The 55350-nt window shown below is 72.6% G+C and carries 58 protein-coding genes and 2 tRNA genes; 22 read left to right on the forward strand and 38 right to left on the reverse strand.

The features are described from left to right. The coding region (locus tag K7472_RS29665) for a tRNA (adenosine(37)-N6)-threonylcarbamoyltransferase complex transferase subunit TsaD (RefSeq protein ID WP_372458125.1) at nucleotides 1-819 on the forward strand (819 nt) is incomplete at its 5' end. Nucleotides 820-846: 27 nt separating this feature from the next. Here K7472_RS29665 and K7472_RS29670 read toward each other — a convergent pair. The 4 genes from K7472_RS29670 to K7472_RS29685 form a co-directional block, all read right to left on the reverse strand. Next, on the reverse strand, nucleotides 847-2277 hold the full coding sequence (locus K7472_RS29670) for an amidase (RefSeq protein WP_222981874.1): 1431 nt from the start codon (nucleotides 2275-2277) through the stop codon (nucleotides 847-849). A 109-nt stretch (nucleotides 2278-2386) separates the two neighbouring features. Further along, nucleotides 2387-3022, reverse strand: a complete 636-nt coding sequence (locus tag K7472_RS29675) for a DUF7002 family protein (RefSeq protein ID WP_222981876.1) — start codon at nucleotides 3020-3022, stop codon at nucleotides 2387-2389. Nucleotides 3023-3031: 9 nt separating this feature from the next. Further along, nucleotides 3032-3832 carry an isocitrate lyase/PEP mutase family protein gene (locus K7472_RS29680; protein WP_222981878.1) on the reverse strand — a complete coding sequence of 267 codons (801 nt, stop codon included), beginning with the start codon at nucleotides 3830-3832 and terminating at the stop codon, nucleotides 3032-3034. Nucleotides 3833-3951: 119 nt separating this feature from the next. Next, complete coding sequence (locus K7472_RS29685) at nucleotides 3952-4245, reverse strand: putative quinol monooxygenase (protein WP_222981880.1); 294 nt, start codon at nucleotides 4243-4245, stop codon at nucleotides 3952-3954. A 242-nt stretch (nucleotides 4246-4487) separates the two neighbouring features. Here K7472_RS29685 and K7472_RS29690 point away from each other — a divergent pair, with 242 nt between their 5' ends. From K7472_RS29690 to K7472_RS29745, 12 genes are all read left to right on the forward strand, one after another. Further along, a complete protein-coding gene (locus K7472_RS29690) occupies nucleotides 4488-5147 on the forward strand; it encodes a TetR/AcrR family transcriptional regulator (protein WP_222981882.1) in 660 nt (219 codons plus the stop codon). Then, nucleotides 5144-5827: a DNA-3-methyladenine glycosylase family protein gene (locus tag K7472_RS29695; RefSeq protein WP_222981884.1), complete on the forward strand. Its 684-nt coding sequence runs from the start codon at nucleotides 5144-5146 to the stop codon at nucleotides 5825-5827. The genes K7472_RS29690 and K7472_RS29695 overlap by 4 nt, the downstream gene beginning before the upstream one ends. A 77-nt stretch (nucleotides 5828-5904) precedes the next feature. Further along, nucleotides 5905-6216, forward strand: a complete 312-nt coding sequence (gvpO, locus tag K7472_RS29700; protein WP_222981886.1) for a gas vesicle protein GvpO — start codon at nucleotides 5905-5907, stop codon at nucleotides 6214-6216. Between the two features lie 37 nt (nucleotides 6217-6253). Continuing rightward, the gene (gvpJ, locus tag K7472_RS29705) at nucleotides 6254-6694 is read left to right on the forward strand and encodes a gas vesicle protein GvpJ (RefSeq protein ID WP_222981888.1); all 441 of its coding nucleotides are present in this window, start codon (nucleotides 6254-6256) and stop codon (nucleotides 6692-6694) included. Between the two features lie 84 nt (nucleotides 6695-6778). Continuing rightward, nucleotides 6779-7501, forward strand: a complete 723-nt coding sequence (locus tag K7472_RS29710) for a GvpL/GvpF family gas vesicle protein (protein WP_308014145.1) — start codon at nucleotides 6779-6781, stop codon at nucleotides 7499-7501. A 1-nt stretch (nucleotide 7502) separates the two neighbouring features. Beyond that, on the forward strand, nucleotides 7503-7739 hold the full coding sequence (locus tag K7472_RS29715) for a gas vesicle protein GvpG (RefSeq protein WP_222981890.1): 237 nt from the start codon (nucleotides 7503-7505) through the stop codon (nucleotides 7737-7739). 17 nt (nucleotides 7740-7756) lie between these two features. Next, nucleotides 7757-8572, forward strand: coding sequence for a histone protein (locus K7472_RS29720; protein ID WP_222981895.1), 816 nt, complete (start codon nucleotides 7757-7759; stop codon nucleotides 8570-8572). Between the two features lie 42 nt (nucleotides 8573-8614). After that, on the forward strand, nucleotides 8615-9562 hold the full coding sequence (locus K7472_RS29725) for an SRPBCC family protein (RefSeq protein ID WP_222981896.1): 948 nt from the start codon (nucleotides 8615-8617) through the stop codon (nucleotides 9560-9562). Between the two features lie 9 nt (nucleotides 9563-9571). Further along, nucleotides 9572-9919, forward strand: coding sequence for a gas vesicle protein (locus K7472_RS29730; protein WP_222981897.1), 348 nt, complete (start codon nucleotides 9572-9574; stop codon nucleotides 9917-9919). Continuing rightward, the gene (locus K7472_RS29735) at nucleotides 9916-10761 is read left to right on the forward strand and encodes a GvpL/GvpF family gas vesicle protein (RefSeq protein ID WP_222981898.1); all 846 of its coding nucleotides are present in this window, start codon (nucleotides 9916-9918) and stop codon (nucleotides 10759-10761) included. The genes K7472_RS29730 and K7472_RS29735 overlap by 4 nt, the downstream gene beginning before the upstream one ends. A 52-nt stretch (nucleotides 10762-10813) precedes the next feature. Next, complete coding sequence (locus tag K7472_RS29740; protein WP_222982003.1) at nucleotides 10814-11053, forward strand: gas vesicle protein; 240 nt, start codon at nucleotides 10814-10816, stop codon at nucleotides 11051-11053. Then, nucleotides 11050-11328, forward strand: a complete 279-nt coding sequence (locus K7472_RS29745; protein WP_222981900.1) for a gas vesicle protein K — start codon at nucleotides 11050-11052, stop codon at nucleotides 11326-11328. The genes K7472_RS29740 and K7472_RS29745 overlap by 4 nt, the downstream gene beginning before the upstream one ends. A 22-nt stretch (nucleotides 11329-11350) precedes the next feature. On the opposite strand, the gene K7472_RS29750 is transcribed toward K7472_RS29745, so the two are convergent. Then, a complete protein-coding gene (locus K7472_RS29750) occupies nucleotides 11351-12526 on the reverse strand; it encodes a GTP-binding protein (protein WP_222981902.1) in 1176 nt (391 codons plus the stop codon). 6 nt (nucleotides 12527-12532) lie between these two features. Further along, nucleotides 12533-12703, reverse strand: coding sequence for a 50S ribosomal protein L32 (gene rpmF, locus K7472_RS29755; protein ID WP_222981911.1), 171 nt, complete (start codon nucleotides 12701-12703; stop codon nucleotides 12533-12535). Between the two features lie 147 nt (nucleotides 12704-12850). Between rpmF and K7472_RS29760 the strand changes: the two genes are divergently transcribed. Next, complete coding sequence (locus tag K7472_RS29760) at nucleotides 12851-13102, forward strand: type B 50S ribosomal protein L31 (protein WP_222981913.1); 252 nt, start codon at nucleotides 12851-12853, stop codon at nucleotides 13100-13102. Here K7472_RS29760 and K7472_RS29765 read toward each other — a convergent pair. From K7472_RS29765 to K7472_RS29790, 6 genes are all read right to left on the reverse strand, one after another. Next, nucleotides 13081-13464, reverse strand: a complete 384-nt coding sequence (locus tag K7472_RS29765) for a hypothetical protein (RefSeq protein WP_222981915.1) — start codon at nucleotides 13462-13464, stop codon at nucleotides 13081-13083. The genes K7472_RS29760 and K7472_RS29765 overlap by 22 nt on opposite strands. Before the next feature lie 253 nt (nucleotides 13465-13717). Continuing rightward, the gene (locus K7472_RS29770; protein ID WP_222981917.1) at nucleotides 13718-14104 is read right to left on the reverse strand and encodes a hypothetical protein; all 387 of its coding nucleotides are present in this window, start codon (nucleotides 14102-14104) and stop codon (nucleotides 13718-13720) included. A 155-nt stretch (nucleotides 14105-14259) separates the two neighbouring features. Next, entirely contained in the window at nucleotides 14260-15783 is a 1524-nt protein-coding gene (locus tag K7472_RS29775; RefSeq protein ID WP_252396457.1) for an FAD-dependent monooxygenase, read from the reverse strand. 8 nt (nucleotides 15784-15791) lie between these two features. Then, nucleotides 15792-16532, reverse strand: a complete 741-nt coding sequence (locus K7472_RS29780; RefSeq protein WP_252396458.1) for a VC0807 family protein — start codon at nucleotides 16530-16532, stop codon at nucleotides 15792-15794. Nucleotides 16533-16600: 68 nt separating this feature from the next. Further along, nucleotides 16601-17242: a TetR/AcrR family transcriptional regulator gene (locus tag K7472_RS29785; RefSeq protein ID WP_222981919.1), complete on the reverse strand. Its 642-nt coding sequence runs from the start codon at nucleotides 17240-17242 to the stop codon at nucleotides 16601-16603. A 70-nt stretch (nucleotides 17243-17312) separates the two neighbouring features. After that, nucleotides 17313-18140, reverse strand: coding sequence for an MOSC domain-containing protein (locus tag K7472_RS29790; RefSeq protein WP_372458127.1), 828 nt, complete (start codon nucleotides 18138-18140; stop codon nucleotides 17313-17315). 112 nt (nucleotides 18141-18252) lie between these two features. Between K7472_RS29790 and K7472_RS29795 the strand changes: the two genes are divergently transcribed. Continuing rightward, nucleotides 18253-19044, forward strand: a complete 792-nt coding sequence (locus tag K7472_RS29795) for a helix-turn-helix domain-containing protein (protein ID WP_222981922.1) — start codon at nucleotides 18253-18255, stop codon at nucleotides 19042-19044. 34 nt (nucleotides 19045-19078) lie between these two features. On the opposite strand, the gene K7472_RS29800 is transcribed toward K7472_RS29795, so the two are convergent. Together K7472_RS29800 and K7472_RS29805 are read right to left on the reverse strand one after the other, a co-directional pair. Continuing rightward, nucleotides 19079-20662 (reverse strand): MFS transporter, encoded by a 1584-nt coding sequence (locus K7472_RS29800; RefSeq protein ID WP_222981924.1) that lies wholly within the window; start codon nucleotides 20660-20662, stop codon nucleotides 19079-19081. A gap of 339 nt (nucleotides 20663-21001) precedes the next feature. Continuing rightward, a tRNA-Ala gene (locus K7472_RS29805) sits at nucleotides 21002-21074 on the reverse strand. A 192-nt stretch (nucleotides 21075-21266) separates the two neighbouring features. Between K7472_RS29805 and K7472_RS29810 the strand changes: the two genes are divergently transcribed. After that, nucleotides 21267-22622 (forward strand): glycosyltransferase 87 family protein, encoded by a 1356-nt coding sequence (locus K7472_RS29810; protein ID WP_308014143.1) that lies wholly within the window; start codon nucleotides 21267-21269, stop codon nucleotides 22620-22622. 195 nt (nucleotides 22623-22817) lie between these two features. Here K7472_RS29810 and K7472_RS29815 read toward each other — a convergent pair. The 7 genes from K7472_RS29815 to K7472_RS29845 all read right to left on the reverse strand — a co-directional run bounded on the left by K7472_RS29815 (nucleotide 22818) and on the right by K7472_RS29845 (nucleotide 27307). Continuing rightward, nucleotides 22818-22890 (reverse strand) — tRNA-Ala (locus K7472_RS29815). A gap of 94 nt (nucleotides 22891-22984) precedes the next feature. Further along, nucleotides 22985-23662 carry a histidine phosphatase family protein gene (locus tag K7472_RS29820; RefSeq protein ID WP_252396466.1) on the reverse strand — a complete coding sequence of 226 codons (678 nt, stop codon included), beginning with the start codon at nucleotides 23660-23662 and terminating at the stop codon, nucleotides 22985-22987. After that, nucleotides 23659-24093 carry a ribosome silencing factor gene (gene rsfS / locus K7472_RS29825; protein WP_222981934.1) on the reverse strand — a complete coding sequence of 145 codons (435 nt, stop codon included), beginning with the start codon at nucleotides 24091-24093 and terminating at the stop codon, nucleotides 23659-23661. The genes K7472_RS29820 and rsfS overlap by 4 nt, the downstream gene beginning before the upstream one ends. Before the next feature lie 149 nt (nucleotides 24094-24242). Continuing rightward, nucleotides 24243-26054, reverse strand: a complete 1812-nt coding sequence (locus tag K7472_RS29830; RefSeq protein ID WP_222981936.1) for a LytR C-terminal domain-containing protein — start codon at nucleotides 26052-26054, stop codon at nucleotides 24243-24245. Nucleotides 26055-26090: 36 nt separating this feature from the next. Beyond that, complete coding sequence (gene nadD / locus K7472_RS29835) at nucleotides 26091-26660, reverse strand: nicotinate-nucleotide adenylyltransferase (RefSeq protein WP_252396468.1); 570 nt, start codon at nucleotides 26658-26660, stop codon at nucleotides 26091-26093. Between the two features lie 139 nt (nucleotides 26661-26799). Further along, complete coding sequence (locus K7472_RS29840) at nucleotides 26800-26946, reverse strand: hypothetical protein (RefSeq protein ID WP_222981940.1); 147 nt, start codon at nucleotides 26944-26946, stop codon at nucleotides 26800-26802. A 202-nt stretch (nucleotides 26947-27148) separates the two neighbouring features. Further along, nucleotides 27149-27307: a hypothetical protein gene (locus K7472_RS29845; RefSeq protein WP_222981942.1), complete on the reverse strand. Its 159-nt coding sequence runs from the start codon at nucleotides 27305-27307 to the stop codon at nucleotides 27149-27151. A gap of 90 nt (nucleotides 27308-27397) precedes the next feature. Here K7472_RS29845 and K7472_RS29850 point away from each other — a divergent pair, with 90 nt between their 5' ends. Then, nucleotides 27398-28516 (forward strand): M48 family metallopeptidase, encoded by a 1119-nt coding sequence (locus K7472_RS29850; protein ID WP_222981944.1) that lies wholly within the window; start codon nucleotides 27398-27400, stop codon nucleotides 28514-28516. Here K7472_RS29850 and K7472_RS29855 read toward each other — a convergent pair. The 14 genes from K7472_RS29855 to K7472_RS29920 all read right to left on the reverse strand — a co-directional run bounded on the left by K7472_RS29855 (nucleotide 28446) and on the right by K7472_RS29920 (nucleotide 46324). Beyond that, the gene (locus tag K7472_RS29855) at nucleotides 28446-29555 is read right to left on the reverse strand and encodes an SCO2583 family membrane protein (protein ID WP_222981946.1); all 1110 of its coding nucleotides are present in this window, start codon (nucleotides 29553-29555) and stop codon (nucleotides 28446-28448) included. The genes K7472_RS29850 and K7472_RS29855 overlap by 71 nt on opposite strands. Nucleotides 29556-29672: 117 nt before the next feature. Then, nucleotides 29673-30275 carry an SCO2584 family spore wall biosynthesis protein gene (locus K7472_RS29860; RefSeq protein WP_222981948.1) on the reverse strand — a complete coding sequence of 201 codons (603 nt, stop codon included), beginning with the start codon at nucleotides 30273-30275 and terminating at the stop codon, nucleotides 29673-29675. Between the two features lie 89 nt (nucleotides 30276-30364). Further along, nucleotides 30365-31636: a glutamate-5-semialdehyde dehydrogenase gene (locus tag K7472_RS29865; protein ID WP_222981956.1), complete on the reverse strand. Its 1272-nt coding sequence runs from the start codon at nucleotides 31634-31636 to the stop codon at nucleotides 30365-30367. An 88-nt stretch (nucleotides 31637-31724) separates the two neighbouring features. Continuing rightward, a complete protein-coding gene (locus K7472_RS29870) occupies nucleotides 31725-32354 on the reverse strand; it encodes a ScbR family autoregulator-binding transcription factor (protein WP_222981958.1) in 630 nt (209 codons plus the stop codon). A gap of 110 nt (nucleotides 32355-32464) precedes the next feature. After that, a complete protein-coding gene (locus K7472_RS29875; protein ID WP_222981959.1) occupies nucleotides 32465-32935 on the reverse strand; it encodes a DUF8830 family protein in 471 nt (156 codons plus the stop codon). 235 nt (nucleotides 32936-33170) lie between these two features. After that, the gene (gene proB / locus K7472_RS29880) at nucleotides 33171-34319 is read right to left on the reverse strand and encodes a glutamate 5-kinase (RefSeq protein WP_308014144.1); all 1149 of its coding nucleotides are present in this window, start codon (nucleotides 34317-34319) and stop codon (nucleotides 33171-33173) included. Nucleotides 34320-34427: 108 nt separating this feature from the next. Then, the gene (gene obgE, locus K7472_RS29885) at nucleotides 34428-35864 is read right to left on the reverse strand and encodes a GTPase ObgE (RefSeq protein WP_222981960.1); all 1437 of its coding nucleotides are present in this window, start codon (nucleotides 35862-35864) and stop codon (nucleotides 34428-34430) included. 142 nt (nucleotides 35865-36006) lie between these two features. Continuing rightward, nucleotides 36007-36264, reverse strand: a complete 258-nt coding sequence (gene rpmA / locus K7472_RS29890) for a 50S ribosomal protein L27 (protein WP_109450001.1) — start codon at nucleotides 36262-36264, stop codon at nucleotides 36007-36009. Nucleotides 36265-36278: 14 nt separating this feature from the next. After that, a complete protein-coding gene (gene rplU / locus K7472_RS29895; RefSeq protein ID WP_222981961.1) occupies nucleotides 36279-36599 on the reverse strand; it encodes a 50S ribosomal protein L21 in 321 nt (106 codons plus the stop codon). A 408-nt stretch (nucleotides 36600-37007) separates the two neighbouring features. Then, the gene (locus K7472_RS29900) at nucleotides 37008-40781 is read right to left on the reverse strand and encodes an Rne/Rng family ribonuclease (protein ID WP_222981962.1); all 3774 of its coding nucleotides are present in this window, start codon (nucleotides 40779-40781) and stop codon (nucleotides 37008-37010) included. A gap of 217 nt (nucleotides 40782-40998) precedes the next feature. Further along, nucleotides 40999-41778: a TIGR03936 family radical SAM-associated protein gene (locus tag K7472_RS29905; protein WP_222981964.1), complete on the reverse strand. Its 780-nt coding sequence runs from the start codon at nucleotides 41776-41778 to the stop codon at nucleotides 40999-41001. 250 nt (nucleotides 41779-42028) lie between these two features. Further along, nucleotides 42029-43879, reverse strand: a complete 1851-nt coding sequence (asnB, locus tag K7472_RS29910; RefSeq protein ID WP_222981966.1) for an asparagine synthase (glutamine-hydrolyzing) — start codon at nucleotides 43877-43879, stop codon at nucleotides 42029-42031. A gap of 84 nt (nucleotides 43880-43963) precedes the next feature. Beyond that, nucleotides 43964-45181 (reverse strand): MFS transporter, encoded by a 1218-nt coding sequence (locus tag K7472_RS29915; protein WP_252396459.1) that lies wholly within the window; start codon nucleotides 45179-45181, stop codon nucleotides 43964-43966. A gap of 291 nt (nucleotides 45182-45472) precedes the next feature. Then, entirely contained in the window at nucleotides 45473-46324 is an 852-nt protein-coding gene (locus K7472_RS29920; RefSeq protein WP_222981968.1) for a helix-turn-helix domain-containing protein, read from the reverse strand. A gap of 236 nt (nucleotides 46325-46560) precedes the next feature. Here K7472_RS29920 and K7472_RS29925 point away from each other — a divergent pair, with 236 nt between their 5' ends. Beyond that, nucleotides 46561-47841 carry an MFS transporter gene (locus tag K7472_RS29925; protein WP_222981977.1) on the forward strand — a complete coding sequence of 427 codons (1281 nt, stop codon included), beginning with the start codon at nucleotides 46561-46563 and terminating at the stop codon, nucleotides 47839-47841. A 92-nt stretch (nucleotides 47842-47933) separates the two neighbouring features. Here K7472_RS29925 and K7472_RS29930 read toward each other — a convergent pair whose 3' ends face one another. Beyond that, nucleotides 47934-49010: a helix-turn-helix domain-containing protein gene (locus tag K7472_RS29930; protein ID WP_252396460.1), complete on the reverse strand. Its 1077-nt coding sequence runs from the start codon at nucleotides 49008-49010 to the stop codon at nucleotides 47934-47936. Nucleotides 49011-49124: 114 nt separating this feature from the next. Between K7472_RS29930 and K7472_RS29935 the strand changes: the two genes are divergently transcribed. Then, nucleotides 49125-49937: a thioesterase family protein gene (locus K7472_RS29935; RefSeq protein WP_222981980.1), complete on the forward strand. Its 813-nt coding sequence runs from the start codon at nucleotides 49125-49127 to the stop codon at nucleotides 49935-49937. A 99-nt stretch (nucleotides 49938-50036) separates the two neighbouring features. Here K7472_RS29935 and K7472_RS29940 read toward each other — a convergent pair whose 3' ends face one another. After that, nucleotides 50037-51278, reverse strand: a complete 1242-nt coding sequence (locus K7472_RS29940; protein ID WP_222981990.1) for a cytochrome P450 — start codon at nucleotides 51276-51278, stop codon at nucleotides 50037-50039. A gap of 92 nt (nucleotides 51279-51370) precedes the next feature. Between K7472_RS29940 and K7472_RS29945 the strand changes: the two genes are divergently transcribed. From K7472_RS29945 to K7472_RS29955, 3 genes are all read left to right on the forward strand, one after another. Beyond that, nucleotides 51371-52288, forward strand: coding sequence for a LysR family transcriptional regulator (locus tag K7472_RS29945; protein WP_222981992.1), 918 nt, complete (start codon nucleotides 51371-51373; stop codon nucleotides 52286-52288). Between the two features lie 202 nt (nucleotides 52289-52490). Continuing rightward, complete coding sequence (locus K7472_RS29950) at nucleotides 52491-54014, forward strand: AlkA N-terminal domain-containing protein (RefSeq protein WP_222981994.1); 1524 nt, start codon at nucleotides 52491-52493, stop codon at nucleotides 54012-54014. A 50-nt stretch (nucleotides 54015-54064) separates the two neighbouring features. Beyond that, nucleotides 54065-54607 carry a methylated-DNA--[protein]-cysteine S-methyltransferase gene (locus K7472_RS29955; RefSeq protein WP_222981996.1) on the forward strand — a complete coding sequence of 181 codons (543 nt, stop codon included), beginning with the start codon at nucleotides 54065-54067 and terminating at the stop codon, nucleotides 54605-54607. Nucleotides 54608-54795: 188 nt separating this feature from the next. On the opposite strand, the gene K7472_RS29960 is transcribed toward K7472_RS29955, so the two are convergent. Further along, nucleotides 54796-55350, reverse strand: a 555-nt coding sequence (locus K7472_RS29960) for an ACT domain-containing protein (RefSeq protein ID WP_222981998.1), incomplete at its 5' end; no start/stop codon positions are given.

Consider the following 55350-nt stretch of genomic DNA (forward strand, 5'->3'; position numbering starts at 1 on the left):
ACGGGACAGGCGGGACATGACCGCGAGGCGTGGTGGCGCGTCGCGCCACCACGAGCCGGAGCAGTCCGCTCGGGGACGACGCGTCCTCGAACCGACTTCCTCTACGCCCGTGTCCTGTACGCCTGGGGGCGGGCGCCCCGGCGCGGCCACACCGGGCGGAGCCTCAGTCGCGCGGCGGGTCCTGGGCGTCGTCGGGCTCCGCGGGCCGCCCGCGACCCCGTCGTCCACCTCGGGGACACCCTCGACGACGCCGGGGAGTGCTTCGACAAGGTCGCCCGCGTGCTCGGCCTGCCCTATCCGGGCGGCCCCGCGATCGACCGGGCCGCACGCGAGGGCGATCCGGACGCCGTCCGCTTCCCACGGCCCCTGACCGGATCGCGCGACGACCGCTACGCCTTCTCCTTCTCCGGCCTGAAGACGGCCGCCGCCCGCTGGGCCGAGTCCGGTGCCGCGAAGGGGCGGGTCGCCGACGCGGCCGCCTCGTTGCAGGAGGCGGTCGCCGACGTCCTCACCCGCAAGGCGGTCACCGCCTGCCGGGACCACGACGTGAAGACCCTGGTGGTGGTCGGCGGAGTGGCCGCCAACTCCCGCGTACGGTCACTGGCCCAGGAGCGCTGCGCGGCCGCCGGCATCGAACTGCGCGTCCCGCCCCTGAAGTTGTGCACCGACAACGGCGCCATGATCGCCGCCGTCGGCGACCTGCTCGTACGCGCCGGAACCGAACCCGCCCCGCTGGACGTCTCGATCGACCCCTCCGCGCCCTTGGAGCACGCCGCCCTGCACCCCGTCGCCGTCCCGGTCGCCCCGCGAGTCGCGTGATCACGCCCGCCTCCCGCTCCGCTGACGTCAGGGTGCGTACGGCGTGAGCTCCGGCCGTCGGTCGCGGACCGGGCTGACCGATTCGAGGGCCGCGCCCAGCCGCAGCAGGGTGGGTTCGTCGTACCAGCGCGAGACGAGCTGGACGCCGATCGGCAGGCCGTCGGCGGTGGCACCGAACGGCAGCGAGAGGGCCGGCAGTCCCGTGAGGTTGAACGGGACGGTCGCCCGCATGATCCCGCGCGCCGGCACCTCCACCCCGCCGACCTCGAACCTCGGGCGGGCGAACGGCGGCGCGGGGATCGGGCACACCGGACACACCAGCACGTCGTACCGCTCGAAGCAGCCCGCGAACAACGAGCTGAGCGCGTCGACCCGTCGCTGCGCGTCGAGGTAGTCGGCCTGCGGCACGTCCGGCGCCTCCAGGGCCCGCCGGATCACCCGGTGCAGTTCGTCCTCGCGGCCCGCCGCGATCCGCCGGAAGTACGGCACCACCTCCGCGGTGAACAGCACCGCGCTCAACTCCGTGGCGTCCACCGCCTCCAGTCCGGCCAGCGGAGCCGGTTCGACGGTGCAGCCCAGCTCCCGCAGTGCCTCCGCGGCCGCGACGACGGTCGCCGCCACCTCGCGGTCCACCGGCCCGAACGCGGGCTCGCAGGCCCACCCCACCCGCACACCGGCCGGGGCCGGAACGCCGTCGGCGGCCGGATCCAGCGGCGGCGAGTGCCGTACGTGGCCATCGACGCCGTCCGGCCCGGAGAGCGCCCGAAGGGCCGTGGCGATGTCCCTGACGCTGCGGGCCATCGGCCCGACATGCCAGTAGCGGCTGGGCACTTCGGGCCAGTGGCCGGTGACGGGGATCCGCCCGCGGGTCGCCTTCAGGGCGACGATGCCGGTGTCGTGGGCGGGTCCGCGTACCGAGATGGCCACGTCGCTGCCCAGCCCGAGCGGCGACATCCCGGCGGCGACGGCCGCCGCCTCGCCGCCGCTCGACCCGCCGGGAGTCCGCTCGCCGTCCCAGGGGTTGCGGGTGAGGCCGAAGAGCGCGTTGTCGGTCTCGGTCCAGTAGGAGAACTCCGGGAGGTTCGTCTTGGCCATCGGTATCCCACCGGCCGCCCGCAGCCTGGCGACTGACGTGGCGTCAGCATCGGGGACCCGATCGCGGAAGAGGACCGAGCCCCGGGTGGTCACGGCCCCCGCCACGTCCAGTGAGTCCTTCACCGTGAACGGCACACCGTGCAGCGGTCCGACCGCCTCACCGGCCGCCACGGTCGCGTCCGCGGCCCGCGCCGCGGCGAGACCCCGTTCGGCGAGTACGGTCACCACGGCGTTGAGTCGCGGGTCGACCGCCTCGATCCGCTCCAGGTGCGCGCGCATCACCTCCACCGCGGACACCCGTCGTGCGGCGACGAGCGCCGCCAACGCGGTCGCGTCCAAGTGGCTGAGCTCGTCCCCACCCATCGCACACGCCCCTTCCGTCCCGTGGATCCCCCATCCTGCGGCCCACGCGCCACGCGCGGCAAACGACCCCGTCCTCCCGGCAGGACCCACCGCGTCGACGCCCGCCCGCCTAGCCGGGGATCCGGCGTATCTCCGTCACGTACGTGGCGATGTCGGGAATGCCGTCCAGGACGGCGAGTTCGACGATCACCGTCCACGGCGTGCGCCCGCGCAGCCGTTCGGCGAACGGGTACCCCGCGATCGTCTGGAACGTCCGCGTTCCGCGCACGGGCGCGTTGGGGTAGAGCGTCGCTCCCGAGTTGATCGCGGACAGCCGGATCCGGTCCCCGTGGGCGGCGACCAGGCCGGCGGTGTCGAGTACGAGGACGTCGTGCGGGCGGCCGCGATTGCGCCGGGCCTTGAGCAACTGGTCGAGGCGCTGGGGGTGGAGCCACAGGAACACCCGCTCGTTGAGCGCGGCCAGCCACTCCTGGGCGGACATGTCGAGGAGGACCCGGTCCAGGATGTGCGGTCGCAGCGGGGTCTGGTCGCGCAGGGCGACGTCGCCGAGCACCGGGTGCGGGACGGTCAGCCTCCGCGGGCGCGGACTGCCCAGGACCGCGGCTTGCTCGTCGGCGGTCAGCGCGGACGTCGAAACGATGCGCTCGGCCGTCAGCAGGCCGTGCGCGGTGATGGAACGGGCCGCGCCCGCCTCGGCCAGGTGGTACAGCCGTGGGTAGCGCCCGACGAGCTCGTCGATGTCCATGACGACTCCTCAGGGACGCGGGCGCTCGGCCGGATCACGCGTCCCCTGCTCGCGGTCGTAGCGGACCAGGCGGTCCTGCATGACGGCGTAAGAAGTGGCCGACGGAGGACTCCCACCGTCGCGGAGGCCCGTGGCGGTCCGCACGGCCGCGTCGACGGCGGCCCGGTAGGGAAGGGACCCGGTGCTGACGCGGCGCACTCCGAGGTCGGCCAGCTCGGCGAGGGTGAGGGTGGGGTGGGCCAGGACGTTGACGGGGGCCGTGACGGCATCGGTCAGCTGCCGCAGCACGACGGGGTCCGCGGCGCCGGGCACGAACACGCCGTCGGCACCGGCCGCCACGTAGGAGCGGGCGCGTTCCACGGTCTCCTCGACGGTGGCCCGCTGGCCGAGCCAGTAGGTGTCGACGCGGGCGTTGACGAACAGGTGCGGCTCCCGGTCCTTGACGGCCGCGATCTTCGCCGCGTGGGCGGCGGGGTCGATGAGCTCCTCCGCGGAACTGTCCTCGATGTTGACACCCGCGGCGCCGAGGCTCGCGGCGTAGGCGGCGACCTGTTCGGGGTCGTCGCTGTAGCCGTCCTCGATGTCCACGGAGACGTACGCCGGGAGCGCTCGCAGCTTGTGCGCGAGGGCGAGGGTGGCGTCCTTGGAGGCGCGGCCCCCGTCCGGGCTGCCCGACGCCGCGGCGACGCCGAAGCTCGTGGTGCCGATGGCGGGGAAGCCTGCTTCGGCGAAGGCGAGTGCGGAGGCGACGTCCCAGGCGTTGGGGAGCAGAAGCGGGGAGTCCTGCTGGTGGAGGTCGGTGAACGTCATGGCGGTGGCGCCTTTCTGCGGGGGCCGGCCCTGGGGCGGCACGTTCCCGAACGCGGTGCCGGGGGGCGTTGGCGGGTGGTGCGTTGCCGGTGGTGCGTTCCCGGGCCGGGTGGCGGGGCCTATTCGGTGGCGTCGTACAGCTCCACGGTGCGGCTGTCGAGGAGGGGCACGATCTGTTCGAGCACGAGTCGCGTGAAGTGCGCGCTCTGCCGGTGTTCGGCGAAGGCCTCGCGCGAGGCATAGCGTTCGAGCAGGACCACACCGCGCGGGTCGCCGAGTTCACGGTAGACGTCGAAGGCGAGGTTGCCGGGCTCGCGACGGCTGGCTTCGGCCAGTTGCGGAAGGAGTGCGAGGAGCTGCGGTTCCCTGCCTTCCGCGACGGTGTAGCGGGCGATGACCTGGAGTTCGGTCATGGTGCTCTCCTTCATGGCTCACGGCTGCTCAGGGGCTCATGGTTCAAGGCCGCTCAGGGGCTCGGTCGCCGACGAGACGCGGCCGTCTTCGCCCGTCTCGCCAGGTCACCGCACCACGCCTTCTTCGTGGTGATCCCTTCCCACCCGCAAAAACTGGGCTGAGCAACCCTCTTTTCATCATGAGCCCATGCAACACCCGAAAAAGAGGGCTGTCAAGCCCTCTTTTTGCTACGCTGGACACCATGACCACGACCGAGGCGCGCCCGTCGAAGCTGACCCCCCGGGGCCGGGCGACGCGGGAGCGGATCATCCAGGCAGCCGCCGAGCTGATCTACGAGCACGGGGTGCAGAACACCAACAACGAGCGGATACGGCTGGCGGCGGGCGTCAGCGGCTCGCAGCTCACCCGGCACTTCCCCACCAAGGAAAGCCTCGTACGGGCCGTGATCGCCTGGCGCGCCGACACCGTGATCGCCCTCCACAAGATCCCGCAGCTCGGCCACCTGGACACCTTCGCGTCGCTGCGTCTGTGGGCCGATTCCTACATCGAACGCGAGGAGCTGTGCCGCGGAGGGTGTTCCTACGGCTCGCTCGCCGGTGAAGCCCTCAAGGCCGCCCCTTCGCTGCGTCCCGACGTCGCCGACGGATTCGAACGCTGGGAGGACCTCTTCCGGGCCGGGCTGACCGCGATGCGCGAGCGGGGCGACCTGCGCCCGCAGGCCGACCCCGACCAGCTCACCCACCTGCTCATGGCGGCCTTCCAAGGCGGCATGCTGCTGAACCAGGCGGCCGACGACGTGGCCCCCCTGCGCGACGCCCTCGACGCCGCGCTCGCCCACGTCGAATCCTTCGCCACGCACCCCGTCCCGCACGACGACGCCACGGGCGGTGAGGCCCCATGAAAGCGGCTTCCGGACAACACGAACGTCATCACCACTACCTGGCGGCCGAGGACCCCGTCTTCGCCCGCATCATCGCCGCCTACGGCATCCAGGACCCGTTCGCGTGGCACGACGGCGGGCGCACCGGCACCGCCCGGTTCCCCGCGCTGTTCCTGCACGTCCTCAGCCAACGCACCAGCGCCGTCGCGGCGTTCACCCTCTACGACCGCACGGCCGAGGCCCTCGGCGGGCCCGTCACCGCGCGGGGCCTGGCCCGCCTGGGACCGTCCGGACTGCGTTCCATCGGCCTGAACGACGCCAAGGCCGCCTGTGCGACCGATCTGGCCCGCGCCCAGCTCGCCGGACGCATCGACGTCGAACACCTGGAGACCCAGGACGACGAGGAGGTCGTCGCGACCCTCACCGCGTTCAAGGGCCTGGGCACCTGGACCGCGCAGGCGTTCCTGATGCGGCAGCTCCAGCGGCCCGACGTCCTGCCCGCCGGCGACACCGCGCTGCACACCGCCATCCAGAAGAACTGGAACCTGCCGGAACCTCCCACCCCGGGCCGGACCCGGCACCTGGCCGCCCCCTGGGCACCGTCCCGCAGCTACGCCGCCGCCCTCCTGTGGCGCAGCCTCGTCCCTCCCGGCGAGCCCTACGACCCCAAGGAACGCGCGCTGCGAGCGGCCCGCCACTGAGGCGGGCGCGGGCGTGAGGGCACCCGTTCGGGCCGCTCCGGGGTGCGCGGCGCCGGGATCCGGCCAGACTCGGTGCCATGGCAGAGCGATCACGCGGTTCCGCTTCGTCCACGGCGACGAGGAAGCGTCGTCCCGACAAGGGACCGGAGGACGCCGCGCAGGTCGCGCGCGAGAAGCTGCGGCAGCTCATCAGTCACGGGATCGAGGGCGTGTCCGCGGTCGAACGGACCGATGACGGGTGGCTCGTCTCCGTCGACGTGCTCGAAGTGCCCCGCATCCCCGACACCACCAGCCTCCTCGCGACCTACGAGGTGCACCTGGAGCCGGGCGGCGCGCTGCTGGACTACCGCAGGTCCCGCCGGTACCGGCGGGGCGCGGCGGACGAGTGACAGGACCCGTCACCACCGTCGAAAGGACGGACACCCCATGACCACGATCACGTATCCGGGCGAGGTGGCGTGCGTGCCGCGCGCGGGCACGCTCTACGACGTCCTGGAGCTCATCCTGGACCGAGGCATGGTGATCGACGTCTTCCTGCGGGTCTCGCTGGTCGGCATCGAGATCCTCAAGGTCGACGCGCGCGTCGTGGTGGCCAGCGTCGACACGTACCTGCGGTTCGCCGAGGCGTGCAACCGGCTCGACCTGGAGAACGACGCCAGCAGCCGGACCGTTCCCGAGCTGTTCGGCGGCGGCGGAGCCGCGAAGTCCATGGGCAAGCGGAAGGCCAAGAAGGCGGTCGCCTCGGCGGGCGACGCCGTCCGCAAGGCGGTCGGCCGCGACGGGGACGACGAGGAGGAGCGCCCGCGCCGCGGGAAGTCCACCGGGTCGGGCTCCGGCAGCGCCCGCCGCAAGCGCGCCGAGGCGTAAGCGGTGGTCACGCGTACCGGCCGCGGGGACGGCGCCCGCGGTCAGGCCCCGGCGACACCGGTGCGGGAGGGGCACCGCGTCTGTGTGTACGCGATCATCCGTTCCGACCACCGCCTTCCGGTGGAGGCGCGAGGCGTGGGGAACCCGCCCGTGCGGGTGCGGAAGGTCGACGGGAACGGTGTGGCGGCTGTCGTCAGCGACGCGCCCGGCGACCTGCGGGCCCGGCGCCGTGACCTGCTCGCGCACCAGGACCTGCTGCTGGGGCTGGCGGAGACCGGAAGCGTCCTGCCGATGCGGTTCGGGTCGGTCGCCGGCGGGGACGAGGCGGTGCTGAAGCAGCTGCGCGACGGCGAGCAGCGGTACGCGGCGACGCTGCGGAGGCTGGACGGACGCGTCGAGTTCAACCTCAAGGCGTCGCCGGATCCGGACGCCCTGGCCGCCGTCGTCCGCGAGGACCGTGAGGTCCGGCAACTGAGCGCGGCGGCACGGCGGCGTCCCGGTTACGAGGCGAACATCCGGCTCGGCCAGGCCGTCGCCGCCGCGCTCGACCGCCGCGCCGCCCAGGCCGCCAGAGATACCCTGGAAACGCTCGTGCCCCTGGCCGACGCGACGGCGGCGGGCCCTGACGTGCCCGGTTGCGTGCTGAACGCGTCCTTCCTGGTCGAGCGGGGGCTGCGGGAGGCCTTCCGGGACGCGGTGGCCGCGATGACCGATCGCCACCGGGACCGCGCCGTGCTGAAGCTGGCCGGGCCCCTGCCCTGCTACAGCTTCGCCGCATCCGGCGCCGGCGAGCCCGTGGAGGCCTGACGTGGGGCTGATCACCGGGCTGCTCACCCTCCCGCTGGCCCCGGTGCGCGGGGTCGTGTGGATTTCGGAGCGCGTCGTGGAGACCGCGGAACGCGAACTGTACGACCCGGCCGTCCTGCGCTCCCGGCTGGCGGCACTCAATCAGGAGCTGGAGGCTGGAGAGATCAGCCAGGAGATGTTCGAAGCGGAAGAAGAACGGCTACTCGACGCACTGGAGGGACACATTCCGCCGCGATAACCCGAGAGGCGAGCCCCATGGATCAACCGACGAAGATCGCTATCGCCGCTGCCGTAGCGGCCGGATATCTGCTCGGCCGGACCAAGAAGGGGCGACTCGCTCTCACGGCGGCTTCGCTGGCCGCGGGCCGAGGACTCGTGCCGGAACCCCGGGAAATCGCCTCGGAGGGGCTCCGCAGGCTCGCGGAAGTCCCCCAGATCGCCGAATTGGGCGATCAACTGCGCGGTGAGGTGTTCGAGGCCGGTAAACGCGCCGCCGCCGCCGTGATGGACCGCCACCTCGGCTCTCTGTCCGGTGCCCTGCGCGACCGCACGCTCGGGGCCGCGGACGAGGACGAGGACGAGGAAGCGTACGAGGACGAGGACGTCGGCGACTACGCGGACGAGGCGGAGGCGCCTGAGGACGAGGACTACGAGGAGAACGAGGAATACGAGGAGAACGAGGAGGAGGAAGAGCCGGAGGAGCCGCCGCGACGCGAACGGGAACGCGGGAGGCGCAAGGGAACACGCGAGCGCGAGCGATCCGAGGGCTCGAGGAGCGACGCCGACCGCCGGCAGCGGCGCCGTGGAACGCGGAAGAACGAGAAGGAGACCGCCGCCGAACGCGACGCCTCCCCCGCCAGGAAGTCCCCGGCAAAGAAGACTCCTGCCAAGAAGACCGCGGCCAAGAAGACGGCGGCCAAGAAGAGCCCCGCCAAGAAGACCGCCGCGAAGAAGACTCCCGCCAAGAAGACGGCTCCGGCGAAGAAGACCACCACGCGGGCGAAGAAGACGAGCAGCACCAAGCGGACCGCTTCCCGGCGCGATTCCTCGCGGTCCGGACGAGGCAGGTGATCGAACGTGGCGCAGCGGAATCAGGACAGCGGATCCACGGCGATGGATCAGCTCAGTGGGGCCGTCGGCGAATTCCTCAGTTCCAAGGTCGGTGACCTCGCGGAGAAGGCCGGCGGAAAGCTGACCGGCCTGACCGACAGGTTCACCGATATCGCGGAGAACGGCGGGGAGATCCCGAAGATCGGCTCACGCGTCCTGCAAGGCGATTCCCCGGTCAAGGCGGCCGTCAAGGAAAAGGCCAAGGGCGCGATGGACAGCGTGGTGGAAAAGGCGAAGGACGCGTTCGGCGGAGGAAGCGACCGCCGGGCGGGCAGCCCCAAGGTGACCAACATCGTGGAGATCCGCGACGTCGGAGTGCCCCTGCGGTGGGCGTACGACCACTGGACGGAGTACGAGAAGTTCAGCGGCTTCACCAAGGGCGTCAGCAGTGTGTCCACGGCGGACGAGACCACCACCGACTGGAAGGCCAAGGTCGGCCCGTCCACGCGCGGGTGGAAGGCGACGGTCCAGGAACAGGTTCCGGACCAGCGCATCGTCTGGACGTCCGACGGCGCCAAGGGCACCACGCGGGGCGCCGTCAGTTTCCACGAGCTGGGCCCGCATCTGACGCGCATCGTGTTGGTGGTCGAGTACTACCCGTCGGGCTTCTTCGAGAAGACGGCGAATCTGTGGCGTGCTCAGGGCCGCCGTCTGCGGCTGGACTTCAAGCACTTCCAGCGCTACGTCACCCTCACGGACGAGGAGGCCGAGGGCTGGCGTGGTGAAATCCGCGACGGTGAGGTCGTACGCACCCACGAAGAGGCAATGGAGGACGAGGAGGCCGCGGACCAGGACGAGCCCGAGGACGAAGAAGAGGACGGGGCGGAGGACTGGGACGAGGAGGACGAGCCGGAGGAGGACGAAGAGGAGGACGGCGGCTACGACGAGGACGACGACGTAGACGACGAGTACGACGAAGACGAAGACGAAGAAGACGTGGACGAAGACTGAGGTGGTCAGGTGTCGGACGTGGACTACAGGCAGGGCGTCGCGACCGCGCCCGGCCCCGGCACCGCCAACCTGGCCGACATCCTCGAACGCGTCCTGGACAAGGGCATCGTCATCGCCGGGGACATCAAGATCGATCTCCTCGACATCGAACTGCTCACCATCAGGCTGCGGTTGTTCGTCTCTTCCGTCGACACCGCGCGGAAGGCGGGCATCGACTGGTGGGAGACGGACCCGGCGCTGAGTTCGCGTGCCGCCCAGTGCGCCCTGCGCGAAGAGAACGCCCAGCTGCGGCACCGCGTGGCCGCCCTGGAGGCGGGCGACGCGGAATCCGGCACCGCGGCGGAGCGTGAAGCGTGACCGGCTTCGCGGACCGCGGCGCCGCGCCGGACTCGACCGTGACCTACGCCTTCGCCGTCTGCCGCGGTGAGGACGCCTCGGGAGCGCCGCTACCGCCGGGCCTGTCGGCGGGGGCGCCGGTGCGCGCCCTGCGCTTCGGCGCGTTGACCGCGATCGTGCAGGAGGTGCCCGCAGCCGACTTCACCGAGGAGGTGTGGCGGCGGCGCCTGTCCGACCGCGCGGAGGTCGAGCGCTGTGCCCGCGCGCACCATGCCGTCGTCACCGCCGTCGCCCGCTTCCGTCCGACGGTTCCCCTCGCGTTGTGCACGTTGTACCGGGACGACTGGCGGGCCATTGAGGCGCTGGGGAGGGACGAGGCCCGCTTCGCGGAGGTGCTGGACCGTGTCGCGGGGCACGTCGAATGGGGTGTGAAGGTCTACGTCCGGCCCGAGGAGCACGCGAGCGGGCCGGACGGTGCGACGGGTGCGACGCCACGGCCGGCGCCGGGCGCGGCCGCCCGTGGTTCCGCGGGGGGCCCGGCCCCCGGGGCGGGCCGCGCGTACCTCGCCGAGCGGCGTGAGCGGCAGAGGTCCCGGGTGCGGCGGCACGAGGAGACGTTGCGGGACGCGGACGTCGTGGACACCACGTTGCGCGGTCTCGCCTCGGCCGCCCGCAGGCTCCAGCCGCAGCATCAGGAGCTGACCGGCGATCCGCGCCCCCAGATCCTCAACGCCGCCTACCTCGTGGCGCAGGAGAGGACCGCCGAGCTGTCCGCCGCCGTCACCGCCCTGCGCCGCCGGGTCGGCGCGCACATCGAGGTGACCGGGCCGTGGGTGCCGTACTCCTTCGCCGGTGAGGTGTGAGGCGATGACGTCCCACGGTCCGGACCCCGCGCACGGCACCGTCGTGGGCGGCATGGGCGGCGCGGCCGAACGCAGGCCGGTGCCCTGGGACGACCCCGAGCCGCTGAGCGGGCCGATCGGGGTGCCGCTGGTGGACCTGCTGGACCGGGTGCTGTCGACCGGGGTCGTGGTCAGCGGGGACCTGGTCATCGCCATCGCGGACGTCCCGCTGGTCCGGCTGTCGCTGCACGCCCTGCTGTCGTCGGTCAGCGCGCGCATGCCCGCGCCGTGGCGGGACGGAGGGCCGCTGTGACCGAGGCCCGGCTGGACGTGGACCGTGAGCGGATGGGGCAGGACCTGGTGAAGCTCGTGCTCACCGTGGTGGAACTGCTGCGGCAGCTCATGGAACGGCAGGCCATCCGCCGCGTCGACGAGGGCGACCTCACCGACGACCAGGTGGACCGCGTCGGATCGACGCTGATGATGCTGGAGGAACGCATGGCCGAGCTGTGCGAGCAGCACGGCCTGCGCCTCGACGACCTCAACCTCAACCTGGGCCCGCTCGGCTCCTTGCTGCCCCGGGACTGACCGGCCGCCCCGAGCCCGCGCTTCAGGTGTTCGTGAGGGGGCCGGTGTGCTCGTGCTCGCAGACTCCGGCGGGCGACGTGTCCCACGCCGGGAAGGGATCCTCCGCCGGGGCGGTTTCGTCGGCGCGCAGCAGGCAGGCGGTGAGCTCGGTGCGCAGCGCGGGGGCGTCGAGGCCGGTTCCGATGAAGACCAGTTCCTGTTCCTGTGACTCCTGCGCCGCGTCGCCGTGCGTCCCGGACGGTTCGAAACGGGCGACGGAGCCCGCCTGGGACCAGATGCCGGTGACTCCGTCGCGCCCGGCGAGGGTGAAGAATCCCTTGCTGCGCAGGATTCGGCCGAAGTCGCCGCTGTCGAGCCGCTCGGTGACGAACCGCCACAGCCGACCGGGGTGGAAGGGCGCGGTGGCGCGGAAGACGGTGGAGGAGATGCCGTACTCCTCCGTCTCCGGAACGTGGTCGCCGTTGAGCTCCATCACCCAGCCCGGGGCCTGCTGGGCGCGTTCGACGTCGAAGAGCCGGGTGCCGAGGACGTCGCCGACGCGGACTCGGCCGCGGACGACCGGCACGATCCGGGCCGTGGGATTGAGCCGGGTCAGCACCGTGCGCATCCGGTCGGCGGCCCGTTCGTCGACGAGGTCCAGCTTGTTCAGCACGATCACGTCCGCGAACTCCACCTGGTCGATCAGCAGATCGCTGACGGTGCGTTCGTCGTCCTCGTACGGGGCCAGGCCGCGCGCGGCGAGTTCGTCGCCGGTGCCCAGTTCCGGCAGGAAGTTGGCGGCGTCCACCACCGTGACCATGGTGTCGAGACGGGTGACGTCCCCGAGCGTGGCGCCGTCGTCGCGTTCGAAGGCGAACGTGGCGGCCACCGGCATGGGTTCGGAGATGCCACTGGACTCGATGAGCAGGTAGTCGAAGCGGCCTTCCCGGGCGAGCTTGCCGACCTCCTCCAGGAGGTCGTCGCGCAGGGTGCAGCAGATGCAGCCGTTGGTCATCTCGACCAGCCGCTCCCGGGTGCGGGAGAGCGCGGCCTGGCCGCCGCGGACGAGGGCGGCGTCGATGTTGACCTCGCTCATGTCGTTGACGATGACCGCGACGCGCAACTGGTCGCGGTTGGCCAGGACATGGTTGAGCAAAGTGGTCTTGCCCGCTCCCAGGAACCCCGAGAGCACGGTCACCGGCAGGCGGTCGTACGGCATACGCGCTCAGCCCTCCGGGTGCAGGAGACCGCGCTCGTAGGCCTTCTTCAGGCGCTGCGGAACGAGGTACGTGCTGCCGTCGACCGTGACGGGGACGAGCGAGGGCGTCGACGCCTTCCACTGGGCGCGGCGGTGACGGGTGTTGCTGCGCGAGGTCTTGCGCTTCGGGACTGCCATCGGGGGCCTCTCAGGGGGTGGGAACGGTGGCGGTGGTTCGCCGGCGGGCCCTCACCGTAGCAGCTTAATGAAAATGACAACCACTTCCCTGTAGGGTGGGGGCACACGCTCATCCACCCCCGAGATCCCCGCAGGAGAGTCGATCCCATGAAGCCCGGCATCCACCCCGAGTACCGGCCGGTCGTCTTCCGCGACCGGACCGCCGACTTCGCCTTCCTCACCCGCTCCACGGCGACCAGCGACCACACCGTCGAGTGGGAGGACGGCCGCACCTACCCGGTCATCGACGTCGAGATCTCCTCCGCCAGCCACCCCTTCTACACCGGCACCCAACGCGTCCTCGACACGGCCGGCCGAGTCGAACGCTTCGAACGCCGCTATGGGCGCGGGTCGCGGTGACGGAGGAGGTCGATTCCTCCGTTCCAGGGCAGTTCGCCCTCGAAGTCGCAGGCGCAGACGGCACGATCGCCGGACTCCCACAGCGCGCGGAGGATCATGCCGACCGTCGCGACCATGACGTCGCGGTCCTGGTCCTCCTCGGCGTCGGCCTCCACGAGGACCGGCCACCGCACGAAGTCGTCTCCGGCCGGGAGGCCGAGGTGTGCGTCGGGGTTCCGGCGCACCTCCACGACCAGACCGCCCACGGTCATACCGTGCCGGCTGAAGGCCCCCTTCAGTACGGCGGCGAGTGTCGCCATCACGGAGGCGGCCGTGCCCTGTTCGACGAACATCTTGCAGTAGAGGTACTGGTTGTCAGTCACGAGCGGGGACTCCGGTGAGTGTCCGATGGTCGAGCGGGGGCCCAGGAAGCCGGGTCATGGTCCGGCGACGCGCGCGTCGTCCGGCGCCGCTTGCCGAGGGTGGAGGAGCAGCGGTCACGTCCGGCCCTCGCTGGGCGACGGCCGGGCCGTCAGGAGGCCAAGCACGTCGCCGGGTTCGCGCGTCGCGTGGCGCGGACCCGCGAGCAGTTGCGTGTCGCGGATGCGCCCACGCGGGCGCGGTGCGGCGGTCGGCTCAGCCCTGGTTGCCCAGAGGCCAGCCCGCGTCGCTGACCACCGTCCAGTCCCCGGACTGGACCGTGGGGACATAAGCGTCGCCCTCGGCAGTGACAGTGGTGCTCTGGCAGTCGTTCCCCGAGTAGGCGATCACGTTGACCGTCCCGGCCCACCAGTACCCGTACTCCTTGTTCTCGTGGACCGGGGTGGCGAAGCACCGGCTGACGTACGAGCCGCTCTGGTTGTAGCCGTTGACGCGGATGGTGTTCGCCACCCCCAGCGAGTCGACGAAGTCGATCTGCTGGCCGCCGCTGCCGGCGAAGGCCGGGCCGGCCGATACGGCCAGGCCCGCGAATACGAGCGCGGAAGCGGTGATCCCCGACGCGATACGGCGGTTGACGGACAAGGCATCCTCCAATAGGTGTGATCTTGATACTGGTCCCGCAGGTCGGCCGGGTGAGGTTCAGCGGACAAAAGCGCGTGGCCGGTCGGCCCGCGGCGCGACTCCCCGCCTCCCGTCACGGCCGCCGCACCCGATGCGACTCCCGCGAAGGGGCCCGCTCAGGGAGACCCGGTGAACCAGCGTGTGAGGGCGGCGTGCAGGCCCTGGCTGTCGTCGTCGCGGCCGGCCCAGCACACGTGGCCGTCGGGGCGGACCAGCAGCGCTTCGCCTTCATCGGCGACGGGCGCACCTCCGGGGCGGTCGACGCGGTCCGCCCAGGGTTCCGCCGTGGCGGCGGCCTTGGACGCGGCGTCCGCCAGCAGGGCTCCGCGGCCGGCCGGTAGCCGGATGCCGGGCACTCTCGTCCCCAGCAGCGGGTGGTCCGGCGCGCCCGGCATGGGGTAGCGGATGTCCGTACCGGCGATCATCGCGGCGACGCGGCGGTTGGCCTGCGGCTCGGTGAGCAGGTCGGCGAGCAGGTCGCGCACCACCATGGCGTCCGGGTCGGGGAGCGTCAGCACCACCTGGGCGCGGGTGTTGGCCAGGACCCGGGCTCCGACCGGGTGTCGCTCGGCGTGGTAGGTGGCCAGGAGTCCGTCGGGGGCCCGGCCTCGCAGGGTGGCGGCCAGCTTCCAGCCCAGGTTGAACGCGTCCTGCATGCCGAGGTTCAGGCCCTGCCCTCCGGCGGGGGCATGGATGTGGGCGGCGTCACCGGCCAGCAGGACCCGGCCCTCGGCGTAGCGCTCGGCCTGCCGGGAGGCGTCGGTGAAGCGGGAGGCCCAACGGACGCGGCGCAGTTCACGGCGGGGGCCTGGGCAGCGGGCCAGCGCCCCGCGGACCTCGTCGTCGGTGACCGGGGAGTCGCGGTCGGCGTTCTGCTGCTCGGGGCCGCCGAAGGTCAGCCGGTGCACGCCGTCACCGAGCGGGAGCAGGAAGGCGACGCCCGCGGGGTCCGGGGCGAGGTCGGGCAGCTGCCAGGTCTCGCCCGGTCCGCCGGATCCGTCACCGGCCGGGGCGAGTTCGACGTCGGCGACGGCCATGCCGATGCGGCCGTCCCGCCCGGGGAAGGGCGTGCCCAGCAGGCGGCGCACCGTGCTGCGCCCGCCGTCGGCGCCCACCAGGTAGCGGGCCCGGCAGGTGTGCTCGGTGCCGTCGCGTGTGCGGAGGGTGGCGGTCACCGCTTCCGCGTCCTGCCGGAACGAGGTCAGCTCGCGGCCACGCAGCACCGGGACGTCGTACCGGGCGAGTTGGTCCTCCAGGAACTCCTCGACGCGGGCCTGGGGAATGCCGACCTGGTGCGGGAAGGGACTGTCCAGGGCGGCGTAGTCGAGGGGCAGTCCGGCGAAGTGGCCGGCCGGCAGGAGGGTCAGCGACCGGTCCAGGAGCGGTGCGAGCCAGCCTCGGCAGTCCAGCACCTCGGCGGTGCGCGGTTGCAGGTTCAGGGCCTTGGACTGGCCGCTGCGCCGCGGCAGTCGCTCCGCGACGGCTGCGCGTACTCCGGCCAGGCCCAGTTCGCAGGCGAGCAGCAGGCCGGTCGGCCCGGCTCCCGCGATCAGCACCTCGACGTCGGTGTCGATGCCGCTGGCGGTGGCGGTGGCGGTGTCGGTGTCGGTGTCGGTGTCGGTGTCGGTGTCGGTGTTCATGGTCGGCCTCAGACCTTCAGGCCGTTGCGGGTGACGTACCAGTTGTGGAAGCCGATCAGGCCGCCGAGCATGGCCAGCCAGAGCAGGGTGCTGGTCAGCGGGAAGGCGTCCACCGGGATCGTGTACACGAGCACGACCCGCAGCACGGCGTCGAGCAGGAAGACCACGCCCCACACCGCGGTGAGCGCGCGAAGGTGGTGGCGGAACGTCGGCTCGGTGTCCCAGCGCGCCTCCCACTCGGCCAGGCCGGCCTCGCCGATCTTGGCGATGACGATGCCGCGCGAGGAGGTCATGATGAACGGCCGCCGCGTGAACAAGGTGCCCAGCACCCAGCAGCCGATCGCGGCGGTGATCCAGCTGTCCCGCAGGTTCAGCACCCGCGGGCTGCCGGTGACCATGGACAGCAGGGTGGCGACGACCACCAGACTCAGCGAGAACAGGGCCATCGCGTTCACGCGCCGCTGCCGCACGATGCCGTAGACGATCCACGGCACCAGCATCAGGCCGCTCGCGACCAGCGCGAGCCACTGGCCTGTGCCGGCGGCGCGCAGTCCGTAGTACGAGCCGATCGGCAGGACGAGTTCGAAGAACAGCTGGGAGCCGATCTGCCGGCGCAGCGCGGTGGTGCCGCGCCGGGCCTCGGCGGCCGCGGCGGCCTGGGTCTGTGCGGTGGCGGACTCGGTGCCCGGGTTCGGGTCGGTCTGCGCGCGCGGGTTCGGGTCGGTCTGCGGTGCCTGGCTGGTGGCCATGGTGTGTGTCCCCCCGTGAGTCGTGTCGATGGTCGTGCTGTCGTCCCCCGTGCGTGTCGCGTGGGGGGTCAGGGCGTCTTCCTGGTGGCGCGGTCGAACAGGTCCGCGAGCTCGCGGCCGGTGGCGCAGGCGTCGAGGCCGGGCTCGTCGCGGGCGCGGCGCACCACGTCGTCGATCGCGGCCCGGATCGCCCGCAGCATCACCCACGGGTCGAAGTCGCAGAACTCGCCCGCCGCCTGCCCTTTGCGGACCTGCTCGACCTGGAAGGCGAGGATCGCCTCCATCCCTTCCGTGAACGCGACCATGCCGGGGTCGCCGCCGCGCAGGTTGCCCAGGACCTCGCCGATCGCGGCGAGGTGGTTCGGGTACTCGGCGAGCAGGTCGAGGTTGCCCTCGATGGAGGCGCGCAGCCGGGCCGCGTAGCTCTCGTGGGCCTCGATCCGGGGCCGCAGGTAGCCGTCCGCGACCCGCATCGCCTCGGCGACGACCTCGCGCATCAGGTCGTCCCGCCCGTCGAAGTGGTAGGAGATCATCCCCGTGCTGCTCAGCCCCGCGCGCTGCGCGATCTTCGCGAACGAGGCCCGCTGGTAGCCGACTTCGGCGATCACGTCGATCGCCGAGGCGACGATCTGGGCGCGGCGGCCCGTCTCCGTGAAGGACCTCGCCCGCCCTTCAGCCTGTTGCTTGCTCGCGCTGTTTCTTGCTCGCATAAGCAAACCGTAGCGGTGTTTGCTCGCCCGAGCAAGAGGGGTGGTGGTGTCACGCGTTCGGGTGCCCACGTCAGACCTCGCTCCGGCCCCAGGCGGTGACGGTCACCTTGTCGCCGACGCGGATCCGGCCGGGGCGCAGCACCGCGTACTTCACTCCGAACGCGACCCCGCCCGCCGCTGCCCGTCGGTAGCCGGCCAGTGTGCGCAGCGGCTCGGGGCCGTCGCGCAAGCCGCTGCGCTGGTCGACCATGACGACGGCGCAGCGGATCGCCGGTTTGGCGTAGCCGAGTTCGGCGTCGGCGATCGTGATTCGGTGGGCGCGGTCCTCGGTGTGGGGTTCGTCCCAGCCGTCGACGACCAGGTTGGCCCGGAAGCGGTCCTCCGGCACGGCGGGGGCACCGTTGTCGGCGAGCTTCTTGCCGAGCAGGTCGAGGGTGGCGCGGGACAGGACATGCAGCGCGCAACTGTCGGCGTAGCCGGAGGTGCCGGGCACGCGGCCGTCCGTGACCCGGTCGTGCTCGGGTGGCACCCGGACCAGGCGGCTCGGCGCTCGCAGGCACTCGGACAGCCACCGGGCGGCGGCCTCCCCTTGGTCGATGCCGTGGAAGGGCTGCCCGAACAGGTCCACCGGGCGACGGGGGCCCGTGGTGTCCACGGCTATGTCGAGTGGCGGCAGGCCGTCGGCTCGGAGGGTCAGGAGTTCGCCACCGGGGGCGACGGCGGGTCGCACGAGGGCCAGACGGGGGTCGCGGCGCTGGGTGCGGAAGACGCCCTCGGGGCTGGTGACCATGAAGCTGCGGTCGTGTGCGAGCCCGGCCGCGGTCAGCACGGCCTGGTCGGGGTGTGCAGCGGCTGCTCCCTTGACGGGGAAGTACGAGAGCGAGGCCACGTGAGGCATGCGGACCATCCAGGGCAGTAGGTGCATCGGTCTCGGCGTCTCCGAAGATCTCTCGAACGGAGGCGGGCCGGGGCCGAGCCGCCGTCCCGCGGCGACAGTAGAGTTGGCGCCCGTGATCGGTCGGGGGCGCATCAGCATCAGTTACGAGGCGCGGGTGAGCATCGTGATCCCGCTCGCGGCCGGGACCGGTCTGCCGTCGCACAGCCATCCGCAGCACCAGTTGGCCTGGGCGCCGACCGGCTTGCTGACGCTGGAGGTGGGCGGGTTCCGCTGGGTCGTGCAGCGATCGCGTGCGCTGTGGATTCCGGGGGGTGTCGATCACGCGGTCCTTCCGGGGTCGTCGAGCTCGATGCTCTCGGTGTACTTCGAACCGGACGACTGCCCGCGGGGCTGGGATTCCCCGACCGTGCTCGACGCCTCCGGACTGGTGGGGCCGCTGCTGTCCCACCTCGCGGATCTCGGCGACGCCCCGGATGCCGCGAACCGCCACGCCCGGGCCACGGCCGTGCTGTGGGACCTGATGAGGCCGGTGCCGGTCGCCACACTCGCGGTCATCCTTCCCACCGACCCGCTGGCGCTGCGGATCGCGCTGGCGCTGCGTCAGGATCCGGCCGACTCCCGGGACCTGGAGGACTGGGGCCGCGAGGTCGGTGCCTCGCCCCGCACCCTCTCGCGCCGGTTCCGCGCCGAGACCGGGGTGGGTTTCGCGAGTTGGCGGACCTTGCAGCGGCTCGACGCGGCGCTGCCCCTGCTGGGCAGCGGGCAACCCGTCGCGCGGGTCGCCCGCGCGGTCGGGTACAGGACCGCGAGCGCCTTCATCGCGGCGTTCCGCCGGGAGATCGGCACCACTCCCGCCGCGTACTTCGCCGCGAGCGGTGCCGAGCCCGACGTCACACCCCCGTGAGTCGCCGCTCGGCCGCCCGCCGCCCGGGCACCCGTCATTTCGTACGGCCCCGGTCGAGCGTGAAGGCGATCACCGCGAGGAGCACGGAGACCACCGCGACGACCGTGGCCAGGGTCGTCACGGAGTTCAGCGCGTCGATCGACGCGTGGTCGGCGACGCGGGTGAGGGCGGGCACGCTGTCGCGGAACCGCGGCGGCACCGCCGCGACCACCTGGTGACCGGAGGCGGCCCCGAGTTGACGAACGAACTCCTGCTTCAGGTCCTGGGGCAGTGAACCGGCCCCGGGGAGGGTGGCGAGCCCGGAGGCGGCGTCGCGCCGGGCGACGTGGCTGAAGACCGAGCCGAGTCCCGCGATGCCGACGGCCATGCCGACCTGCCGGAGCGTGCCGAAGGTGGCGCTGGCCATGCCGGCGTTCTCCTGGGAGGCGAAGGTCAGCGATGCGGCCTGGTTGGCCGCGGTGATCGCGCCGAGACCGACGCCGCCGACGATCTCACCGGGCAGGAAGTAGGTCCAGCTGTCATGGTCGGCGAACCCGCCGAGCAGGAACATGCCCACGGCGACCAGTCCCATGGTGGCCGTGAGCGAGACCGGGACCGGCAGCCTCTTGGCGAGGATCGCGGTCAGCGGTGCGGCGATCATCGCGCCGATGCTGATCGGGATCACCCGCAGGCCCATCTGCAGCGGGGTGTAGCCGAGCGTGCCGATCAGGAACAGGGAGAGGTAGGTGGTCGCGGCCATCAGCGTGGCCATGTGCCCGGCCGACACGATCGCGGTGCCGACGAAGCCGGGCTTGCGCGCCATGGCGATGTCGAGCAAGGGGTGCTCGGCCCCTCGCACCTGCCAGGCCAGAAATCCGGCCAGCAGCACGGCCGCGGTGACCAGCAGGGCGATCACGGACGACGACGTCCAGCCGAGCGCGCTGCTGCGGGTCACCGCGAACACCCCGGCCACCAGGCCGCCGGTGAGCAGCAGTGAGCCGAGCCCGTCCGCCCGGCGGCCGCGGGCCCGCGGTGGCTCGGGCATCCTCAGCGCGGCCAGGACCAGGACCGCGGCGCCGATCGGCACGTTGACGGTGAAGATCGAGCGCCAGCCGAACGCGGTGACGAGCGCGCCGCCGACGACCGGGCCGAGGACGGTCGCCCCCGCCATCACCGCGCCGTAGACGCCGATCGTCTTCGCCCGCGGACCGGGCTCGGGAAACGCGACCGACAGCAGCGGCAACGCGGTGGCGAAGAGCATGGCGGCACCGACACCCTGGACCGCCCGCAGGACGTCGAGTTCCACGACGGTGCCGACCAGCGTCAGCGCCAGTGACGCGCCGGTGAAGACCGCCATGCCGGTCAGGAACATCCGCTTGCGCCCGAACCGGTCCCCGAGCGTGGCGAAGGTGAGCATGAAGCCGGCCAGCGGGATCGAGTAGGCGTCGACGACCCACTGCAGCGCGTCGATGGAGGCGTTGAAGTGCGCGCGGATACCGGCGAGCGCGGCGGTGACGACGGTCGCGTCGAGCATCAGCATGAAGATCGCGACGCAGACCAGGAACAGCACGGTCCGGGGTCTGCCGGGTGGCGCGTCCGCGGGTGGCGTCCCACGCGTGGTCGTCTCGGTCAGGGACATGGATCCCCCTTTGAGGAAAGGGCGTTGAGGTGGATGCGGAGAGACCGCGAAGAGCGGCCGGCGCCGCATCAGCCACGCTAGGGACCGACCGGGCTGACGGGAACGGCTTACCTGGACAGCCGATATCGCACAGCGGACAACCTTGCCCGCCCCGCGGTTCCGAAGGTCCGGCGGGCGGACACGACGAGGGTGTGCCGGGCGGTGGCGTCACCACGCGCCCGTCGGGTCGTGACAACGCCAATAAACGCCAACAAGCGCTGACAACCGCCGACAACTACTGACAAACACAGAGAGGCCCTCCGAACCACGTTTCCGCAGTTCGGAGGGCCTCTCTCGATGTGGAGCTAAGGGGATTTGAACCCCTGACCCCTTGCATGCCATGCAAGTGCTCTACCAGCTGAGCTATAGCCCCAGGTCTCCGTCGGCCGGAGCAAGGCCCGGCGACTGGGTAAACATTACACGGACCCGGGGGCGTTTCGCCAAATCCATTGGGGGGAGAGGCAGCCGCCCGGAAGCCGTCGGGGGCGGTCGGGACGGACTGCTGTGACGGGGTGGGTCGGGGTACTGTCAGGAGGCTGTGTCCGTCCACCCAGGAGCCGCCGCCGTGACCGCGTCGCAACCCATCGCCGAAGGCAGACCGAGGGGCGGGATACGGGGACCGGTGGCACGGCGGTCGACCGCGCTGGCGGCGGTCGTGTGCCTGGTGTCGTTCACCGGCTTCTGGATCGCGCAGCGGGCCGCCAACGTCTCCATGATCGACCTGATGGTCTACCGCGCCGAGGGCTGGACCATCAGGACCGGCGGTGACCTGTACACGATGGTGGCCACCCAGGCCAAGCTGCCGACCACCTACCCGCCCTTCGGCGCCATGATCTTCACGCCGCTCACCTGGCTCGGCGTCCCCGCGATGCGCACCGTGGCCACCGCCGCCAACCTGGTCCTGCTGCTCGTCGTCGTCCACCTGTCGCTGCGGCTGGTCGGCCGGCCGCACCGGATACCGCACGCGGCGGCCACCTTCGCCGTCTCCGCGGGCGCCGTGTGGTGCGAACCGGTGTGGACGACCCTGCGGTACGGGCAGATCAACCTGCTGCTCGCGGTCCTGGTGCTGTGGGACCTGACCCGGCGCTCCGGGCACCGCTGGGCGGGCATCGGCATCGGCGTGGCCGCCGGGATCAAGCTGACCCCGGCGCTGTTCGCGGTGTTCCTGGCGCTGGTCGGTCTCGTCCAGGGCTGGCGCGGGCTGCGCGCCGGGCGGCGGGTGTGGAACCCGGCGCTGCGCCGGGCCTGCGTGGCGGCCGCCGCGTTCGCCGTCACCGCGGGCACGGCCGCGCTCGTGCTGCCGCGCGACTCGCACAACTTCTGGACCCGGATGATCTTCGAGGCCAACCGTGTCGGCCACGTCGAGGACACCGCCAACCAGTCGGTGCGCGGCGTCGTCGCCCGCGTCCTGCACTCCACCGACCCGGGCCGCTCCTGGCTGCTGTCGGCCGCCGCGATCGGGCTGCTCGGGCTCGCCGTGGCCGTCGCGGCGGCACTGGCGGGCGACCGGCTCCCGTCCGGGTCGGCCTGGGCGGCCTGCGCCTGCGCCGCGACCGCGCTGCTGGTGAGCCCGATCTCCTGGTCGCACCACTGGGTGTGGTGCGTGCCGATGGTGCTGCTGCTGGCGTCGGAGGCGCTGCGGCGCGGGCAGTTGCGGTGGCGGATCGGCGCCGGGGCGGCCGGGCTGGTGTTCTGCAGCTACGTGATCTGGGCGGTGCCGCACGGCCTCGGCCGCCCCGAACTGCGCCAGAACGCGGGGCAGATGCTGCTGTCGGCCGCCTACCCGGCGGTCGGGCTGGCCTTCCTGGCGCTGACCGGGGTACAGGCGGTACGGGCACTGCGCAGGCCCCCGAGCCGCCCGCTCGGCGGCGCGAACCGCACCCCCCGCACCGGCGACTACGTGTACGCGGCGGACCGCTAGCGCCTCCCGGCCGGGCCTCTACGGAGACTGAACGGCGGCGCGACGGCCCGAAGGGAACCGCCCCGGCCCACCCCGACCGCCCGGAAGGGGGGTGCGGGTGGCGAAGCCTCCGCCGCCCGCGGACGAAGTCCGCGGAAGAACGACAAAGGCGAGGGGTCCGCGTTGTCCGCGGACACACCTCGCCTCTCGCCTTTGTGGAGCTAAGGAGAATTGAACTCCTGACCTCCTGCATGCCATGCAGGCGCTCTACCAACTGAGCTATAGCCCCGCTGTTCCCGCTCGCGCACTCGCCGCTCGCTCGGAACACCTGAAGCTTAGCGTGTGACCTGCCCGGATACGAAATCCGCTCCTGAGGGGGCTCCTCAGGTGTCGTCGCCGAGCACCGGTTCCGGCAGGGTGCCCGCGTTGTGCTCCAGCAGACGCCAGCCGCGCACGCCCTCGCCCAGCACGGACCAGCAGCAGTTCGACAGCCCGCCGAGCGATTCCCAGGACGCCGGGGCGAGACCCAGGATGCGGCCGATCGTGGTGCGGATCGCGCCGCCGTGACTGACGACGACCAGCGTGCCGTCCTCCGGCAGCTTCTCGACCTCACGCAGCACGATGGGGGCCGCACGGTCGGCGACCTCGGTCTCCAGCTCGCCGCCTCCGCGCCGGACCGGCTCGCCGCGCTTCCAGGCCGCGTACTGCTCGCCGTAGCGGGCCATGATCTCGTCGTTGGTCAGGCCCTGCCAGACGCCCGCGTAGGTCTCTCGCAGGCCCTCGTAGTACGTGGGCTCCAGACCCGTGACGGCGGTCAGCTCGGCGGCGGTGTGGCGGGCCCGCTCCAGGTCGGAGCAGACGAGCGCGTCCGGGCCGAGCGCGGCCAGCAGCCGGGCGGCGCGCCGCGCCTGGGCCACGCCGGTCTCGGTGAGCGGGATGTCCGTGGTGCCCTGGAAGCGGCGCTCCAGGTTCCAGGCGGTCTGGCCGTGCCGCCACAGGACGATGCGGCGTCCCCGTCCGGCCGCGGGCGCGCCGCCGCCGGACGCGGCCGGGGCGCTCAGTTCGTCTCCCCGTCCGGTCCGCCGTCCCGCTCGCGGGCGTACTCGGCCGCCTTGCCCCGGGTCTCCACCGCGTCCTTGGGCAGCTCGATCTCCGGGCAGTCCTTCCACAGCCGCTCCAGCGCGTAGAAGACGCGCTCCTCGGCGTGCTGGACGTGGACGACGATGTCGACGTAGTCCAGCAGGACCCAGCGGCCGTCGCGCTCGCCCTCGCGGCGCACCGGCTTGGCGCCGAGTTCCTTGTTCAGCCGCTCCTCGACCTCGTCGACGATGGCCTTGACCTGCCGGTCGTTGGGCGCGGAGGCCAGCAGGAACGCGTCCGTGATCGACAGCACGTCGCTGACGTCGTACGCGATGATGTCGTGCGCGAGCTTGTCGGCCGCTGCCTGGGCGGCGGTGCTGATCAGCTCGATGGAGCGGTCCGTGGCGGTCACAGGGAGTGCTTTCCGGTCGGGTACGGGTACCCCACCAGGATCTCATGCCCCGGTGACATGTCCGCCGCCGTTTTTCGCGGCGGACATGTCACCGGGGCTCGCCGGGGCCGCGCCGCGCGGAATCCCGCCGAGCCCCCGCGCCGCGCCCGCTACGAGCCGGCCGCCGGGTGGTAGTCCCGGCCCAGCACCACCGTGATCTGCGCGTTCGCCGCGCCCTGGCCCTGGCGGACCGCGGAGGCGGGCAGCCCCAGCGTCTTGGCCAGCTCGCCCGCCGTCTCCTTCTGCGCGGCGGAGGAGTAGAGCACCTGGGAGGCGGCTCGCGGCGCGGCGGTGCCGCCGCTGACGTAGGTGTAACCGGAGTTGACGACCTGCACCTGCGCGGCGTCCCCCGACTTGGCGCTGCCGGTGGCGTTCTGTACCGCGATCGTGGGGATGCCGCTGGGGTCGGCGTTCTTCACGGCGCCGCCCAGCACGTTCTTCACGACGTCGTCGGTGGCCTGCTCGCTGAGGGTGCCGTTGGTCTGCACGGGCAGCGTGGTGGTGCGGTAGTGCCCGCCCTGTGCCTGCTGCGCCAACTGGGCCAGGGTCGCGCCGAGTTGGGCGTTGGACAGCGACGGGTCGGGAATCGCGCCCAGGGTGTTGACGATCTTGGTGGCCGCGGAGGCGGTGGCCGGCATCTTCGTCAGCACCGCCTGCATGACCTGCCCGAACCGGGCTAGTTGCTTCGCCTGCGGCTCGCCGGCCGCCCGGTAGGTGGCGTAGGCGACCGCGCCCTGACCGTCGAGCTGCTGGCCCTTGCCCGCGGTGACCAGGGTCTTGCCGCCGGAGGCGACGGTGGCGTCGGCGTCCAGCGTGATGCCGCCGACGGCGTCCACCAGGATCTCCAGGTACGGCGTGTCCAGCCGCCAGGTGCCCTGGATGTCGGCGCCCAGCAGGGTGTTGAGCCCGTCACGGGTGGGCGCCGCGCCGTCGTCCACCACGGACTTGGCCAGCGTGGTGGTCCCCGAATCGGGGCTGAGCGTCAGCGAGTTGGGCAGCAGCACGGTGGTGCCCTCGCCGGTCGTCTCGTTGCCCACCAGCAACGCGGTGGAGCTGTCGTCGCTGTCGACCTCGCGCAGGTGCACCACGATCACGTCGCGCTTCTGGGCGCCCGCGGCGGCCGCCGCTCCCTGGCCCGCGCTCAGCCCCGGAAGCCTGCCCGACTGCCACAGGTAGCCGACACCGCCCGCCAGGGCCAGCGCGACCACCACGACCAGCAGCACGACCCGCTGACGTCCGCGGCGCTTGCGTTCGTCGCGCCGCTCGGTGCGGGACTCGGAGAACTTCAGCCAGTCGATGACGTCCTCGGCCTGCTCGTCCTCCTCCTCCACGAAGGCGAACTCCTCGGTGTGGAAGTCCCCTTCGGCCCCCGGCGCGCCGGACGGCGGCCCGGATTCCGCTTCCGCTTCCACGGGCTCCGCCCCCGGCGAGCGCTGCTGGGGCACGGTGGCGGAGGGCTGCGCGGCGGCCGGGTACTCCTGAGCGGGGTACTCCTGAGCGGGGTAGCCCTGCTGCGGCCCGTACCCCTGGGCGGGATGCGGCTGCTCGGGATGCTGCTGCTCCGCGTACCCCTGCTCCGGGTAGCCCTGGCCCGCGTAGCCCTGCCCGTCATAGCCCTGGCCCGGGTACGCGGCGTGGTCGTGGACGCCGTAGCCCTGACCCTGCTCCGGGTAGCCCTGGGGCGCCTGGCCGGGGTAGGGCTGACCGCCGTATTGCTGGTGTTGTGCGTACTGCTGCTGCGGGGCGTGCTGGGCGTACGGGTCGTAGGCTTCGTAGCCCTCCCGGCCTTCGTAGCCCTCTTGACCTTGATGGCCCTCCTGGCCTTCGCCCTGCGGCTCGGGCTGCGGGTAGCCGGGCGAGTACGGGGCGTACGGGTCACGGCCCTGGTAGGGCTCCTGGCCGTACTGCTCCTGATCACTCACCAGTGCCCCTCCGATCGCACGACTACCAGCCGCAGGCTATCCGGCGTCCCGGTACAGCTTCCGTTTGTTGATGTAGCGCACCACGCCGTCCGGCACCAGGTACCAGACCGGTTCGCCCCGGGCCACCCGGTGCCGGCAGTCGGACGAGGAGATGGCCAGGGCCGGGATCTCGACGAGCGACACTCCGCCGTCCGGGATCCCGGGGTCCGACAGAGTGTGCCCCGGGCGGGTCACTCCGATGAAATGCGCCATCGAGAAGAGTTCCTCGGCGTCCCGCCAGGAGAAGATCTGGGAGAGCGCGTCGGCGCCGGTGATGAAGAAGAGGTCCACGTCGCCGTACTGGTCGCGCAGGTCCCGCAGCGTGTCGAGGGTGTAGGTGCGGCCGCCGCGGTCGATGTCGGTACGGCTGACCGAGAACTGCGGGTTGGACGCGGTCGCGATGACCGTCATCAGGTAGCGGTCCTCCGCCGGCGAGACCTGCTGGTGTTCCTTCTGCCAGGGCTGGCCGGTGGGGACGAAGACCACCTCGTCCAGGTGGAAGAGGCTCGCGACCTCGCTCGCGGCCACCAGGTGCCCGTGGTGGACCGGGTCGAAGGTGCCGCCCATCACACCGAGTCGTCTCTTCACCGGCCCGGCCCCTCCGTCGTCGACCTCGATCAGTCCGGAGGGGCGCCCGGACGCTGCCTGCTCTTCCATGCGAGCACACCCTACTTGGCGTCCGGCGCGGGCCGGGAGCGACCCGGGGTCAGCGGTCGCGGTTGAACCGGGAGACGATCCACAGCAGGAACAGGAGCGCGAACAGCGCGCCGCCACCGGTGAGGATCGGGTTCAGGCTGTCGTGCTGGCCACCCTCGGCGAGCGCTGCCACAGCTGCTGGGATGTGTGCGGTCATGGTCGGCTGGACCCCTTGCGGTCGGAAGACTCGTCCATCTGGAACTCGTGCCACATGGTACGTCCGTGGGCACGCGGAACCCTACGCAGGTCCCGCGCGTCCTGACTGTGTACGTCCAGTACGAGCAGTACGAGATCGAGCGTCAACGAGAACGGACCGGGAGCGGTTCGTCCAGGTGACCGCCCGTCAGTCCGCGTCCGGTTCAGTCCTTGTCGCCGTAGCCGCGCAGGAGGAACCAGGCGAGGAAGACGGCACCGAGCACCGACACGACGATCACGGTGCGCAGCAGCCAGCCGGGGCCCGCCGAGTCGGAGGCCACGGCCAGCAGTGTGGTGGGGTCGTGCGTCACAGGGTTGTGCATGCCGTTCAGCGTAGCCCTGTCGGTGCCGGGCCCTAAGGTGGGGTGGTCCGGGGGACGAGCACGCACCGGCTATCAAGGGATTGAGGCCCAATGACCGTGCCGAACGAATCAGGTGGCGCCGGCGAGTCCGGCACCGGGACGCCCGGCGGGACCGTGCCCAGCCGCAGCCGCAGGCGCTTCCCGGGCATCTCCTCCCGCGCCTACGAGCATCCGGCGGACCGCTCGGCGCTGGTGGCGCTGCGCAAGCTCAGCGGCTTCGACACCGTGTTCAAGGCGCTCAGCGGACTGCTGCCGGAGCGTTCGCTGCGGCTGCTGTTCCTGTCGGACTCGGTGCGGGTCAGCGAGGGGCAGTTCCCGCATCTGCACGACATGCTGCGCGACGCCTGCTACATCCTGGACCTGGAGAAGGTCCCGCCGATGTACGTCAACCAGGATCCGCAGCCCAACGCGATGTGCATCGGACTGGACGAGCCGATCATCGTGGTCACCACGGGTCTGGTGGAGCTGCTGGACGAGGAGGAGATGCGCGCGGTCGTCGGCCACGAGGTGGGCCACGCCCTGTCCGGCCACTCGGTCTACCGCACGGTCCTGCTCTTCCTGACCAGCCTGGCGCTGCGAGTGGCGTGGATCCCGCTGGGCAACGTCGCGATCATGGCGATCGTCACCGCGCTGCGCGAGTGGTTCCGCAAGTCGGAGCTGTCCGCCGACCGGGCCGGGCTGCTGGTCGGCCAGGACCTCGAGGCGTCCATGCGCGGCCTGATGAAGCTGGCGGGCGGCAACCACCTGCACGAGATGAACGTGGACGAGTTCCTCAAGCAGGCCGACGAGTACGAGGCGGGCGGCGACCTGCGCGACTCGGTACTGAAGATCCTCAACGTGCTGCCGCGCACCCACCCCTTCACCACGGTCCGCGCCGCCGAGCTGCGCAAGTGGGCGACCAGCCGGGACTACCAGCGGATCATGGACGGCCACTACGCGCAGCGCGAGGAGGACAAGGACACCTCGGTGTACGAGTCCTTCAAGGAGTCGGCCAACCACTACGCCGACTCGGTCAAGAGCAGCAAGGACCCGCTGATGGGCCTGATCCGGGACATATCGACCGGCGCCGGGGACATCGGCGGCAAGCTGCGCGACCGGTTCACCGGCTCGGGGACGCGCTCCGGCCAGGGCTCCGGTCCGGGCCCGGAGCCGGACCCGGACCAGGGCTGAGCGCTCCGCACGCCGCCGCCATCGGCTCCGCACGGTCGTACGGATCGGTCCCGGAGCCGGTGGCGGCGCGCTGTCCGGCCAGCAGCGGCCGGAAGTAGCCGGACGGGTCGCCCGCGCAGGCCAGCGGCCCGGCCTCGACGGCGGCCTGGCGCAGCTGGAGCTGATGGGCCGCCAGGTCGTCCCGGTCGAAGTACAGGCTCAGTCTGCGTCGCACGGTGAACAACGATGCCGGGTGGTCGGACGGGGCGCCCGCGGCGCGGATCCGGTAGACCAGCGTGTGGTCGGTGTCGACCTCCAGGCCCGCGCCGCCGTCCCGCTCGGCGTAGGTGACCGTGCCGCGCACCCGGATGCCGGGGTCGGCCAGTTGGTAGCGGGCGGGGTCGAAGCGCACCAGCCAGCCGGTCGCCGCGTGCCGCCCGTCGTCGGCGGGGCTGGCGAGGCTGTGGTCGAACTGGGTGAGCTGGCCCTGGTCGAGCAGGTCGCGCACCTCGCGCACGTCGCCACCGGTCAGCGCGGCCTCGTCCAGCGAGGAGGCGACCAGGTACTCCTGGGTGATGTCGAGCGCCTCGCCGACCTGCCCGTCCGTGAAGTGCGCGGTGCGGTGGGCCGCCGGGAGGGTGACGCCCTGCAGGCCGATCGGGTAGTGGGCCACGCCGTCGGCGGCGTACAGCGGGTCGGCACTCGCGGCGGGCACCGGCCCGGAGGGGACGAGCGGCACCAGGGTCATGCGCAGCGGGACGGCGGCGGGCGGCCCTTCGGGGCGGTAGTGGTGACGCACCCCCAGGTAGATCGCGCTGCCGAAGGCGAGGGCGATCAGCAGGACCAGGACGTACGCCTGCGGGCGGGCGCCGCCGGTGCCCCAGGGGTGGCGGGGGCGGGTCGCCCGGGTGGCGCCGGCCAGCCGCTCGCGGGCGGAGAACTCCCGTATCCGGGCAGCACGAACGAACGACTCGTCGAACACGATGGCTCCGTACTCGTCGTCACCGCCTCCCGGAAGGCCCTGGGGCGTCCCCTCCGGGGGGTCTCCACGCCCGGTCATACGACAAGAGTAGGTCTCCGCGGCGCGAGCTGAACGCCCCGTACCGCAAGTCGTCCTGAAAGACGGTCACCGGAGCGCGGTGGACGGTCACTCGGGCCACTCGGGTCGCCCGGTCGCTCAGCGGGTCACTTCGGTGGCCGCTCCGGTCGACAGGGCGCCGCCGCGCGAGCCGGTGCCGGTGGGGGCGCCGCCGCCGGTCAGCAGCGGGCCGGCGGTGGTCGCGGCGGTCGGGCGGGTGGTGGCCCGGGGCAGGTCCGCGCGGCCGGTGGCGGGCGGCGGGGCGGGCTGGCGGCCCTGGCCCCCGGTGCGGTAGACCGCCGCGAAGGCCAGCGAGACGACGCCGACGCCCATCACCAGCGCCAGCACCCAGGCGACGGTGCGGTGCCAGCGGGCGGGCGTGCCGTAGATGTGGCGCTGGCGGTAGACGCCGAAGCGGCCGTGCTCGGCGGCGAAGGCGTCGTACTCCCCCGGCCCGTACGCGTCGTAGTACCGGGGGTCGTCGTCCGGGCCGTCGTCGTCGGCGGCGCCGACCCTCGCCGGGGTGGCCTCCGCCTCGGCCCTCGCCTGGGCGGCGGCGAGCATGCGCTCGCGCGCGCTGGGTTCGTGGAAGACCGCGGCCTCCACGAAGGCCTCGTCAAGGACCACGGATGCGAACGCGTCGTCCGCGTCTCCGTGGTCGTCACCGTCCGGGAACGGCTTACCGCCCACATCCTCAGACACCCGTCCAGGGTAAGCCCGCGGACGGTGCCTTGGGCAGGGAGTGCCGGAATGTGGGACGGCCCGATCGGCGGACCGGATCGACGGCCCGGTCAGCGGATGTGACCGTCGCCGGTGACCACGTACTTGGTGGAGGTCAGCTCCGGCAGTCCCATCGGGCCGCGGGCGTGGAGCTTCTGGGTGGAGATGCCGATCTCGGCGCCGAAGCCGAAGGCGCCGCCGTCGGTGAAGCGGGTGGAGGCGTTGACCATGACCGCGGTGGAGTCCACCAGGGAGGTGAAGCGGCGGGCGGCGCTCTGGTCGCGGGTGACGATCGCCTCGGTGTGGCCGGAGGACCAGCGGCGGATGTGCTCGACCGCGGCGTCCAGCGAGGGCACGACGGCTGCCGCGATGTCGTACGAGAGGTATTCGGCGGCCCAGTCGTCGTCGGTGGCCGGCACGACCGGGCGGCCCGCCTGCTCTCCGGCCCGCTGCCACGCCTCGTCGCCGTGCACGGTGACGCCGGCCTCGGCCAGGGCGGACAGCGCGCGGGGCAGGAAGGCGTCGGCCACGGCCGCGTGCACCAGGACGGTCTCGGTGGCGTTGCAGACGCTGGGGCGGGAGGCCTTGGCGTTGACCAGGATGCGCGCCGCCATCTCCAGGTCGGCGTGCTCGTCGACGTAGACGTGGCAGTTGCCGACGCCGGTCTCGATGACGGGGACGGTGGACTCCTCGACGACCGTGCGGATCAGCGAGGCGCCGCCGCGCGGGATGAGCACGTCGACCAGGCCGCGTGCCCGCATCAGCTCCTTGACCGACTCCCGGCTCTCCCCCGGCACCAGCTGCACGACGTCGGCCGGCAGGCCCGCGGACTCCACGGCGTCCCGCAGGACGGCCACCAGCGCGGTGTTGGAGGCGTACGCGGAGGAGGAGCCGCGCAGCAGGACCGCGTTGCCGGACTTCAGGCACAGGGCGGCGGCGTCCACGGTGACGTTGGGCCGGGCCTCGTAGATGATGCCGACCACGCCGAGCGGCACCCGGATCTGGCGCAGCTCCAGTCCGTTGGGCAGCGTCGAGCCGCGCACCACCTCGCCGACCGGGTCGGGCAGCGCCACCACGTCGCGCACGTCGGCGGCGATGGCCGCGACACGTTCGGCCGTCAGGGTGAGGCGGTCGACGACGGAGTCGCTGATGCCCGCCGCGCGGGCCGCCTCGACGTCCTCGGCGTTGGCGGCGACGATCTCGGCGGTGCGGGCTTCGAGGGCGTCGGCGATGGCCAGCAACGCGCCGTCCCGCGCGGTCCGCGGCTGCGGCGCGAGCACGGCGGCGGCCGCCTTCGCGCGGCGTGCGGTGTCGATGACGGGGGACGATGCGGTGGTGGTCATGCCCGAAGGGTACTGACCCGCGTCCCGCGCTCCGCGGCGCATCCCACATACCGGGACGAATCCCCGGGCACGCGCACCGGCGGCCGCCTCAGGGCGACAGCAGTCCGAGCAGCTTCCCGCCGCGGTCCGGGTCGATGTCGATCTCTGGCAGCAGACGAGGACGGACGATGGACGGCAGCATCATCCGCCACATCCCCGAGATCCGCTGCGGCAGGTCCGCCCGCCCGTTGGCGGCCTGGGAGAGGATCTGGCTGCCGGTGAAGACGCCCTGGAGCAGGAACGCCAGCTCGTCCGGGTCGACGGTCGGCAGCAGCTCGCCGCGCTCCAGCGCCTGGGAGAGCAGAGTCGAGGCGGCGACCATGGCGCCCCGGTAGTTCGCGCCGGTCTGGTACGAGCCGCGCTCCACGGTCAGCCGGACCACCGCGCGCAGCACGACGTCGCTGCGCAGCCGCTCCGCGTACATCATGGTGAGGTCCACCAGAGCCTGGAGCCGCACCGGGTGGTCCGGCAGGACCAGCGCCTCCTCCTGCAACTGCACCAGCGCGTCGGCGATGGCCCGCTTGCCGGAGAAGTGGTGGTAGAGAGCACCCCTGGTCAGACCGCTGCGCGTGAGGATCTCCGTGGTGGAGGTGCCCTCGTAGCCCAGTTCCTCGAAGACCGACGCGGCGGCTTCGAGGATGCTGCGCCGGGTCCTGACTGCCCGCGCCTGCTGCGTCATGCTCCCTCCGTCCCGGTGCCCGACGGCCCGCCCTGTGAATTCTAGTGAGGGTGTGCCGACGGCCCGCGGCCGGAGCGCCCCAGGCCCCGCGACGCGCCCGCGGGGAGCGCTCAGTACGGGTGCACGCCCACCGGGGTCGCCGGGGGTGGGCCGTAGCCCTCGGAGACGCGCAGGTGGTAGGTCTCGCGGTCGATGACCTCCAGGCCGACGATCTCCCACGGCGGCAGCTTGGCGGTGGCCTTGTGCTCGCCCCACAGGCGCAGCGCTATCGCCGCCGCGTCGTGCAGGTCGCGCGCCTCCTCCCAGTAGCGGATCTCCGCGTGGTCGGCGGCGTACCGGCTGGTGAGCAGGAACGGGTGGTCGTGGGCCAGCTGTTCGAGCGCCCTTCTGACCTCGGGCAGCGGCGCCTCGGCACCGGAGAGGTTCAAGGTGACGTGCCAGAGCCGGGAGGCCTCGCGCTCGTCGGCCCCCGGCTGCGGCCCGCGATCCGGTACGGACCGGCCCACGGGCATGTCCCCGACGCTGGTCAGGGTCCGCCCGGCCGTTCCTCGGGGCAGCGCCCCTGGGCGCCCTCGTCTCACCGGCGGCCTCCTGTATGCGGTCCCCGCTCGCCGTGGAAGCGGGTCGTGGTGCGGTGCCGCGGATTCCGGGCACCGCTGTCGGTTCTCTCTCCCCGCATCAAAGTTGACCAGTCCTGGACGGGCCGCGGGGCGGTTTTCACCAAGAAGCCCCCGGATCACCGACGCCTCCCCTCCCCCGGGCCCCGGCCGTCACCCCTGTACGACGCGGGGGCGCGCGGGACCGCGGACGGGCCGGTCAGCGCAGTACTACCAGGTCGTCACGGTGCACGACCTCGCGCTCGTAGGCGGGGCCCAACTCGGCGGCCAGCTCACGAGTTGAACGCCCGAGCAGCCGGGGTAGTTCCCGCGCGTCGAAGTTGACCAGCCCCCGCGCGACGGTGACACCGTCCTCGTCGACCAGGTCCACCGGGTCGCCCGCGGCGAAGTGGCCCTCGACGCCGGTGAGCCCGGCCGGCAGCAGCGAGGTGCGGCGTTCGACGACCGCCCGCACCGCGCCCGCGTCCAGCCGCAGCGCGCCGCGCGGGGTCGAGGCGTGCGCCAGCCACAGCAGCCGGTCCGCCGAGCGCTTGCCGGTGCGGTGGAAGAGGGTGCCGGTGACCCGCCCGGCGAGCGCGTCGGCCGCGTGCGTGGCGGAGGTCAGCACCACGGGGATGCCGGCGGCGGTGGCGATGCCCGCCGCCTCCACCTTCGTCACCATGCCGCCGGTGCCGACCCCCGCCCGGCCCGCGCTGCCGATCTCCACGCCCTCCAGGTCGGCGGGCCCGGCGACCTCCTCGATCCGCCGGGTGCCGGGCTTGCGCGGATCGCCGTCGTAGAGCCCGTCGACGTCCGAGAGGAGCACCAGCAGGTCGGCGTGGACCAGGTGGGCGACCAGGGCCGCCAGCCGGTCGTTGTCGCCGAAGCGGATCTCGTCGGTGGCCACCGTGTCGTTCTCGTTGACGACCGGCAGCGCGCCCATCGCCAGCAGCTTGTCCAGCGTGCGGTAGGCGTTGCGGTAGTGGGCGCGGCGGCTGACGTCGTCGGTGGTGAGCAGCACCTGCCCGACCCGCACCCCGTGCCGGGCGAACGAGGCGGTGTAGCGGGCGACCAGCAGGCCCTGGCCGACGCTGGCGGCGGCCTGCTGCCGGGCCAGGTCGCGCGGGCGGCGCTCCAGGCCCAGCGGGGCCAGCCCGGCCGCGATGGCACCGGAGGAGACGAGGACGACCTCCTTGGCCTCGCGGGCCGTGACCAGCACGTCCACCAGGGCGTCCACCCGGTCGGCGTCCAGGCCGCCGGACGCGGTCGTCAGCGACGACGACCCGATCTTGACGACGACCCGGCGGGCGGCCGTGACCTCGTCGCGCACCGCCCGCTCGTCACCGTGCTGCCCTGCCACCGCGTCCACCCCACAAGTCCTCGTGCCGTACTCCCGCGCAATCTACGGGAACCGGGCCGCGGTCCGCCCGCGCGTACCGTCAGGCGGACCAGCGGCGGGCCGGGCCCGTCCGGCGCCTCAGAACGGGCCGAACTCGTCGAACTCGCGCTGCGCGTCGTCCCGTTCGGCCTGCCGGTCCTTGCGGCGCTGGGCGGACGGGCGGGGTGCCTCGAAGCGGTGGTCCTCGCCGCGCCGGCCCAGCATCTCGGCGCCGGCCGCCATCGTCGGCTCCCAGTCGAAGACGACCGCGTCGTCCTCGGCGCCGATGACGACCTCGTCACCGGCGCGGGCACCGGCCTTGACCAGCTGCTCCTCGACGCCGAGGCGGTTGAGGCGGTCGGCGAGGTAGCCGACGGCCTCGTCGTTGGCGAAGTCGGTCTGGCGGACCCAGCGTTCCGGCTTCTCGCCGCGTACCCGGTACAGACCGTCCTCGTGGGTGACGGTGAAGCCCGCGTCGTCGACTGCCTTCGGGCGGATGACGATCCGGGTGGCCTCCGGCTCGGGCTGGGCGGCGCGGGCCTCGGCGACGATGCCGGCGAGGGCGTACGACAGCTCCTTGAGGCCCTGGTGGGCGACGGCGGAGACCTCGAAGACGCGGTAGCCGCGGGCCTCCAGGTCGGGGCGTACGAGGTCGGCGAGGTCCTGGCCGTCCGGCACGTCCACCTTGTTGAGCACGACGACGCGCGGGCGGTCGGCGAGGCCCGCGCCGTACTCGCGCAGCTCGGCCTCGATGACCTCCAGGTCGGTGGCCGGGTCGCGGTCGGACTCCAGGGTGGCGGTGTCCAGCACGTGCACCAGCACCTGGCAGCGCTCGACGTGCCGCAGGAACTCCAGGCCCAGGCCCTTGCCCTGGCTGGCGCCGGGGATCAGGCCGGGCACGTCGGCGATGGTGTAGACGGTCGAACCGGCGGTCACCACGCCGAGGTTGGGCACCAGCGTGGTGAACGGGTAGTCCGCGATCTTCGGCTTGGCGGCGGACAGCACCGAGATCAGCGAGGACTTGCCCGCGCTCGGGTAGCCGACCAGCGCCACGTCGGCGACGGTCTTCAGTTCCAGCACGATGTCGTCGCTCTGGCCGGGCTCGCCCAGCAGCGCGAAGCCGGGGGCCTTGCGGCGGGCGGAGGCGAGCGCCGCGTTGCCCAGGCCGCCGCGGCCGCCCTGGGCGGCGACGAAGGAGGTGCCGTGGCCGACGAGGTCGGCGAGCACGTTGCCCCGGCGGTCCTGGACGACGGTGCCGTCGGGAACGGGCAGGATCAGGTCGCGGCCGTCGGCGCCGGAGCGGTGGCCGCCCTCACCGGGCTTGCCGTTGGTGGCCTTGCGGTGCGGCGAGTGGTGGTAGTCGAGCAGCGTGGTGACGCCGACGTCGACGACGAGGATCACGTCGCCGCCGCGGCCGCCGTTGCCGCCGTCCGGGCCGCCGAGCGGCTTGAACTTCTCCCGGTGCACGGAGGCGCAGCCGTGGCCTCCGTTACCCGCGGCGACGTGCAGTTCGACGCGGTCCACGAAGGTGGTCATGACGGATGCCTCCAGATGCGTGCAGGGTGGTTCGTCGTGCGGGTCTCCCCGTACAACGTGCTGAGGGCGGACCCGCTTCCCGGGCTACGGGAAACGGCGTCCGCCCTCGGCGTGGTGCTGTGTGTCGTTCCGCTGGGGCCGGTCAGCCGGCGACGGGAACGATGTTCACGACCTTGCGGCCGCGCGCGGTGCCGAACTCGACCGCACCGGCGGCGAGAGCGAACAGCGTGTCGTCCTTGCCACGGCCGACGTTGACGCCGGGGTGGAAGTGGGTGCCGCGCTGGCGGACCAGGATCTCACCGGCGTTGACGGCCTGGCCGCCGAAGCGCTTGACGCCGAGCCGCTGAGCGTTGGAGTCGCGACCGTTCCGGGTGGACGATGCGCCCTTCTTGTGTGCCATCTCTTCTCAGTCCCTTACTTCGCAGCCGTGGGGATACCGGTGATCTTCAGCGCCGTGTACTGCTGGCGGTGGCCCTGACGGCGGCGGTAACCGGTCTTGTTCTTGTACCGCAGGATGTCGATCTTGGCACCCTTGTGGTGGTCCACGACCTCGGCCTGGACCTTCACGCCGGCCAGGACCCACGGGTCGCTGGTGACCGCGTCGCCATCGACCACGAGCAGGGTCGAGAGCTCGACCGTGTCGCCCACCTTGTTGGTGGAAAGCTTGTCAACCTCAACGATGTCACCGACAGCGACCTTGTGCTGGCGGCCACCGCTGCGCACGATTGCGTACACGCGGATCTCACTCTCTTCGCTCGAAATGGCACCCCTGATGCCAGCCACTCGTGCGGCACGGGCCGCGAAGGGTGAGGGGCCTCTCCCGGCGGGCCGGGAGGGATTCGCTCAGGAGCGGGCGCAGAAACGCCGAAGGTCAAGGTTACGGGGCCGCCCCGGATGGGTCAAACCGGCTCCGCGGGCCCACGGGGGGTACAGGGAGGCGGAGTCGGGGCGGGCGGCGCGACCCGCGATCCGGCGTGGAGGCACCGCCGGGCGCGGCGGGCGCACACGTGACCGGAGCAGTCGCCTTCCGGCTCCGCCGGTCGGCTCGCCGTACGGGCCATCCGTCGCCCTGGTGGTCCCCCGGACGCCGAAGGACCGCGGCGTTCCCGAGGGGGAGCACCGCGGTCCTTCAGCGTGTGGCGACTACTCGTCGGACGACTCGGGGGCGGTCGCCGTCTTCTTGGTGGCGGCCTTCTTCGTCGTCTTCTTCGCGGTCGTCTTCTTGGCCGCGGTCTTCTTGGCGGCGGTCGTGGTCTTCTTCGCCGCCGTCTTGCGCGGCGCCCGCTTCTTGGGGGCCTCCGCCTCCGGCTGCGCCTCCTCCGCGGCGGTCGCGGCCACCACGACCACCGCGGCGTCGCCTTCGGCGGCGGGCGGCGGGCCGGCGGGCGCCGACGCCTTACGGGTGGCACGGCGGCGCGGACGCACCGGCTCGGGCTCCGGCGCGGGCTCGGCCTGCGGCTCCGGCTCGGCGACCGGCTCGGCCTGGGCGGCCGGTTCCGGCGTCGAGGGCGCCACCACGATCTCCGCCTCCGCGGCCTGCGGCGGCGTGCCCGCGGGCGAGCTGGCCTTGCGGGTGGCACGGCGACGCGGGCGCGCCGGGGCGGGCTCGGGCGCGGGCTCCGGCTGGGCCTCCGCGACCGGTTCCGCCACCGGGACGGCCTGCGGCTCGGCGGGCGGTGCCACGACGATCTCCGGCTCGACGTCCGAGCCGGCCGGCGGCCCGGCGGGCGCGCTGGCGGCCCGGGTCGCGCGACGGCGACGGCCGCGCCGCGACGCGGAGGCCGCGGCCTCCGCCTCGGCGGCGCTGCCGAACCACTCCTCGGCGGCCTCCTCGGCCTCCTCGGCGACCGCTTCCGGTGCCTGCGGCTCGTCGAACGCCTCCAGGGTGTCGGTGACGTCCTTGACCGCGATCGCGCTCTCCTCCACCGGCTGCTCCGGTGCGGACTCGGCGCCGCCGCGGCCCTTCTTCTTGCGCTTGCCGCCACCACCGCCGCCGTTGGTGCCCGCCTGGTCCATGTGGACGATGACGCCGCGGCCGTTGCAGTGCACGCAGGTCTCGGAGAAGGACTCCAGCAGGCCCTGGCCGACCCGCTTGCGGGTCATCTGCACCAGGCCCAGCGAGGTCACCTCGGCGACCTGGTGCTTGGTGCGGTCCCGGCCCAGGCACTCCAGCAGACGCCGCATCACCAGATCGCGGTTGGACTCCAGGACCATGTCGATGAAGTCGACGACGATGATGCCGCCGAGGTCGCGCAGCCGCAGCTGGCGCACGATCTCCTCGGCCGCCTCCAGGTTGTTCCTGGTGACCGTCTCCTCCAGGTTGCCGCCCTGGCCGGTGAACTTGCCGGTGTTGACGTCGACCACGACCATCGCCTCGGTGCGGTCGATCACCAGCGAACCGCCGGACGGCAGCCACACCTTGCGGTCCAGCGCCTTCAGCAGCTGCTCGTCGATCCGGTACGTGGCGAAGACGTCGACGTCGGACGTCCACTTCTGCAGGCGGTCGGTCAGGTCGGGCGCGACGTGCGAGACGTAGCCGTGGACGGTCTCCCACGCGGTGTCGCCGCTGACGATGACCTTGGAGAAGTCCTCGTTGAAGATGTCGCGCACCACGCGGACGGTCATGTCCGGCTCGCCGTACAGCAGGGTCGGCGCGTTGCCGGTCTTGGCCTTCTTCTGGATGTCCTCCCACTGCGCCTGGAGCCGCTGGACGTCGCGGGCCAGCTCCTCCTCGCTCGCGCCCTCGGCGGCGGTGCGCACGATGACACCGGCGTCCTCGGGGACGATCTTCTTGAGGATCTGCTTCAGGCGGGCCCGCTCGGTGTCGGGCAGCTTGCGGCTGATGCCGGTCATCGAGCCCTCGGGCACGTAGACCAGGTAGCGGCCGGGCAGCGACACCTGGCTGGTCAGGCGGGCGCCCTTGTGGCCGATCGGGTCCTTGGTGACCTGGACCAGCACGGACTGGCCGGACTTCAGCGCGGTCTCGATGCGGCGCGGGCCGCCCGAGAGGCCCAGCGCCTCGAAGTTGACCTCGCCCGCGTAGAGCACGGCGTTGCGGCCCTTGCCGATGTCGACGAAGGCGGCCTCCATCGACGGCAGGACGTTCTGCACCTTGCCCAGGTAGACGTTGCCGACGTAGGAGGTGGCCTGCTCCTTGTTGACGAAGTGCTCGACCAGGACGCCGTCCTCCAGGACGCCGATCTGGGTGCGCTCGCCGTTCTCGCGGACCACCATGACGCGCTCGACGGCCTCACGGCGGGCCAGGAACTCGGCCTCGGTGATGATCGGCACGCGGCGGCGGCCCTGCTCGCGGCCCTCGCGGCGGCGCTGCTTCTTCGCCTCCAGGCGGGTGGAGCCCTTGATGGACTGCACCTCGTCGGACGGCTCGGTCTTCTTGCGCGGCTCGCGGATCTTGACGACCGTGCGCTCCGGGTCGTCGCCGCCGTTCTCGCCGCCCGCGTCGGCCGAGGACTCACCGCTGCGACGGCGACGGCGACGACGGCGCCGGCTGCTGCTGGAGCCGCCCTCGTCGGCGTGCTCGTCGCCGTCGCCGTCCTCGGCGCCTTCGGCGTGCTCCGCCTCGTCGTCCTCGTGGTCCTGCTCGTCGTGCTCGTCCTCGGCGCCCTGGGCGTCGTCGCCCTCGCCGGGCTCGCCCCGGCGGCGGCGACGGCCGCCCCGGCGACGACGACGAGACGGGCGGTCCCCGTGCTCGTCGTGGTCCTCATGCTCGTCGTGCTGGTCCTGCTCGTCGGCGCTCTCGGCGCTCTCGGCGCTTTCGACGTGCTCGGCGCTCTCGCCGGACGCCTCGGCGCGCGTCTCCTCGGCGGGGGTGGTCTCCTCGGCCGGGGCGTTGCGGCGACGGCGGCGACGACGGCCGGCGCCCTCGGCTTCGGCCTCGTCGTTCTGGTCCCGGTCCTGGTCCCGGTCGCGCTCGGGCGCGGCGGAGCGCTCCTCGGGGGCGACGAAGACGGGGGCCTGGAAGACCGCGGTCGGCGGGCGGACCGCGCGACGGCGGCCGCGGGTGGGGGCGGGCTCGGCCTCCGGCTCCGGCTCGGCGGCCGGTTCCGGCGCGGCCTCGGCCTTGGGCTCCGGCTCGGTCTTGGGCTCCGCCTTCGCCTTGGGCTCCGCCTTGGCCCTGGTCCTGCGCCCGGCCTTCGCCTTGGGCTCGGGCTCGGCGGCGGGGGCCTCGGCAGTACGCGCGGTCTCCTCGTCCTCTTCGGCCTCAGTGCGGGGTTCGTCCTGCGCGGCGGCGTGGTCGTCCTTGGGCGCCAGCGCGCCGGGCTTGAGGCGACGCGAGTCGTCCTGGACCGGCGCGGCGGCGGCCTTCTTCCGGGTACGGCGGGCGCGCTGCGGCTTCTCCTCCGGCGCGGGCGCGGCGGCCTCGGCGGCGGGGGCCTGCTCGGCGGGTGCCTGGGGTGCCGTCCGCTCGGCCGCTTCCTCGGCGGGCGCGGGCGAGGCGGACTTGCGGGTCGCCCGGCGGCGGGCGCGCGGCGCGGGGGCGTCGGCGGCGGGCGCGGCCTCGGCGGATTCGGTCCCGGCGGGCTCGGCGGTCTTCGCCGGTTCGGCGGGCGCGGCCTGCTTCTCGGAGGCGGCGGCCTCGGCGGCCGTGGGGGACCCGGCGGGCGCGGTGGCCTTGCGGGTGGCGCGGCGCCGCGTCGTCCTGGGCGCCGGGGCGGTCTCCTCGGCCGGAGCGGCGGCTGCGGCCGGGGTCTCGGCCGCGGGCTCGGCGGGGGTCTTCGCGGCGGGCACGTCCTGCGCCGTCGCGTCCTGCTTCCCCTCGGCCTTGGTGGGCGGGCCCGCCGGACGCGAGGCGGCTCGCCGCCTGCGCCGCTGCGGGGTGCCGCCGCTGGTCGCGGCGGTGGTGTCTTCGCTGGTGGGCGCCTCGGGCGCCTCGTTGCCTGGCTCGTTGTCGAGCATGCGGGCATGTCTCCCGTCACGCTCCCGGGCGCCGCGCTCGGTTCCGGTGGCGGTCCCGCTGCTTCGCGGTTCCGCCGCCCGGGGCGCGGGCGCCACACGGGAGCTGTCGTCTCGCTCGCCGGGCCCGCTGATGTCCGGGCCAGGCGAAAGTCTCCTGGTCAGCGCGTCCCCGGACCCGGGTGGCTCCCGGTCGTCGGTGACGCGTCGACGACGTGTCCTACGCGGAACCGGCCGGCACCGTCGCGACGGGCAGCCCGGCGGCCGTGGGTGAGGCGGCCAAGGCAGCGTCGCGGTCTGGCGACAACGGATCGGTCACCGTGCCGGACTCCTCGTCGAGCGGCCCCTGCGCCAGCCTGGTCACCGCTGCGGGGACCGGCGGCGCGAGGTCGGCCGTCGCACGGAGGCCGGACAGGACGTCGTCGGGTCGTACGGCGGGTGTCAGATGCCGAACAACCAGCCGCAGTATCGCACAGGCCGCCTGCCCGGGCCCATCGGCACCGTCCGGCGACACCTCAGTGAGGCTGACCACGGCGCCGCGCGCGTCGAAGACGCGGACGCCGTTCTTGGTCGTGCGGCGGACCTCCACCGTCTCGGCGGCGAGGAACGCGTCGGCCGCGCGGCGGGCCTCGGCCGGGTCGACCCCGTCGAGCCGCAGCTGCCACACCGAGGCTTCCAGCCGCTCGGCCAGGCCGGAGGTGTGCGCCTCCACGGCGTCCGTGACGTCGAGGCCGTCGGGCAGCGACTCGTCGAGCAGGGCCCGCAGCCGTTCCGGGTCGCGGGACTCGGTCAGCGCGATCTCCAGGTACTCGGCCTCGCTGCCCACGCCGGTGGGTGCGGCGTTGGCGTAGGAGACCTTGGGGTGCGGGGTGAAGCCGGCCGAGTAGGCCATCGGCACCTCGGCGCGGCGCAGTGCCCGCTCGAAAGCGCGCTGGAAGTCGCGGTGGCTGGTGAACCGAAGGCGTCCCCGTTTGGTGTAGCGCAGTCGGATGCGCTGCACCGCCGGCGCGGGAGGCGGCCCTTCGGGCTGTCGCTTGCCCAGTGTCGTTCAGTCCCTTTGTACGTGTCGTGGGCCCTGACGCGGGCCCCTCACTGCGTACTCCAGGTTACGCGGTCCGGCGGCGGGCCCACCAGGCGCGGCGTCGGGGGTGGGGAAAGGGCCCGCCCCCGGCTGCCGGGGGAACAGCGCGGGGGCGGGAGCTGGTGGCCGGGTCAGGCGGCCGGGGCGCCGGTCGCGGCGGCGCCTGCGGTCAGTCCTCGACGGTGACCTGGTAGCGGTCGAGCCAGGCGTTCACCCACAGCGGGACCTCGAGGTCGATGCGGGTGATCTGGGTGCTGTTCTCGCTGACCGGGCTCTCCAGGCGGCGGCGCACCTTGGCCATGTCGAGGAGCGGGCGGACGGGCGCGTCGGGGTTGGCGGCGAGTTCGGCGAGGCGGGCGTGGAGGTTCTTCTCGTAGCCGGAGTCCTGGGTGCTGGGGTAGGGCGCCTTGACGCGTTCCGCGATCGAGGTGGGCAGCAGGTCGCGGGTCGCGGCGCGCAGCAGGCTCTTCTCCCGGCCGTCGAAGGTCTTCATCGCCCAGGGGGTGTTGAAGACGTACTCGACGAGCCGGTGGTCGCAGAACGGCACCCGCACCTCCAGGCCGACGGCCATGCTCATGCGGTCCTTGCGGTCGAGCAGGGTGTTGAGGAAGCGGGTGAGGTTGAGGTAGCCGATCTCCCGCATCCGCTTCTCCAGGCCGCTCTCCCCCGGCAGCACCGGCACCTCGGCGATGGCCTCGTGGTAGCGGGCCCGGCGGGTGCCGGGGATGTCGAGGGTCCGCAGCAGGCCGTCGTCGAAGAGCGGCGTGCCGTCGTAGAACGGGCCGGGGGTGGTCGTCAGCCACGGGAAGGTCTCGGCGGTGAGCACTTCCGGGTCGTGGAACCAGCTGTAGCCGCCGAACAGTTCGTCGGCCGACTCTCCGGACAGCGCGACCGTGGAGTGGGCGCGTACGGCCTGGAAGAGCAGGTAGAGCGAGGGCCACAGGTCGCCGTACCAGACCGGCGGCAGGTCGGTCGCGCCGAGGACGGCGGCGCGCACCATCGGGTCGCTCAGGTCGTCGCTGTCGAGCAGGATCTCGTGGTGGTCGGCGGCGACGTGCTGGGCGAGGTCGCGGACGAAGGGCGCGTCGGGGGTGGCGCGCAGCGGGTCGGGCACGAAGTTGTCGGCGGCGCCCACGAAGTCCACGGAGAACGACCGCACCGGTCCGGCTCCCCGGGACGCCAGCGCCTTGGCGGCCAGCGCGGTGACGGCGGAGGAGTCCAGGCCGCCGGAGAGCAGGCTGCACAGCGGGACGTCGGAGATGAGCTGGCGCGAGACGGTGTCCTCCAGCAGCTCGCGCACGGTGCGCACGGTGACGTCCAGGCTGTCGGTGTGCTCCCGGGCCTCCAGGGCCCAGTAGCGGCGCTTGGCCAGGCCCTCGCGGCGGACGGTGACCAGGTGTCCCGGGCGCACCTCCTTCATGCCGGTGAACAGGGCGTGCTCCGGGGTCTTGGTCATGTCGAGCAGCTCGCGCAGGCCGTCGAGGCCGATGCGGCGCGGGACCTCGCGGTTGGCGAGGATCGCCTTGGGCTCGGAGCCGAACAGGACGCCGTGCGGGGTGGGGTAGTAGTAGAGCGGCTTGACGCCCATGCGGTCACGGACCAGCAGCAGCTGTTCGCGGCGCGCGTCCCACAGGCCGAAGGCGAACATCCCGTTGAGCCGGTCGACGAAGGACTCGCCCCACTCCAGGTACGCGCGCAGCACCACCTCGGTGTCGCTGCGGGTACGGAAGGTCTGGCCGCGCGTGATCAACTCGGCGCGCAGCTCCCGGTAGTTGTAGATCTCACCGCTGAAGGTGAGGACGACTAACAGACGGCCGTCCTCCTCCGCCTTCATGGGCTGGCGGCCGCCCTCCAGGTCGATGACGGAGAGCCTGCGGTGGCCGACCGCGGCGTGCCGGCCGGTCCAGGTGCCCTCGTCGTCCGGGCCGCGGCAGGCCATGGTGTCGGTCATGGCCCGTATGACGTCGGCCTCCAGGCCGAGGTCGCGGTCGAAGTCCACCCACCCGACGATTCCGCACATGTCATGTCCTCCTTGAGAGCTGTGTCCTTGAGAACGGTGTCCTTGAGGTCCGCGGCCGGAGTACGGGCCCGGTCGGCCCCGTGGTCACTCCTGGCCGGGGAAGGCGTGGCGGCGGGCGAGGTGCGCCCAGGCCGCGGCGACCATCAGCAGGGCGACGACGCCGCCGAGCTCCAGCACGGTGGACGGCGAGGTGCGGTCGACGATGACGCCGCCGACCAGGGCGCCGATCGAGATGGTCGCCTGGAACGAGGCGGTGAACAGCACGGACGCCGCCTCGGGGTGTTCGGGGGCGGACTTGACGAACCAGGTCTGCGAGCAGACCGGGACCGCGCCGTAGGCCATGCCCCACACGATCAGCAGCGCGATGGCGCCCGCGTCCCAGCGGCCGAGCACCGGCAGCAGCAGGGTGGCGGCCGCCAGCATGGCCGCCGCGGTGGCGAAGACCAGGTGCGGGCGGCGGGCGACGACCGCGCCGCCGACGAAGTTGCCCGCGATGCCGGCCGCGCCGTAGACGAGCAGGAACACGGTGATCATGCCGGGGCTGACGTGGGTGACCTGCTGGAGGAAGGGGCTGACGTAGGTGTACGTGCCGAAGTGGGCGATGACGATGAGGAAGGTGAGCAGCAGCGCGAAGCGGGTGTTGACGCTGCGCAGCATCCCGCGCAGCACGCTGAGGCGGGTGGTCTGCTGCGGCGGCAGCGCGGGGACGACGGCGAGGATCGCGGCGAGCACGGCGACCGTGAAGACGCCCATGACCAGGAAGGCGGTGCGCCAGCCCGCCACGTTGCCGATGAGCGTGCCGACGGGGACGCCGAGGACCGAGCCGAGCGGCACCGCGGAGAAGATCACGGAGGTGGCGCGGGGAACGGACTCGGCGGGCACGAACCGTTCGGCGAGCCCGGCGCCGATCGACCAGAAGCCGCCGATGGTGATGCCGACCATGACCCGGGAGACCAGCACGAGCCAGTAGCCGGGTGCCATCGCGGCCAGGAAGTTGGCCAGGGCCAGCAGGCCCATGAAGGCGCAGAGCATCAGGCGGCGGTCGACCCGGGCGGTGGCCACGGTGAGCGTGGGTGCGGAGACGGCGGCCAGGAATCCCGGCATGGTCATCATCAGGCCGGCGGTGCCGTCGGAGATGCGGAAGCTGGCGCCGACCGAGGTCAGCAGTCCGATCGGCAGGATCTCGGTGGTGACGATGGCGAAGATGCCCATCATCACGGAGACCACGGCGAGCCAGCCGGTCAGGGGCGAACGTGTGGTGCGCGTCGTACCGCCGACGACAGGTTTGGTGGCTGTGGACATGATTTCCCGTCCTGTGCTGGGCACTCGGTGACTGTGGGATCAGTCCAGCAGCACACGGGGGTGGGAGTCCGGCAGGAATCCGACGTCTGTCTGGCGAGGATGACGTCGCGAACCTGCCAGTGACCTCGTCGCACGGGCCCAGGATCGGGGCGACACGCCGCGTTGCGGTCGGATGGTCGGACGGGCATGTTGTCGGACATACCACCTGGCCGCCGGGGAGACCGTCAGCCTGGCCGCCCGTCGGGCCGTCCGTCAGCCGTCCGTCGGGCCACCGGTCAGCCGTTCAGCCGTTCAGCCGGACAACTGGTCCCAGTACTCGGCGGCCATCACGATGAGCCCGCGGGCGGTCGCGCCGTAGGCCGCGCAGACGGCGACGGCATGGAAGGCACGGTGGTACTCGGCGACCTGACGCGGGTCCACCACCCGCTGGCGCTCGCCGGTCAGGGCGTCGACGCGTACGTGCGTCTCGTGCAGCCAGAAGCTCGCGGAGGGCCACACGGCCGGTTCCGCGTCGGACGGCACGACGCCGAGTTCGACGTTGGGCAGGGTGGCCACGTACTCCAGGTGGGCGAGTTGTGCGGCCATATCGCCGGTGGCGCAGACCTTGGTGTAGAGCGCGAGTTCGTCGACGAGAAAGGTGTATCGCCGCCAGTTTTCCCGCAACTGCCGCTGGAGTGACTCCAGTTCACTGATCGCGGTTTCGAAGGAGCCCATCGCGCCGCGCCAGCTGAGGATCTTTGTCAAATGCGCACGGGCATATGCGTCGGTCTGCAGCAGGGACGGGATGAACTTGTGCTCGTAGACCCGCAGATGACCGCTTTCCTCGTTCCGCATGGGGAAGCCTCCCTCCGAGACGGGCGCGTCCGGACAAGTCACGGGCGAAGGCGCCCGGTCGAGGCGGGCGACCGCCGCGATCAGGCTCTCCGCCTGCTGCTCGGCCCGGGTCCACGAGCACCAGGCGGCGATCTCCCGATGGGTGGGCGCGCGATAACCCGCTTCGATCTGGCTGATTTCCATCGCGCTCATTCCCGAAGCTACGGCCAAAGCTTCGACGCTGAGATCGGCGCGATCCCGTAGTTCTCTCATGCGTATGCCCAGTCGGTGCCTGGCACCGTCCGTGGGCCGTGGGGACGGTGAACTCATGGAGATACCTCATCCGGTTGTTCCGCACCAACTGACCGCGGGAAAGGGGAAGGCGTCCGGGACACCCAACAACATGGCGGCCGAGCTTGGCAATAACGATCCTGCACTCGGTCGGCCTCCGGTCACGCAACCGTCCCGCCCGGCTCCCGCGGGTGCGAGGGGCCTGCCCGAAACTGCACGCATGTTGTCGTTTCCGACACTCGTGATCGCCCTCCGCGTGACGGACGATCGTGACCGTGAACGAGAACACACGCATTGCGACCAGCCCGGTGACCCCCCGGGCCGAGCGGGGGCCGGCCGTCCCCGCGGCGGCCCCCCGCCCGGGCCGCGCCTGGCTGCGAGCCGCCGTACCGGTGGTGGCGATCGGCTGGGGCGCCCAGCAGTTCACCCCGCTGCTGCTGCTCTACCAGGCCCGGCTCCACCTGTCCGCCACCACCGTGCAGGCGACCTTCGTGCCGTACGTGATCGGCCTGATCCCCGGGCTGATGTTCGGCGGGCCCTGCTCCGACCGCTTCGGCCGCCGCAAGGTCATGCTGCCGACCGTCGTGCTGTCGGTGCTGGGCACCGTGCTGCTGATCGTCGGCGCGAACGGGCTCGGCTTCACGCTCGCCGGACGCCTGGTGTCCGGCATGGCGAGCGGCGCGGGCTTCAGTTGCGGCGGCGCCTGGATCAAGGAGCTGTCGGCCTCCTCCGGCGACACCGACCACGGACCCCGGCGGCTGACGGTCTCGATGGGCATCGGCTTCGGCCTCGGCCCGCTCGTCGCGGGCGTGCTGGCCCAGTGGGCGCCCGACCCCACCCTGATCGCGTACCTGCCGCATCTGCTGATCTGCGCCGCCGCGTTCGCCTGCCTGCTCACCGTGCCGGAGACCCTCACCCCCTCCCCCGGCACCAGCTTCCTGCGCAACCTGCGCATCCACGAGGTACGCGAGCGGCGCTTCGTCACCGTCGTCCTGCCGCTCGCGCCCTGGGTGTTCATCGCCGTCGCGGTGGCCGTGGGCTACCTGCCGGGGCTGGTGGCCCATCAGATCTCCGGCGATCCGCTGATGTTCAGCGCCCTGGTCGTCGTCGCCAACGCGGGAGCGGGCATCTTCGTCCAGCCACTCGCCCGCAGGCTGCACACCCCGCCGACCCCTCGGCTGCTCGGCTGGGCGCTGGCGATCGTGGTGGGCGGCATGCTGGTGGCCGCGCTCGCCGCCTGGCTCCACCAGCCCGCGCTGGTGCTGGTGGCCTCCCTCGTGCTGGGAGCGGGGTACGGCTGCTGCCAGTTCTACGGGCTCACCCAGGTCCAGCAGCTGGCCTCCCCCGAGCACCTGGCCGGGCTCACCGCGACCTATCAGGCCGTCACCTACGTGGGCATGATGGCGTCCTACCCGCTGGCCGCCATCGGCTCGGTGGTCCCGGCGCCCGCGGTGCTGCTGGGGGTCGCCGTGCTGGCGGCGCTGACGCTGGCCTGGACGACCCGGGCCGCGGCGGTCCGCACCACGTCGCCGTCCGGGGCGTCGCTCCCCGCGTGAACGGCCCTCGCACGCGTCGCCGCACCGGTCCCGGCCGGTGCGGCGACGCGTCGCGGGTGACACGGCGGGGCCGCCGCCCGAGGGGCCGCCGGTCAGTGGCAGATCAGTTCCAGCGGACGCCGCCGGGCCAACAGCTCGGCGCGACCGGCCGGGCGCCGGGCGAACTCCGCCTCGCCGTCGGCCGGTTCGTCCTCCACCTCCGGCACCAGGGGCTCGGCCCTGAAGGTGCGCCGGTAGGTGTCGGGCGAGACGCCCACCATCCGGTTGAAGTGGCGCCGCAGCGTGCCCGCGGTGCCCATCCCGGTCTGCGCGGCGATCTGCTCGATGCTCTGGTCAGTGGTCTCCAGCAGTTCCTGGGCCTGGTTGATCCGCTGCGACAGCAGCCACTGCAACGGGGTCTTGCCGGTCACGGCGTTGAAGTGGCGGCTGAGGGTGCGGGTGCTCATGTTGGCCTGCCGCGCCAGGTCCACCACCGTCATCGGCTCGTCCAGCCGGGCCGTCACCCACGGCAGCAGGTCGGCCAGCGGGTGGTCCTGGCCGCTGACCGCGGGCGGCGCCACGAACTGCGCCTGCCCGCCGTCCCGGTGCGGTGGCATCACCAGGCGTCTCGCGAGCGCGTTGGCGACCGCGGCGCCGTGGTCGAGGCGCACCAGGTGCAGGCACAGGTCGATGCCGGCCGACTTGCCCGCGGAGGTCAGGACGTCGCCCTCGTCCACGTAGAGCACGTCGGCGTCGACGGTGACGCCCGGGTAGCGGGCGGCCAGCAGGTCGGCGTGGATCCAGTGCGTGGTGGCCCGGCGCCCGTCCAGCAGCCCGGCGGCGGCCAGCACGAACGAGCCGGTGCAGATCGACACGATGCGCGCCCCCGCGTCGTGCGCCGCGCGCACCGCCTCGACCAGCTCGGCCGGCGGCTCCTCGGCGACGTCACGGCAGGCGGGGATGATCACGGTGTGCGCGGTGGCGAGTTCGTCCAGGGAACGCGCCCCCTCGGGACGGAACCAGCCGCCGAACCGGGCGGAGTCGGAACCGCACACCATGAAGTCGTACCAGGGATCCGACAGATCGACACGATTGACACCGAATACCTCACACGGCGCGGCCACCTCCAAGATCGGAATTCCGTCCGAGATCGCGACGGCGACGGTTCGGGGCATGTCCGTTTCGGGCATGACTACATCCTGTCCCTGAGAGGCGGACACGGTCAACGGTGATGCTTTTTAGGAATCGCGGCGCAGTGCCGACGAGTTACCCCCATCCCAATTGATACGGCGAGGACGGCGGCCATGACAAACAATTCCGCGGGCCCGGATTCCGCTTCGGATTTCTTCTACCGGGATCTGGGCGGCGGACGCTATGAGAGTACCGCCGCGACGGCGGGACCGTGGAGCCCGAAGGCCCAGCACGCCGGTCCGCCCTCGGCGCTGCTGGGCCGGGCGCTGGAGCGGCACGAGCCCCGGGACGGATTCCGGATCGCGCGGGTCACGCTGGAGCTGCCGCGGCCGGTGCCGGTCGGCGAGGTGGAGGTGGCGGTGCGGACCGTGCGTTCCGGCGGGCGGGCCGAACTGCTGGAGGGCGAACTGAGCGCGGACGGGCGGCCGGTGATGTACGCGCGGGCCTGGCGGATCGCGGCCGCCCCCGGTGACACCCCGGCGCTGCGCCCGTTGCCGCCGCCGCCGGCGCTGCCGGAGCCGCAGCCGCTGCACACCATGGCCGGGGCGCACCTGGACGGCTACGTCTCCGCGATGGAGTGGCGCTTCGGGCCCGGCGGGGGGTTCGACGTGCTGGGGCCCGGCTCGGCGTGGGTGCGCCAGCGCGTCCCGCTGGTGGCCGGTGAGGACGACACGCCGCTGACCCGCGCGCTGACGGTGGCGGACAGCACGTGGGCGGTCGCCTTCGAACTCGACCACCACCGCCGCCTGGTGATCAACACCGACGTCACGCTGGCGCTGCACCGCGAGCCGGTCGGCGAGTGGTTCTGCCTGCGCGCGGCGACCGCGGCGAGTCCGGACGGCTCGGGCCTGGCCTCGGGCACGCTGGACGACGCGGCCGGTGACTGCGGGCGGGTGGTGCAGACGCTGCTGGTCGCCGAACGCTGAACGGCGGTGCGCGGCAAGCGGGTTGACGGTGCGGGCGCGCGCCGGTGCGCCGTCCTCCGTGTGCGGCGGAGGACGGCGCACCGGCCACGCGCGCGGCGGCTACGGCCAGTCGACGAGCAGGTGCCTGGGGCCGCGGAAGGAGACGTTGGCCGGGAAGGTCAGCTCCTGGTCCTCCACCAGCCGCATGCCGGGCGCCCGTTGGGCCAGCAGGTCGAGGGCGATGCGGGCCTCCATGCGGGCCAGGGCGGCGCCGATGCAGTAGTGGATGCCCTTGCCGAACGCCAGGTGGGCGCGGACGTCGCCGCGCATGATGTCGTAGTCCTCGGGCGCGGAGAAGTACTTGGGGTCGCGGTTGGCGGCGCCGAGCAGCAGCAGGATCTTGGCGTCCGCGGGGATCTCCACGCCGCCGACGGTGACCGGGCGGGTGGTGATGCGCCGCCAGGCGATGATGCTGCTGTCGTAGCGCAGGGTCTCCTCGACGGCGGCCGGGACCAGCGTGCGGTCGGCGCACAGGGCGTCCCACTGCTCGCGGTGGCTCAGCAGCTGGCGGATGGCGTTGCCGGTGAAGTTGGTGGTCGTCTCGTGGCCGGCGAAGCTGAGCCCGTAGGCGACGTTGGTGATCTCCTCCAGGCTGATCGCCTCGGGGTCCTCGCGGTGGATGCGGATCAGGTCGCTGGTGAAGTCGTCCACCGGGTCGGCGGCCCGCTTGGCGACGAACTCCTCGCAGTAGCGCCAGTAGTGGACCATGTTGGTCGCGATCTCGCGCTGCTCCTCGGGGCTCGGGCGGCCCCAGCTGAAGGCGATGCGGTTGCCGCACCAGCTCTTGAGCATGTCCATGTCCTCATCGGGGAAGCCGATGAAGGTGAAGATCATGTAGGCGGGCAGCGGGTAGGTCAGGGCGGGGACCAGGTCCACCCGGCCCGGACGGATGTCGTCCACCAGCTCGGTGGCCTTCGCCCACACCTTGGGCTCCAGCACGGAGACCCGGCGGGCGGAGAACCCCTTGAGGTTGTGCCGCCGGATGCGGGTGTGCTTGGGCGGGTCGCAGTCCGACATCACCGGGCTGGCGTGGAATCCCCCGGCGATGATCGCGCGGGCCTCGTCGCTGAGCGGGAAGACCGGGCGCTGGCCGACCGCCGCGGAAAAGGTGCCCGGGTCCTTGAAGGCCGATTCGATATCGTCATAGCGGGTGATCACCCACATGTCGATCGAGGGCGCGTAGAACGCGGGCACTTCTTCGCGTACGGCGGTCAAGTCCGGATACGGGTCCGCGAGATAGGGCTCCGCGAGCGGATCGAAAGACTGATGGACCGGGCACGATGTCATGTCGGTCATCGCCATGACGCAACCTCCTCGTCTCGGTCCTCCAAGTCTCTTTCTCCTGGCCGGTTTTGGAAATGATATTAATATGATCCGCGTTATAAAGTGAGCTCATGACCGACCGGATCAGCCTGCGCCAGCTGGACTACTTCGTGGTCGCCGCGCAGACCGGCACGATGACCGGGGCCGCGCGCCAGCTGTTCGTCTCGCAGGCCGCGGTCTCCCTCGGCATCGCCGAACTGGAGCGGCAGCTGGGCGTCCAGCTGCTGCTGCGCTCGAAGTCCAAGGGCCTCACCCTCACCGAGGCGGGACGCGTCCTGCTCCCCCAGGCCCGCACCCTGCTGTCACGCACCGACGAGTTGCAGGCGGGGCTGCGCGACGTCGGGCAGACCCCGGCCGGCGACCTGCTGGTCGGCTGCTTCACCACCATCGCGCCGTTCCTGCTGCCGGGGCTGCTGGAGGAGTTCCAGCGCGCCCACCCCCGGGTCCGGGTCGACTTCGTCGAGGGCTCGCTCGTCGACCTCCAGCACCAACTCCTCGACGGACGCTGCGAGATGGCCGTCCTGTACGGCGTCGACATCCAGCCCGGCATCGCCCACGAGGTGCTCTACGCGACCGAACCGCACGTCCTGCTCCCCCGCGGCCACGCGCTGGCCCGGCGCTCCACGGTCCGGCTGTGCGACCTCGCCGACCAGGACATGATCATGCTCGACGTGCCGCCCAGCATGCGCTACTTCACCGAGGTCCTGGCCGGCGCCGGGGTCTCGCCGCGGATCCGGCACCGCACCCGCAGCTTCGAGATGGTGCGCAGCCTCGTCGCCCGGGGCTTCGGCTACTCGCTGCTCATCCAGCGCCCGGCCCTCGACTACAGCTACGAGGGCCGCGAGGTCACCGTCCGCCCCATCAGCGACGAGGTCGTACCGCTGCCCGTGGTGCTGGCCCGGCCCGCCGGATCCCTGCCGACCCGGCGCGCCGCCGCCTTCGCGGCCTTCTGCCACGACTGCGTCGCCCGCGACCCGGGCCTGGGCTGACGGCGCGGTCTGCGGCCCGTGCGGTCCGGGGGGGGGAGGCGGTCCGTGCGGCCCGGGGGGAGGCGGTCCGTGCGGCCCGGGGGGAGGCGGTCCGTGCGGCCCGTGGGAAGACGGCCGGCAAGGGCTCCGGGGGAAGTGGGCCCGTAAGGGTGATGTCGGAATTCCGCCAGCCGACCGGGCTCCGGGGCCGCATCCTGGAGACATGTACGAAGACACCGAGCGATGTGTGCGGGCCGTGCAGTCCAAGGACGCCCGGTTCGACGGGTGGTTCTTCACCGCGGTCCTGACCACCAGGATCTACTGCCGCCCCAGCTGCCCGGTCGTGCCTCCCAAGCCGCGCAACATGAGCTTCTACCCGAGCGCCGCGGCGGCCCAGCAGGCCGGATTCCGGGCCTGCAAGCGCTGCCGCCCGGACGCGACGCCCGGCTCCCCCGAGTGGAACGAGCGCGCCGACCTGGTCGCCCGGGCGATGCGGCTGATCAAGGACGGTGTCATCGACCGGGACGGCGTGCCGGGCCTGGCCGCCCGCCTCGGCTACAGCACCCGGCAGGTCGAGCGCCAGCTGCGCGCCGAGCTGGGCGCCGGACCGCTCGCCCTGGCCAGGGCCCAGCGGGCGCAGGCCGCGCGGCTGCTGATCGAGACCAGCACGCTGTCGATGGCCGAGGTGGCCTTCGCCGCCGGGTTCTCCTCGATCCGCTCGTTCAACGACACCGTGCTCATGGTCTTCGGGCTGCCCCCGACCGAGCTGCGCCGCCGCAGCCAGCCCCAGGCAGCCGCCGGAAGCCTGGCGCTGCGCCTCCCGTACCGCCAGCCGCTGTGCCCGGACAACCTCTTCGGCCACCTGGTCGCCACCTCGGTGCCCGGCGTCGAGGAGTGGCGTTCCGGCGCCTTCCGGCGCACCCTGCGACTGCCGCACGGCCACGGCATCGTGGAGCTGCGGCCCACCCCGGCCGCGTACATCGACTGCCGGATGACCGTCTCCGACCTGCGCGACCTGACCACGGCCATCAACCGCTGCCGCTGGATGCTGGACCTGGACGCCGACCCGGACGCGGTGGACGAGCAGCTGGGCGCCGACCCGGTGCTGGAACCGCTGGTCCGCAAGAACCCGGGCCGCCGCGTCCCGCACACCGTGGACGGTGCCGAGTTCGCCGTGCGCGCCATGCTCGGCCAGCAGGTCTCCACCGCCGCCGCCCGCACCCATGCCGCCCGCCTGGTCACCGCGCACGGCACGCCCGTCAGCGACCCCGGCGGCGGTCTGACGCACCTGTTCCCCGAGCCCGCCGACCTGGCCGAGCTGGATCCGGCGACCGTCGCGTTCCCCAAGAAGCGGCAGGCCGCGCTGAACGGCCTGATCGGCGCGCTGGCCCGCGGCGACCTCGACCTGAGCCCGGGATCCGACTGGCAGAAGACCCGCGCCGACCTGGCCGCGCTGCCCGGGATCGGCCCGTGGACGGTGGAGACCATCGCGATGCGCGCGCTGGCCGACCCCGACGCGTTCACCGCCACGGACCTCGGCGTCAAGCTCGCCGCCGGCGCGCTGGGCCTGCCCACCACGCCCATGGCGCTGACCCGGCACAGCGCCTCCTGGCGCCCGTGGCGCGCGTACGCCGTGCAGCACCTGTGGGCCACCGGCGACCACCCCATCAACCACATGCCGACCGCCGACGTCGTCGCCGCGCCGCCCGCCCCCGCCCGGGCCGCCGCGGTCGCCACCGCGACCTGAGGCGCACCGGCGGACACACCCTCGCGAACACGGCAGGCAAGGAGAACCCCATGAGCGCCGCTGGCGCCGGTGAGCGCGTGCACACCGTCATCGACAGTCCCTACGACCCCCTCACCCTCGTGGCGCAGGGCGAGCACCTGGTCGGCCTGTACATGGTCGACCAGCGGCACCGCCCCGAGCAGTCGACCTTCGGCCCGCGCGCCGACGCCGACGACCACCCGGTCTTCGCCGTCACCCGCGACCAGCTCCAGGAGTACTTCGCGGGCCACCGCGACACCTTCGACCTGCCGCTGATGCTGCGCGGCACCGCGTTCCAGCAACGCGTGTGGGCGGCGCTGCGCGAGATCCCGTACGGCGAGACCTGGACGTACGGCGAACTCGCCCACCACATCGGCCAGCCGTCGGCGTCCCGTGCGGTGGGTCTGGCGAACGGCAAGAACCCGGTGGGCGTCATCGTCCCCTGCCACCGCGTCGTCGGCTCCGACGGCAGCCTGACCGGCTACGGCGGCGGCCTGGAGCGCAAGCGCGCGCTGCTGGAACACGAACGCGCCCTCGCGCCGTCGGGGGCGGAGCAGCAGACGCTGGTCTTCTGAATCTTCTGGCCGACGGCTCTCTGACCGATGGTCTCCTGACCGATGGTCTTCCGAGGGCCGGGCTCCCCGGGCGCGTGCGTGCGCCCTTCCCGAAGCGGCCGGGGCCGCGGTGCGTTGACGTCTCCCGTCACACCGCGGCCCCGGCTCTGTCTCCGCCCATGCCTCTCAGCCCGAGGTGACGCCCGCTCTCAGGCCAGGCTGACGAAACGGGCCGAGGTGGCACCGATCTCCCCGGCGATCTCCGCGATCAGGTGCGGGGCGACCTCACTGTCGATGGTCAGCGCCACCAGCGCCTCGCCGCCCTCGGTGGCCCTGGCCACCTGCATGCCCGCGATGTTGACGCCCGCCTCGCCCAGGACCCGGCCGACGGTGCCGATGACACCGGGCATGTCCTCGTAGCGCAGGAACGCCATGTGATCGGTGATGTCGAGGTCCACGTCGTAGTCACCGATGGCGACGATCTTCGGGCGGTTGCGGTTGCCGGCCAGCGTCCCGGAGACGGAGACCTCCTCACCGGACGCCAGTGTGCCGCGTACGGTCACCAGGTTGCGATGGTCGGGGGACTCGCTGCTCGTCATGAAGCGCACCTCGACGTCCCGGGCACGGGCGAACAGGGGTGCGTTGACGTAGGAGACGGTCTCGGCGACGACGTCCTCGAACACGCCCTTGAGCGTGGACAGTTCGAGCACCTTCACATCATGCTGCGTGATCTCACCACGCACCTCGACATCCAGACGCACCGC

This window comes from Streptantibioticus parmotrematis (assembly GCF_019890615.1).
Lineage (GTDB): Bacteria > Actinomycetota > Actinomycetes > Streptomycetales > Streptomycetaceae > Streptantibioticus_D > Streptantibioticus_D parmotrematis.

Excerpts from the sequence above, each read along its gene's own strand:
- K7472_RS29720 (WP_222981895.1), top strand. The coding sequence starts at position 7,757 with ATGGATCAACCGACGAAGATCGCTATCGCCGCTGCCGTAGCGGCCGGA.
- K7472_RS29845 (WP_222981942.1), bottom strand. The coding sequence starts at position 27,307 with ATGCACAACCCTGTGACGCACGACCCCACCACACTGCTGGCCGTGGCC.
- K7472_RS29940 (WP_222981990.1), bottom strand. The coding sequence starts at position 51,278 with ATGGCGATGACCGACATGACATCGTGCCCGGTCCATCAGTCTTTCGAT.
- K7472_RS29760 (WP_222981913.1), top strand. The coding sequence starts at position 12,851 with ATGAAGCCCGGCATCCACCCCGAGTACCGGCCGGTCGTCTTCCGCGAC.
- K7472_RS29930 (WP_252396460.1), bottom strand. The coding sequence starts at position 49,010 with ATGCCCGAAACGGACATGCCCCGAACCGTCGCCGTCGCGATCTCGGAC.
- K7472_RS29955 (WP_222981996.1), top strand. The coding sequence starts at position 54,065 with ATGAGCGCCGCTGGCGCCGGTGAGCGCGTGCACACCGTCATCGACAGT.
- rpmF (WP_222981911.1), bottom strand. The coding sequence starts at position 12,703 with ATGGCAGTCCCGAAGCGCAAGACCTCGCGCAGCAACACCCGTCACCGC.
- gvpO (WP_222981886.1), top strand. The coding sequence starts at position 5,905 with ATGGCAGAGCGATCACGCGGTTCCGCTTCGTCCACGGCGACGAGGAAG.
- obgE (WP_222981960.1), bottom strand. The coding sequence starts at position 35,864 with ATGACCACCTTCGTGGACCGCGTCGAACTGCACGTCGCCGCGGGTAAC.
- rpmA (WP_109450001.1), bottom strand. The coding sequence starts at position 36,264 with ATGGCACACAAGAAGGGCGCATCGTCCACCCGGAACGGTCGCGACTCC.
- K7472_RS29670 (WP_222981874.1), bottom strand. The coding sequence starts at position 2,277 with ATGGGTGGGGACGAGCTCAGCCACTTGGACGCGACCGCGTTGGCGGCG.
- K7472_RS29840 (WP_222981940.1), bottom strand. The coding sequence starts at position 26,946 with ATGACCGCACACATCCCAGCAGCTGTGGCAGCGCTCGCCGAGGGTGGC.
- K7472_RS29740 (WP_222982003.1), top strand. The coding sequence starts at position 10,814 with ATGGGCGGCGCGGCCGAACGCAGGCCGGTGCCCTGGGACGACCCCGAG.
- K7472_RS29785 (WP_222981919.1), bottom strand. The coding sequence starts at position 17,242 with ATGCGAGCAAGAAACAGCGCGAGCAAGCAACAGGCTGAAGGGCGGGCG.
- K7472_RS29900 (WP_222981962.1), bottom strand. The coding sequence starts at position 40,781 with ATGCTCGACAACGAGCCAGGCAACGAGGCGCCCGAGGCGCCCACCAGC.
- K7472_RS29950 (WP_222981994.1), top strand. The coding sequence starts at position 52,491 with ATGTACGAAGACACCGAGCGATGTGTGCGGGCCGTGCAGTCCAAGGAC.
- K7472_RS29685 (WP_222981880.1), bottom strand. The coding sequence starts at position 4,245 with ATGACCGAACTCCAGGTCATCGCCCGCTACACCGTCGCGGAAGGCAGG.
- asnB (WP_222981966.1), bottom strand. The coding sequence starts at position 43,879 with ATGTGCGGAATCGTCGGGTGGGTGGACTTCGACCGCGACCTCGGCCTG.
- K7472_RS29865 (WP_222981956.1), bottom strand. The coding sequence starts at position 31,636 with ATGACCACCACCGCATCGTCCCCCGTCATCGACACCGCACGCCGCGCG.
- K7472_RS29945 (WP_222981992.1), top strand. The coding sequence starts at position 51,371 with ATGACCGACCGGATCAGCCTGCGCCAGCTGGACTACTTCGTGGTCGCC.
- K7472_RS29695 (WP_222981884.1), top strand. The coding sequence starts at position 5,144 with ATGAAAGCGGCTTCCGGACAACACGAACGTCATCACCACTACCTGGCG.
- K7472_RS29800 (WP_222981924.1), bottom strand. The coding sequence starts at position 20,662 with ATGTCCCTGACCGAGACGACCACGCGTGGGACGCCACCCGCGGACGCG.
- nadD (WP_252396468.1), bottom strand. The coding sequence starts at position 26,660 with ATGGGCGGCACCTTCGACCCGGTCCACCACGGGCACCTGGTGGCCGCG.
- K7472_RS29870 (WP_222981958.1), bottom strand. The coding sequence starts at position 32,354 with ATGACGCAGCAGGCGCGGGCAGTCAGGACCCGGCGCAGCATCCTCGAA.
- K7472_RS29690 (WP_222981882.1), top strand. The coding sequence starts at position 4,488 with ATGACCACGACCGAGGCGCGCCCGTCGAAGCTGACCCCCCGGGGCCGG.
- K7472_RS29780 (WP_252396458.1), bottom strand. The coding sequence starts at position 16,532 with ATGGCCACCAGCCAGGCACCGCAGACCGACCCGAACCCGCGCGCGCAG.
- K7472_RS29855 (WP_222981946.1), bottom strand. The coding sequence starts at position 29,555 with ATGACCGGGCGTGGAGACCCCCCGGAGGGGACGCCCCAGGGCCTTCCG.
- K7472_RS29915 (WP_252396459.1), bottom strand. The coding sequence starts at position 45,181 with ATGTCCACAGCCACCAAACCTGTCGTCGGCGGTACGACGCGCACCACA.
- K7472_RS29675 (WP_222981876.1), bottom strand. The coding sequence starts at position 3,022 with ATGGACATCGACGAGCTCGTCGGGCGCTACCCACGGCTGTACCACCTG.
- K7472_RS29935 (WP_222981980.1), top strand. The coding sequence starts at position 49,125 with ATGACAAACAATTCCGCGGGCCCGGATTCCGCTTCGGATTTCTTCTAC.
- K7472_RS29725 (WP_222981896.1), top strand. The coding sequence starts at position 8,615 with ATGGATCAGCTCAGTGGGGCCGTCGGCGAATTCCTCAGTTCCAAGGTC.
- gvpJ (WP_222981888.1), top strand. The coding sequence starts at position 6,254 with ATGACCACGATCACGTATCCGGGCGAGGTGGCGTGCGTGCCGCGCGCG.
- K7472_RS29790 (WP_372458127.1), bottom strand. The coding sequence starts at position 18,140 with ATGCCTCACGTGGCCTCGCTCTCGTACTTCCCCGTCAAGGGAGCAGCC.
- K7472_RS29920 (WP_222981968.1), bottom strand. The coding sequence starts at position 46,324 with ATGAGTTCACCGTCCCCACGGCCCACGGACGGTGCCAGGCACCGACTG.
- K7472_RS29850 (WP_222981944.1), top strand. The coding sequence starts at position 27,398 with ATGACCGTGCCGAACGAATCAGGTGGCGCCGGCGAGTCCGGCACCGGG.
- K7472_RS29775 (WP_252396457.1), bottom strand. The coding sequence starts at position 15,783 with ATGAACACCGACACCGACACCGACACCGACACCGACACCGACACCGCC.
- K7472_RS29680 (WP_222981878.1), bottom strand. The coding sequence starts at position 3,832 with ATGACGTTCACCGACCTCCACCAGCAGGACTCCCCGCTTCTGCTCCCC.
- K7472_RS29750 (WP_222981902.1), bottom strand. The coding sequence starts at position 12,526 with ATGCCGTACGACCGCCTGCCGGTGACCGTGCTCTCGGGGTTCCTGGGA.